The 56,913-nt window shown below is 61.7% G+C and carries 55 protein-coding genes (2 of these 55 only partly in view); 28 read left to right on the forward strand and 27 right to left on the reverse strand.

Annotated elements, in window-relative coordinates; translation table 11 throughout:
• A protein-coding gene (locus D4A92_RS01165) for a TadE/TadG family type IV pilus assembly protein (RefSeq protein ID WP_210346540.1) crosses the window boundary here: on the forward strand, positions 1–269 show its end. Its footprint begins 997 nt before the window's first position; 269 of the gene's 1,266 nt are visible here — the last part of the coding sequence; its start codon lies beyond the left edge, outside the window; the stop codon is at positions 267–269.
• Between the two features lie 94 nt (positions 270–363).
• Here D4A92_RS01165 and D4A92_RS01170 read toward each other — a convergent pair whose 3' ends face one another.
• Positions 364–510 (reverse strand): hypothetical protein, encoded by a 147-nt coding sequence (locus D4A92_RS01170; RefSeq protein WP_203017556.1) that lies wholly within the window; start codon positions 508–510, stop codon positions 364–366.
• A gap of 20 nt (positions 511–530) precedes the next feature.
• Here D4A92_RS01170 and D4A92_RS01175 point away from each other — a divergent pair, with 20 nt between their 5' ends.
• From D4A92_RS01175 to D4A92_RS01235, 13 genes are all read left to right on the forward strand, one after another.
• Positions 531–2,993 (forward strand): glycogen/starch/alpha-glucan phosphorylase, encoded by a 2,463-nt coding sequence (locus tag D4A92_RS01175; protein ID WP_203017558.1) that lies wholly within the window; start codon positions 531–533, stop codon positions 2,991–2,993.
• Entirely contained in the window at positions 2,993–5,206 is a 2,214-nt protein-coding gene (gene glgB, locus D4A92_RS01180) for a 1,4-alpha-glucan branching protein GlgB (protein WP_203017560.1), read from the forward strand. Before D4A92_RS01175 ends, glgB begins: the two co-directional genes overlap by 1 nt.
• Positions 5,207–5,219: 13 nt before the next feature.
• The gene (gene glgC / locus D4A92_RS01185) at positions 5,220–6,479 is read left to right on the forward strand and encodes a glucose-1-phosphate adenylyltransferase (RefSeq protein WP_203017562.1); all 1,260 of its coding nucleotides are present in this window, start codon (positions 5,220–5,222) and stop codon (positions 6,477–6,479) included.
• An 8-nt stretch (positions 6,480–6,487) separates the two neighbouring features.
• Positions 6,488–7,927, forward strand: a complete 1,440-nt coding sequence (gene glgA, locus D4A92_RS01190; RefSeq protein WP_203017564.1) for a glycogen synthase GlgA — start codon at positions 6,488–6,490, stop codon at positions 7,925–7,927.
• Positions 7,928–7,930: 3 nt separating this feature from the next.
• Positions 7,931–9,559 (forward strand): alpha-D-glucose phosphate-specific phosphoglucomutase, encoded by a 1,629-nt coding sequence (locus D4A92_RS01195; protein ID WP_203017566.1) that lies wholly within the window; start codon positions 7,931–7,933, stop codon positions 9,557–9,559.
• A 112-nt stretch (positions 9,560–9,671) separates the two neighbouring features.
• On the forward strand, positions 9,672–10,031 hold the full coding sequence (locus D4A92_RS01200; RefSeq protein WP_203017567.1) for an ArsR/SmtB family transcription factor: 360 nt from the start codon (positions 9,672–9,674) through the stop codon (positions 10,029–10,031).
• A gap of 10 nt (positions 10,032–10,041) precedes the next feature.
• Positions 10,042–10,563 (forward strand): arsenate reductase ArsC, encoded by a 522-nt coding sequence (locus tag D4A92_RS01205; RefSeq protein WP_203017569.1) that lies wholly within the window; start codon positions 10,042–10,044, stop codon positions 10,561–10,563.
• A gap of 3 nt (positions 10,564–10,566) precedes the next feature.
• Positions 10,567–11,625 (forward strand): ACR3 family arsenite efflux transporter, encoded by a 1,059-nt coding sequence (gene arsB / locus D4A92_RS01210; RefSeq protein ID WP_203017571.1) that lies wholly within the window; start codon positions 10,567–10,569, stop codon positions 11,623–11,625.
• A gap of 6 nt (positions 11,626–11,631) precedes the next feature.
• A complete protein-coding gene (gene arsC, locus D4A92_RS01215; protein ID WP_203017573.1) occupies positions 11,632–12,057 on the forward strand; it encodes an arsenate reductase (glutaredoxin) in 426 nt (141 codons plus the stop codon).
• Positions 12,032–12,760, forward strand: a complete 729-nt coding sequence (gene arsH, locus D4A92_RS01220; protein ID WP_203017582.1) for an arsenical resistance protein ArsH — start codon at positions 12,032–12,034, stop codon at positions 12,758–12,760. The genes arsC and arsH overlap by 26 nt, the downstream gene beginning before the upstream one ends.
• A gap of 79 nt (positions 12,761–12,839) precedes the next feature.
• Positions 12,840–14,798 carry a glycogen debranching protein GlgX gene (glgX, locus tag D4A92_RS01225; protein WP_203017583.1) on the forward strand — a complete coding sequence of 653 codons (1,959 nt, stop codon included), beginning with the start codon at positions 12,840–12,842 and terminating at the stop codon, positions 14,796–14,798.
• Between the two features lie 88 nt (positions 14,799–14,886).
• Positions 14,887–15,375, forward strand: coding sequence for a MaoC family dehydratase (locus tag D4A92_RS01230; protein WP_203017584.1), 489 nt, complete (start codon positions 14,887–14,889; stop codon positions 15,373–15,375).
• A gap of 20 nt (positions 15,376–15,395) precedes the next feature.
• On the forward strand, positions 15,396–16,460 hold the full coding sequence (locus D4A92_RS01235) for a DUF2332 domain-containing protein (protein ID WP_203017585.1): 1,065 nt from the start codon (positions 15,396–15,398) through the stop codon (positions 16,458–16,460).
• Between the two features lie 58 nt (positions 16,461–16,518).
• Here the strand turns inward: D4A92_RS01235 and D4A92_RS01240 are convergent, their stop codons facing one another.
• The 6 genes from D4A92_RS01240 to D4A92_RS01265 form a co-directional block, all read right to left on the reverse strand.
• On the reverse strand, positions 16,519–16,887 hold the full coding sequence (locus D4A92_RS01240; protein WP_203017586.1) for a type II toxin-antitoxin system PemK/MazF family toxin: 369 nt from the start codon (positions 16,885–16,887) through the stop codon (positions 16,519–16,521).
• Positions 16,884–17,123: an antitoxin MazE family protein gene (locus tag D4A92_RS01245; protein ID WP_203017587.1), complete on the reverse strand. Its 240-nt coding sequence runs from the start codon at positions 17,121–17,123 to the stop codon at positions 16,884–16,886. Before D4A92_RS01245 ends, D4A92_RS01240 begins: the two co-directional genes overlap by 4 nt.
• A gap of 211 nt (positions 17,124–17,334) precedes the next feature.
• Complete coding sequence (locus D4A92_RS01250) at positions 17,335–17,889, reverse strand: sarcosine oxidase subunit gamma (RefSeq protein WP_203017588.1); 555 nt, start codon at positions 17,887–17,889, stop codon at positions 17,335–17,337.
• Positions 17,882–20,875: a sarcosine oxidase subunit alpha gene (locus tag D4A92_RS01255; RefSeq protein WP_203017591.1), complete on the reverse strand. Its 2,994-nt coding sequence runs from the start codon at positions 20,873–20,875 to the stop codon at positions 17,882–17,884. The genes D4A92_RS01250 and D4A92_RS01255 overlap by 8 nt, the downstream gene beginning before the upstream one ends.
• A complete protein-coding gene (locus tag D4A92_RS01260) occupies positions 20,872–21,192 on the reverse strand; it encodes a sarcosine oxidase subunit delta (RefSeq protein ID WP_054148190.1) in 321 nt (106 codons plus the stop codon). Before D4A92_RS01260 ends, D4A92_RS01255 begins: the two co-directional genes overlap by 4 nt.
• Positions 21,193–21,209: 17 nt before the next feature.
• Positions 21,210–22,463 carry a sarcosine oxidase subunit beta family protein gene (locus D4A92_RS01265; RefSeq protein ID WP_203017593.1) on the reverse strand — a complete coding sequence of 418 codons (1,254 nt, stop codon included), beginning with the start codon at positions 22,461–22,463 and terminating at the stop codon, positions 21,210–21,212.
• 304 nt (positions 22,464–22,767) lie between these two features.
• Here D4A92_RS01265 and rpsU point away from each other — a divergent pair, with 304 nt between their 5' ends.
• Positions 22,768–22,995: a 30S ribosomal protein S21 gene (gene rpsU, locus D4A92_RS01270; RefSeq protein WP_054148188.1), complete on the forward strand. Its 228-nt coding sequence runs from the start codon at positions 22,768–22,770 to the stop codon at positions 22,993–22,995.
• A gap of 138 nt (positions 22,996–23,133) precedes the next feature.
• A complete protein-coding gene (locus D4A92_RS01275) occupies positions 23,134–24,000 on the forward strand; it encodes a tetratricopeptide repeat protein (RefSeq protein ID WP_203017595.1) in 867 nt (288 codons plus the stop codon).
• A 157-nt stretch (positions 24,001–24,157) separates the two neighbouring features.
• On the opposite strand, the gene D4A92_RS01280 is transcribed toward D4A92_RS01275, so the two are convergent.
• The 3 genes from D4A92_RS01280 to D4A92_RS01290 form a co-directional block, all read right to left on the reverse strand.
• A complete protein-coding gene (locus D4A92_RS01280) occupies positions 24,158–24,382 on the reverse strand; it encodes an aa3-type cytochrome c oxidase subunit IV (RefSeq protein ID WP_185808792.1) in 225 nt (74 codons plus the stop codon).
• Positions 24,383–24,514: 132 nt separating this feature from the next.
• Positions 24,515–25,264 carry an N-acyl amino acid synthase FeeM domain-containing protein gene (locus tag D4A92_RS01285; RefSeq protein ID WP_203017597.1) on the reverse strand — a complete coding sequence of 250 codons (750 nt, stop codon included), beginning with the start codon at positions 25,262–25,264 and terminating at the stop codon, positions 24,515–24,517.
• 181 nt (positions 25,265–25,445) lie between these two features.
• On the reverse strand, positions 25,446–27,755 hold the full coding sequence (locus D4A92_RS01290) for a putative bifunctional diguanylate cyclase/phosphodiesterase (RefSeq protein ID WP_203017599.1): 2,310 nt from the start codon (positions 27,753–27,755) through the stop codon (positions 25,446–25,448).
• A gap of 377 nt (positions 27,756–28,132) precedes the next feature.
• On the opposite strand from D4A92_RS01290, the gene D4A92_RS01295 reads away from it, so the two are divergent.
• Together D4A92_RS01295 and D4A92_RS01300 are read left to right on the forward strand one after the other, a co-directional pair.
• A complete protein-coding gene (locus D4A92_RS01295; protein WP_006726949.1) occupies positions 28,133–28,684 on the forward strand; it encodes a TRAP transporter small permease subunit in 552 nt (183 codons plus the stop codon).
• A gap of 1 nt (position 28,685) precedes the next feature.
• Positions 28,686–30,521 carry a TRAP transporter large permease gene (locus D4A92_RS01300; protein WP_203017600.1) on the forward strand — a complete coding sequence of 612 codons (1,836 nt, stop codon included), beginning with the start codon at positions 28,686–28,688 and terminating at the stop codon, positions 30,519–30,521.
• Between the two features lie 141 nt (positions 30,522–30,662).
• On the opposite strand, the gene D4A92_RS01305 is transcribed toward D4A92_RS01300, so the two are convergent.
• The 5 genes from D4A92_RS01305 to D4A92_RS01325 all read right to left on the reverse strand — a co-directional run bounded on the left by D4A92_RS01305 (position 30,663) and on the right by D4A92_RS01325 (position 35,224).
• A complete protein-coding gene (locus D4A92_RS01305) occupies positions 30,663–31,769 on the reverse strand; it encodes a TRAP transporter substrate-binding protein (protein WP_203017601.1) in 1,107 nt (368 codons plus the stop codon).
• A gap of 255 nt (positions 31,770–32,024) precedes the next feature.
• The gene (locus tag D4A92_RS01310; RefSeq protein WP_203017602.1) at positions 32,025–32,504 is read right to left on the reverse strand and encodes a hypothetical protein; all 480 of its coding nucleotides are present in this window, start codon (positions 32,502–32,504) and stop codon (positions 32,025–32,027) included.
• Positions 32,505–32,579: 75 nt separating this feature from the next.
• Complete coding sequence (locus D4A92_RS01315; protein WP_203017603.1) at positions 32,580–33,542, reverse strand: 2-hydroxyacid dehydrogenase; 963 nt, start codon at positions 33,540–33,542, stop codon at positions 32,580–32,582.
• Between the two features lie 58 nt (positions 33,543–33,600).
• Positions 33,601–34,617 (reverse strand): LacI family DNA-binding transcriptional regulator, encoded by a 1,017-nt coding sequence (locus D4A92_RS01320; RefSeq protein WP_006726954.1) that lies wholly within the window; start codon positions 34,615–34,617, stop codon positions 33,601–33,603.
• 76 nt (positions 34,618–34,693) lie between these two features.
• Positions 34,694–35,224 carry a MarR family winged helix-turn-helix transcriptional regulator gene (locus D4A92_RS01325; RefSeq protein ID WP_203017604.1) on the reverse strand — a complete coding sequence of 177 codons (531 nt, stop codon included), beginning with the start codon at positions 35,222–35,224 and terminating at the stop codon, positions 34,694–34,696.
• 89 nt (positions 35,225–35,313) lie between these two features.
• Here D4A92_RS01325 and D4A92_RS01330 point away from each other — a divergent pair, with 89 nt between their 5' ends.
• The 4 genes from D4A92_RS01330 (at position 35,314) to D4A92_RS01345 (ending at position 40,503) form a co-directional block, all read left to right on the forward strand.
• Positions 35,314–36,111 (forward strand): creatininase family protein, encoded by a 798-nt coding sequence (locus D4A92_RS01330; RefSeq protein WP_203017605.1) that lies wholly within the window; start codon positions 35,314–35,316, stop codon positions 36,109–36,111.
• Positions 36,112–36,204: 93 nt separating this feature from the next.
• Positions 36,205–37,323 (forward strand): CobW family GTP-binding protein, encoded by a 1,119-nt coding sequence (locus tag D4A92_RS01335; protein WP_203017607.1) that lies wholly within the window; start codon positions 36,205–36,207, stop codon positions 37,321–37,323.
• Between the two features lie 61 nt (positions 37,324–37,384).
• A complete protein-coding gene (locus D4A92_RS01340) occupies positions 37,385–38,371 on the forward strand; it encodes a WD40 repeat domain-containing protein (protein ID WP_203017608.1) in 987 nt (328 codons plus the stop codon).
• Between the two features lie 296 nt (positions 38,372–38,667).
• The gene (locus D4A92_RS01345; protein WP_203017609.1) at positions 38,668–40,503 is read left to right on the forward strand and encodes a methyl-accepting chemotaxis protein; all 1,836 of its coding nucleotides are present in this window, start codon (positions 38,668–38,670) and stop codon (positions 40,501–40,503) included.
• Positions 40,504–40,584: 81 nt separating this feature from the next.
• On the opposite strand, the gene D4A92_RS01350 is transcribed toward D4A92_RS01345, so the two are convergent.
• Positions 40,585–41,217, reverse strand: a complete 633-nt coding sequence (locus tag D4A92_RS01350) for an outer membrane protein (RefSeq protein ID WP_425958495.1) — start codon at positions 41,215–41,217, stop codon at positions 40,585–40,587.
• 393 nt (positions 41,218–41,610) lie between these two features.
• Here D4A92_RS01350 and D4A92_RS01355 point away from each other — a divergent pair, with 393 nt between their 5' ends.
• Positions 41,611–42,261: an outer membrane protein gene (locus D4A92_RS01355; protein WP_246754002.1), complete on the forward strand. Its 651-nt coding sequence runs from the start codon at positions 41,611–41,613 to the stop codon at positions 42,259–42,261.
• Between the two features lie 139 nt (positions 42,262–42,400).
• Here D4A92_RS01355 and D4A92_RS01360 read toward each other — a convergent pair whose 3' ends face one another.
• The 3 genes from D4A92_RS01360 to odc2 form a co-directional block, all read right to left on the reverse strand.
• Positions 42,401–43,099, reverse strand: coding sequence for an OmpW/AlkL family protein (locus D4A92_RS01360; protein WP_425958492.1), 699 nt, complete (start codon positions 43,097–43,099; stop codon positions 42,401–42,403).
• Between the two features lie 261 nt (positions 43,100–43,360).
• Entirely contained in the window at positions 43,361–43,957 is a 597-nt protein-coding gene (locus D4A92_RS01365) for a GNAT family N-acetyltransferase (protein ID WP_203017611.1), read from the reverse strand.
• Positions 43,958–44,026: 69 nt separating this feature from the next.
• Positions 44,027–45,160: an ornithine/lysine decarboxylase gene (gene odc2 / locus D4A92_RS01370; protein WP_203017612.1), complete on the reverse strand. Its 1,134-nt coding sequence runs from the start codon at positions 45,158–45,160 to the stop codon at positions 44,027–44,029.
• 576 nt (positions 45,161–45,736) lie between these two features.
• On the opposite strand from odc2, the gene D4A92_RS01375 reads away from it, so the two are divergent.
• The 3 genes from D4A92_RS01375 to D4A92_RS01385 all read left to right on the forward strand — a co-directional run bounded on the left by D4A92_RS01375 (position 45,737) and on the right by D4A92_RS01385 (position 48,480).
• Complete coding sequence (locus D4A92_RS01375) at positions 45,737–46,630, forward strand: LysR family transcriptional regulator (protein ID WP_203017613.1); 894 nt, start codon at positions 45,737–45,739, stop codon at positions 46,628–46,630.
• 90 nt (positions 46,631–46,720) lie between these two features.
• On the forward strand, positions 46,721–47,365 hold the full coding sequence (locus D4A92_RS01380; RefSeq protein WP_203017615.1) for a DUF1007 family protein: 645 nt from the start codon (positions 46,721–46,723) through the stop codon (positions 47,363–47,365).
• On the forward strand, positions 47,359–48,480 hold the full coding sequence (locus D4A92_RS01385) for a nickel/cobalt transporter (RefSeq protein ID WP_203017617.1): 1,122 nt from the start codon (positions 47,359–47,361) through the stop codon (positions 48,478–48,480). Before D4A92_RS01380 ends, D4A92_RS01385 begins: the two co-directional genes overlap by 7 nt.
• Before the next feature lie 5 nt (positions 48,481–48,485).
• Here D4A92_RS01385 and D4A92_RS25030 read toward each other — a convergent pair whose 3' ends face one another.
• The 4 genes from D4A92_RS25030 to D4A92_RS01405 form a co-directional block, all read right to left on the reverse strand.
• On the reverse strand, positions 48,486–48,887 hold the full coding sequence (locus D4A92_RS25030; protein ID WP_246754003.1) for a hypothetical protein: 402 nt from the start codon (positions 48,885–48,887) through the stop codon (positions 48,486–48,488).
• 14 nt (positions 48,888–48,901) lie between these two features.
• Entirely contained in the window at positions 48,902–49,591 is a 690-nt protein-coding gene (locus D4A92_RS01395; RefSeq protein ID WP_203017619.1) for a GNAT family N-acetyltransferase, read from the reverse strand.
• A gap of 104 nt (positions 49,592–49,695) precedes the next feature.
• A complete protein-coding gene (locus tag D4A92_RS01400) occupies positions 49,696–50,394 on the reverse strand; it encodes a tellurite resistance TerB family protein (RefSeq protein ID WP_203017621.1) in 699 nt (232 codons plus the stop codon).
• A gap of 87 nt (positions 50,395–50,481) precedes the next feature.
• Entirely contained in the window at positions 50,482–51,120 is a 639-nt protein-coding gene (locus D4A92_RS01405; protein ID WP_203017623.1) for a 2-dehydro-3-deoxy-phosphogluconate aldolase, read from the reverse strand.
• 157 nt (positions 51,121–51,277) lie between these two features.
• On the opposite strand from D4A92_RS01405, the gene D4A92_RS01410 reads away from it, so the two are divergent.
• Together D4A92_RS01410 and D4A92_RS01415 are read left to right on the forward strand one after the other, a co-directional pair.
• Positions 51,278–51,760, forward strand: a complete 483-nt coding sequence (locus tag D4A92_RS01410; RefSeq protein ID WP_203017625.1) for a CYTH domain-containing protein — start codon at positions 51,278–51,280, stop codon at positions 51,758–51,760.
• On the forward strand, positions 51,750–52,658 hold the full coding sequence (locus D4A92_RS01415) for a CHAD domain-containing protein (RefSeq protein ID WP_203017626.1): 909 nt from the start codon (positions 51,750–51,752) through the stop codon (positions 52,656–52,658). The genes D4A92_RS01410 and D4A92_RS01415 overlap by 11 nt, the downstream gene beginning before the upstream one ends.
• Here the strand turns inward: D4A92_RS01415 and D4A92_RS01420 are convergent.
• The 4 genes in view from D4A92_RS01420 to D4A92_RS01435 are tightly spaced (each overlapping or abutting the next) and all read right to left on the reverse strand, a layout consistent with a single transcriptional unit that may run on beyond the window.
• Complete coding sequence (locus D4A92_RS01420; RefSeq protein ID WP_203017627.1) at positions 52,655–54,058, reverse strand: ABC transporter ATP-binding protein; 1,404 nt, start codon at positions 54,056–54,058, stop codon at positions 52,655–52,657. The genes D4A92_RS01415 and D4A92_RS01420 overlap by 4 nt on opposite strands.
• Positions 54,055–54,873 (reverse strand): ABC transporter permease, encoded by an 819-nt coding sequence (locus tag D4A92_RS01425; RefSeq protein ID WP_203017628.1) that lies wholly within the window; start codon positions 54,871–54,873, stop codon positions 54,055–54,057. Before D4A92_RS01425 ends, D4A92_RS01420 begins: the two co-directional genes overlap by 4 nt.
• A complete protein-coding gene (locus D4A92_RS01430) occupies positions 54,870–55,805 on the reverse strand; it encodes an ABC transporter permease (protein WP_203017629.1) in 936 nt (311 codons plus the stop codon). The genes D4A92_RS01425 and D4A92_RS01430 overlap by 4 nt, the downstream gene beginning before the upstream one ends.
• Positions 55,802–56,913, reverse strand: the 3' portion of a protein-coding gene (locus tag D4A92_RS01435) for an ABC transporter substrate-binding protein (RefSeq protein ID WP_203017631.1). Its footprint extends 406 nt past the window's final position; the window shows 1,112 of its 1,518 coding nt (coding positions 407–1,518); its start codon lies off the right edge, out of view; its stop codon occupies positions 55,802–55,804. Before D4A92_RS01435 ends, D4A92_RS01430 begins: the two co-directional genes overlap by 4 nt.

Consider the following 56,913-nt stretch of genomic DNA (forward strand, 5'->3'; position numbering starts at 1 on the left):
TGACGGATGGCGAAATGACCGGTAACAGCGCTGCGTGGAACCCGACCATCGACAAGGCGGTCTTGGATGAGTGTACCGCTGCGAAGAAAGAAGGGATCAAGATCTTCTCGGTCGCGTTCATGGCGCCCGATCGAGGCAAAACGCTCCTGTCTGCCTGCGCGTCTTCACTAAGCGACTATTACGAGCCGACCGATATGGCCGGTCTGGTCAAGGCCTTCGGTGAGATCGGCAAGGCAGCGGCCGCAGCGTCTACCCGCCTGACCAACTGAGACAATCCAAAACGTTTTGGATTTTGCCCACAATTTGACCGCAGCTGTCATGGCTGCGGTCTTATCGTTTGTTCACGCTTTCCAGAAAATATAATTAGAACAGGATGTTGAGCGGCAAATCGCCGATCGGAACAAAATCATCCTCGAAGCTCCCCGCCTGTTGCAACTGTTTCATTTCGATGCGTAAACTGCCGTCCAAGGGGCCGGCACCAGCAATCGCTTCGAAGCCGCCCGGAGACACGAACAACGCCAGGCGGACCGATGATCAAGACTCCCCACAAAGTCGACCTTCCCCTTCCCAAGCGCGGCGTTTCCGATCCGGACGCCCTGGCCGCCGAGATCATGGACAAGCTGACCTACAGCATCGGCAAGGATGCCAAGGTGGCAACGCCGCATGACTGGCTGACCGCCACCATCCTCGTGGTACGCGACCGCATCATCGACACGTGGATGGAATCCACCCGCAACACTTACATGAACAACGGCAAGCGGGTTTATTACCTTTCGCTGGAGTTCCTGATCGGCCGCCTGCTGCGCGATGCCATGTCGAACCTCGGCCTGATCGACGATATGCGCCAGGCGCTTCAATCCCTCTCGGTCGAATTCGATGTCATCGCCGGCCTTGAGCCCGATGCAGCACTCGGCAATGGCGGCCTCGGCCGTCTTGCGGCCTGCTTCATGGAGAGTATGGCAACCGTCAATATCCCGGCCTATGGCTATGGCATTCGCTACGTGCATGGCCTCTTCCGCCAGCAGATGGCAGATGGCTGGCAGGTCGAGCTGCCGGAAAGCTGGCTGGCCCACGGCAACCCCTGGGAATTCGAGCGCCGCGAAAGCTCCTACGAAGTCGGCTTCGGTGGCACCGTGGAGACCGTGGATGGTCCCGATGGCGAGCCACGCTACGTCTGGAAGCAGGGCGAGCGCGTGATCGCCACTGCCTACGACACACCGGCCGTCGGCTGGCGCGGTGAGCGCGTCAACACGCTGCGCCTCTGGTCGGCCCAGCCAATCGACCCGATCCTTCTCGACGCCTTCAACGCCGGCGACCATATCGGCGCGCTGCGCGAGAGCAACAAGGCGGAATCCCTCACCCGTGTCCTCTATCCGGCCGATGCGACCCCTGCCGGCCAGGAATTGCGCCTGCGCCAGGAATTCTTCTTCTGTTCGGCCTCGCTGCAGGACATAGTTCGCCGTCACCTGCAGCAGGGCAATACGCTCGCCCAATTGCCGGATAAGGTGGCAATCCAGCTTAATGACACCCACCCGGCCGTCTCCGTTGCCGAACTGATGCGCCTGCTGGTCGATGTGCACGGTGTGGCCTTCGACGAGGCCTGGGAGATATCGTCCAAGACCTTCTCGTACACCAACCACACACTGCTTCCGGAAGCGCTGGAAAGCTGGCCGGTGCCGCTGTTCGAGCGTCTCCTGCCGCGCCACATGCAGCTCGTCTACGCAATCAACGCCAAGGTCCTGCTCGACGCCCGCAAGAAGCGCGGCTTTAATGACCATGAGATCCGCCAGATCTCGCTGATCGACGAAAGCGGTGATCGCCGCGTGCGCATGGGCAACCTCGCCTTCATGGGCTCTCACTCGATCAACGGCGTCTCCGCGCTGCACACGGAGCTGATGAAGGAAACGGTCTTCTCCGATCTTCACAAGCTCTATCCGACGCGCATCAACAACAAGACCAACGGCATCACCCCACGCCGCTGGCTGATGCAATGCAATCCGGACCTGACAGACCTCATCAAGGAAGCGATCGGGCCGGAATTCCTGGATGATGCGACCAAGCTCAAGGGCCTCGACGCCTTCGCCGATGATGCAGCCTTTCAGCAAAAATTCGCGGCGGTGAAGTTCGCCAACAAGCAAAAGCTCGCGAGCCTCGTGGCCAGCCGCATGGGCATCAAGCTCGATCCGCATGCGATGTTCGACATCCAGATCAAGCGTATCCACGAATACAAGCGCCAGCTTCTGAACATCATCGAGACCGTCGCCCTCTTCGACCAGATCCGGTCTCATCCGGAACGCGACTGGGTCCCGCGCGTCAAACTCTTCGCCGGCAAGGCAGCGCCCAGCTACCACAACGCCAAGCTGATCATCAAACTGGCGAACGACGTCGCCCGCGTTATCAACACCGACCCCTCGGTCCGCGGTCTGCTGAAGGTCGTTTTCATTCCCAACTACAACGTATCTCTCGCCGAAGTCATGGTGCCCGCTGCCGACCTTTCCGAACAGATTTCCACCGCCGGCATGGAAGCGTCTGGAACCGGGAACATGAAGTTCGCGTTGAACGGTGCATTGACCATTGGAACGCTCGACGGCGCCAATGTCGAAATGCGCGATCATGTGGGCGAGGAGAACATCGTGATTTTTGGAATGACCGCCGACGAGGTGGGTCGCGTGCGCGCCGAGGGGCACAATCCCCGCGCCGCGATCGATGCCTCGCGCGAACTGCAACAGGCGCTTTCGTCGATCGCGTCGGGTGTCTTTTCGCCTGACGATCGCGACCGCTATGCCGATCTAATGCAGGGCATTTACCAGCACGACTGGTTCATGGTTGCCGCCGATTTCGACGCCTATGCCAAGGCGCAGCGCGACGTGGATGACATCTGGTCCGACAAATCCACCTGGTATTCCAAGACCATCCGCAACACGGCGCGTATGGGTTGGTTCTCATCGGACCGTACCATCCGGCAGTACAACGCGGATATCTGGAGAGCTTGATGGCAAAATCACCGAAGAGGAGCGGTGACGTAGCGAAGCCGGACACACCGTCGGCAGCAGAAATCGAAGCGATCATTCATGGGACGCATGGCGACCCCTTTGCCTTTCTCGGCGTGCATGAGGCAGGTGCTGGCCATGTTGCCCGCTGCTTCATCCCCGGCGCTGAAACCGTCATTGCCCATAATCTCGCCGGAGAGCCCATCGGCGAACTGGTCCGTCATCATGACGCCGGCTTCTTCTCCGGCCCTGTCAAGCTCGATGGCGTGCTGCCGGTGCGCTATCGCGCCACCCGCGGCGATGCCGAATGGACCATCACCGACCCCTACAGCTTCTGGCCGATCCTCGGGCCGATGGACGATTACTTCATCAAGGAAGGGTCGCACCTGCGCCTCTTCGACAAGATGGGCGCCCATCCGATCAAGCATCAGGGTGTCGACGGCTTCCACTTCGCCGTCTGGGCCCCCAATGCCCGCCGCGTCTCCGTCGTTGGCGACTTCAACGACTGGGACGGCCGTCTGCATGTCATGCGCCTGCGCCGTGACACGGGCATTTGGGAAATCTTCGCCCCCGATGTCCGGGCCGGCGCCACCTACAAGTTCGAGATCGTCGGACCGCATGGCGAGCTTCAGCCGCTGAAGGCCGACCCCTTTGCCCGCCGCGCAGAGATGCGGCCAAAAAACGCCTCGGTGACGACGCCAGAGCTCGAACAGGATTGGGACGACGAAGCCCATCGCAAGCACTGGGCAAGCATCGATCAGCGCCGCCAGCCGATTTCAATCTACGAGGTCCATGCCGGATCCTGGCAGCGCCGCGATGACGGCTCCATGCTGTCCTGGGACGAGATAGCCGCAAGGCTGATCCCCTACTGCGTCGACATGGGCTTTACCCATATCGAATTCATGCCGGTCACCGAGCACCCTTACGACCCGTCTTGGGGCTACCAGACGACAGGCCTTTACGCCCCGAGCGCCCGCTTTGGCGAGCCGGAGGGCTTTGCCCGTTTCGTCAACGGCTGCCACAAGGTCGGCCTCGGCGTCATCCTCGACTGGGTGCCGGCGCACTTCCCGACCGATGCGCACGGGCTTCGCCATTTCGACGGCACCGCGCTCTATGAACATGCCGACCCGCGCCAGGGCTTCCACCCGGACTGGAACACCGCGATCTACAATTTCGGTCGCCAGGAGGTTTTGTCCTACCTGATCAACAACGCGCTCTACTGGGCGGAGAAATTCCACCTCGACGGTCTGCGCGTCGATGCGGTCGCGTCCATGCTGTACCTCGATTACTCCCGCAAGGAAGGCGAGTGGATCCCCAACGAATATGGAGGGCGGGAAAACCTGGAGTCGGTGCGCTTTCTCCAGCAGATGAACCACCACGTCTATGGCAGCCATCCCGGCATCATGACCATCGCCGAGGAGAGCACCTCCTGGCCCAAGGTCTCGCAGCCCGTCCATGAAGGTGGCCTCGGCTTCGGCTTCAAGTGGAACATGGGCTTCATGCATGACACGCTGAGCTATTTTGCCCGTGATCCGATCTACAGGAAGTACCATCACCAGGAACTGACCTTCGGCCTGCTCTATGCCTTTTCCGAGAACTTCGTCCTGCCGATCTCCCACGACGAAGTGGTGCATGGCAAGGGTTCGATGATCGCGAAGATGCCGGGCGACGACTGGCAGAAGTTCGCCAATCTCCGCGCCTATTACGGCTACATGTGGGGCCATCCGGGCAAGAAGCTGCTGTTCATGGGCCAGGAGTTTGCCCAATGGAGTGAGTGGTCCGAGGCCCGTTCGCTCGATTGGAACCTGCTCGATTATGCCCCGCATGAAGGCATGCGACGGCTGATCCGCGACCTCAACTTCACCTATCGCTCCAAGCCGGCGCTGCATGCCCGCGATTGCGAGGGCGAGGGCTTCGAATGGATCAACGCGGATGATCAGGAAAATTCGGTTCTCGCCTGGCTGCGCAAGGCGCCCGGCGAAAAGCCGGTGGCCGTCATTTGCAACCTGACGCCAACCTATCACGAACGATACGAATTGAACTTGCCTGCGGCCGGCCGTTGGCGTGAGATACTGAATACCGATGCCGAAATCTATGGTGGCAGCGGCAAGGGCAATGGTGGCCGCGTGGAGGCGCATGCCACGGGAAGCGGATGGGCAAAAGCAGGGCTGACCCTGCCGCCGCTGGCCGTGATCATGCTGGAACTGGAACAGTAAGGGGAGGAAAGAAATGAGCGAAAAAACGGCACGAAGCCTGTCGCGTGATGCCATGGCCTATGTTCTGGCCGGCGGCCGCGGCAGCCGCCTGAAGGAGTTGACGGACCGGCGCGCCAAGCCCGCCGTCTATTTCGGCGGCAAGGCGCGCATCATCGACTTTGCCCTTTCCAACGCCTTGAACTCCGGCATCCGCCGTATCGGAGTAGCCACGCAGTACAAGGCTCATTCGCTCATCCGCCACCTGCAACTCGGCTGGAACTTCTTCCGCCCCGAGCGCAACGAGAGCTTCGACATCCTCCCGGCCTCGCAGCGCGTGTCCGAGACGCAGTGGTATGAAGGCACCGCCGACGCCGTCTACCAGAACGCCGACATCATCGAATCTTACGCGCCGGAATACATGGTCATCCTCGCCGGCGACCACATCTACAAGATGGATTACGAGCTGATGCTGCGCCAGCACGTCACCTCTGGCGCAGATGTGACCATCGGCTGCCTGGAAGTGCCGCGCATGGAAGCAACCGGCTTCGGCGTCATGCATGTCGATGCGACCGACCGGATCATCGACTTCGTCGAGAAGCCCGCCGATCCGCCAGGCATTCCCGGCAACGAAGACCACGCGCTTGCCTCCATGGGCATCTATGTCTTCCACACCAAGTTCCTGATGGAACTCCTGCGCCGCGACGCCGCAGACCCGGACTCCAGCCGCGATTTCGGCAAGGACATCATCCCCTATGTGGTGAAGAGCGGCAAAGCGGTCGCCCACCGTTTTGCCCAGTCCTGCGTCCGCTCGGACTTCGAGCGCGAGCCCTACTGGCGCGACGTCGGCACCATCGACGCCTATTGGCAGGCGAATATCGACCTGACCGACATCGTTCCCGAACTCGACCTCTACGACAAGTCCTGGCCGATCTGGACCTATTCCGAAATCACGCCGCCGGCGAAATTCGTCCATGACGACGAGGGCCGCCGCGGCTCGGCGATCTCGTCGCTGGTCTCGGGCGACTGCATTATTTCCGGTTCGGCACTCTACAAGAGCCTTCTCTTCACCGGTGTTCGCGCCAATTCCTATTCCCGTCTCGAAGGCGCCGTCGTCCTGCCCAAGGTGCAGATCGGCCGTCATGCGCGTCTCACAAATGTCGTGATAGACCATGGCGTGGTGATCCCTGAGGGGCTGATCGTCGGCGAGGATCCGGAAATGGATGCCAAGCGCTTCCGCCGCAGCGAAAACGGGATCTGCCTCATCACGCAGTCGATGATCGACAAACTGGGTTAGCCGCATCCATGAAGGTCCTTTCGGTCGCCTCCGAACTCTATCCGCTGATCAAGACCGGAGGCCTCGCCGACGTCGCGGGCGCTTTGCCGATCGCGCTCGCCGCCCATGGCGTCGAGACGAAGACGCTGATCCCCGGCTATCCAGCCGTAATGAAGGCGGTGAAGAAGCCGAAGAAGGTCCACGAATTCGAGGATATCCTCGACGAGCGGGTCACGCTTCTTGAGGCGAAACACGAAGGCCTCGATCTCCTTATCCTCGACTGCCCGCCACTCTATGAGCGGTCAGGCGGCCCCTATCTCGACACCCAGGGGCGAGACTATCCCGACAACTGGAAGCGCTTCGCCGTTCTCTCCAAGGTGGGCGCCGAGATCGCGGCGGGCGTGCTGCCGAGCTTCAAACCGGACCTTGTCCATGTGCATGACTGGCAGGGTGCACTGGTTCCCGTTTATATGCGCTACGCCGAAGCACCTGAAGTGCCGAGCCTTCTCACGATCCACAACATCGCGTTCCAGGGCCAGTTCGGCGCCACACTCTTCCCCTATCTCGGCCTGCCGGGCCATGCCTGGCACGAGGCGCTCGAATATTACGGCACGATCAGCTACCTGAAGAGCGGGCTCGTCACCGCCCATGCGCTCTCCACGGTCAGCCCCTCCTATGCGGAGGAGATCCTGACGCCGGAATTCGGCATGGGTCTCGACGGCGTCATTGCCAGCCGTTCCACCGACCTCTACGGCATCGTCAACGGCATCGATGCCGAGGTCTGGGACCCTTCCGCAGACCCTTTGTTGGCAAGTAAATACTCGGGCACCGCGCTGAAGAAACGCGCCGGCAACCGCGCGGCCATGGTCGAGCGCTTCGCCTTCGACGGCGACGATGGGCCAATCTTTTGCGTCATCTCGCGCCTCACCTGGCAGAAGGGGCTGGACCTGCTGCCTGACGTCATCGACGAGATCGTCAATGCCGGCGGCAGGCTCGCAATCCTCGGCTCCGGCGAAAGCGGGATCGAGGCGGCGCTCCAGGCTGCCGCTGCCCATCATCGCGGCCGCGTCAGCATGGTTCTCGGCTATGACGAAGGTCTGTCGCATGTCATGCAGGCCGGTTCCGACATCATCCTCGTGCCCTCGCGCTTCGAACCTTGCGGCCTGACCCAGCTCTACGCCCTTCGCTATGGCTGTGTTCCACTTGTCGCGCGCACCGGCGGCCTTGCTGATACCATTATCGACGCCAATGAAGCGGCCTTGGCTGCCGGTGTTGCGACCGGCGTTCAGTTTACGCCGGTGACCGTTGATGCACTCCGCCGCGCCATCCGCCGCACGCTTCGGCTTTACAGTGACCATCGTCTCTGGTCGCAAATGCAGAAGCAAGGCATGAAATCCGACGTCTCCTGGAACAGGAGCGGCGCGACCTATGCCGACCTTTATCAACGCCTCGTCTCGAAAGGCCTGTAATCGATGATCTCGACCGTCTCCACGAAACCCTATGCGGATCAGAAGCCCGGCACGTCGGGACTGCGCAAGAAGGTTCCGGTCTTCCAGCAGGAAAACTATGCGGAGAACTTCATCCAGGCGATCTTCGACAGCCTGGAGGGCTTCAAAGGCCAGACGCTGGTGATCGGCGGCGACGGCCGCTACTACAACCGCGAAGTCATCCAGGTCGCTCTGAAAATGGCCGCCGCCAATGGCTTCGGCAAGGTCATGGTTGGCAAGGGCGGCATTCTGTCGACGCCGGCCGCCTCGCATGTCATCCGCAAATACCATGCCTTTGGCGGGATCGTGCTTTCGGCCAGCCACAATCCCGGCGGCCCGACCGAAGACTTCGGCATCAAATACAATATCGGCAATGGCGGCCCGGCACCGGAGAAGATCACCGACGCGATCTTTGCCCGCACCAAGGTCATCGACAGCTACAAGATCGCCGATGTCGCCGACATTGACCTCGACACAACAGGCAGCTTCGATCTCGCCGGCATGACCGTCGAGGTCATCGACCCGGTCGCCGACTATGCCGACCTGATGGAAACCCTCTTCGATTTCCCCGCGATCCGCGCGCTGATCGCAGGCGGCTTCCGCGTCGTGATAGATTCGATGAGCGCCGTCACCGGCCCCTATGCGGTCGAAATCCTTGAGAAGCGCCTCGGCGCAGCGGCAGGATCCGTGCGCAACGAAGTCCCCCTGCCCGACTTCGGCCACCACCATCCCGACCCGAACCTCGTCCACGCCAAGACCCTCTACGACGACGTCATGAGTGCCGACGGCCCGGACTTCGGTGCGGCTTCCGATGGCGACGGCGACCGCAACATGGTGGTCGGCAAGGGGATGTTCGTCACTCCCTCCGACAGCCTCGCGATGATCGCCGCCAACGCCACCTGCGCCCCCGGCTACAGACAAGGCATTGCCGGGATCGCCCGCTCGATGCCCACAAGTGCCGCCGCCGACCGAGTGGCGGAAAAGCTCGGCATCGGCATGTATGAGACCCCGACCGGCTGGAAATTCTTTGGCAACCTGATGGATGCCGGCAAGGTCACCGTCTGCGGTGAAGAAAGCTTCGGCACCGGCTCTGACCATGTGCGAGAAAAGGACGGCCTCTGGGCCGTGCTCTTCTGGCTCAACATCGTGGCCGCCCGCAAGCAGAGCGTGAAGCAGATCGTGGAAAGCCACTGGGCCGAATACGGCCGCAACTACTATTCCCGCCACGACTACGAAGGCGTTGATACAGAGAACGCCAACGCGCTGGTCGCAGCCCTCCGCGCCAAACTCGACAGCCTGCCCGGCAGCAAGATCAACGGCCTCACAGTAACGGCTGCCGACGACTTCGCCTATCACGACCCGATCGACCACTCCGTCTCGAAGAACCAGGGCATCCGCATCCTCTTCGAAGGCGGCAGCCGCATTGTCTTCCGCCTCTCCGGCACCGGCACCTCGGGCGCGACCTTGCGCCTCTATGTCGAACGCTACGAGCCCGACGCCAGCCGCCACGGCATCGAGACGCAGGCGGCACTCGCTGACCTGATTGCGGCAGCGGAAGAGGTGGCGGAGATCAAGCGCTACACGGGCATGAACGAGCCGACGGTCATCACCTGATCGCAGCAGTCCTTCGAGAGAATTTTGAGCCCCCGGCCTGCAAAGGTTGGGGGTTTTCGTATTTGGCCTATCAACGCATTGACTCACCCAATATATCCACTATTCTGGAATTATGGATGAAAAAACGACGATCGCGGCGCTTGCCGCCTTGGCCCAGCCGACCCGGCTACAGACCTTCCGCCTGCTGGTGGCGCATGAGCCTGATGGCATACCCGCCGGCGAACTCGCCCGCCTGATCGGCGTGCCGCAAAACACCATGTCGGCGCATCTGTCGACACTGTCCCAGGCCGGCCTCGTTTCAGGCGAGCGCCAAAGCCGCTCGATCATCTACCGCGCCGATCTCGATCGCTTCCGCGCTGTCGCGCTTTACCTTCTCAAGGATTGCTGTGGCGGCAACGCCAGCCTCTGCCAGCCGCTGATCGACGATCTCGCCTGCTGTTCCCCTACCCTCGAAATCACCCGCCCTAACTGAGAGACCTGTCATGTCCGACAAGATCTACAATGTTCTTTTCCTCTGCACCGGCAACTCCGCCCGTTCAATCATCGCCGAAGCGATCCTGAACCGGCTCGGCCAGGGCAAGTTCAAGGCCTATTCCGCCGGCTCCCAGCCGAAGGGTGAAGTTCACCCCTACACGCTGCAACTGCTGAAGGGCATGAACTATGACACGAGCTTCGCGCGTTCGAAGAACTGGGACGAGTTCGCAGTACCCGGCTCGCCGCAGCTCGATTTCGTTTTCACCGTCTGCGACAATGCCGCCGCCGAAGCCTGCCCCGTCTGGCCCGGCCAGCCGATGACCGCCCATTGGGGCGTGCCGGATCCGGCTGCAGCTGAAGGCACGGATTCCGAAAAGCACTTCGCCTTTGCGGAGGCCTACCGGATGCTCAATCACCGTATTTCCATTTTCGTCAGCCTGCCGATGACGAGCCTCGACAAGCTCTCGCTGCAGAAGCGCCTGGCCGAGATCGGCGCGACCACCGATGCTGCCAATCCCGAGGTCGCCTGATCCATGTCCACATTTGAACGCTACCTGACCCTCTGGGTCGCGCTGGCGATTGCCGCCGGCATCGCGCTAGGGTCGGTATTCCCCGGCCTCTTTCAGCTCATCGGCTCGGCCGAGATCGCCAAGGTCAACCTGCCGGTTGCAGTCCTCATCTGGCTGATGATCATTCCCATGTTGATGAAGATCGACTTCGCCGCCATCCGCGAAGTGGGGACCCATTGGCGCGGCATGAGCGTCACGCTTTTTGCCAACTGGGCAGTCAAGCCTTTCTCCATGGCAGTTCTTGGCTGGATCTTTATCGGCTGGCTGTTTGCGCCCTTCCTGCCCAGCGATCAGATCGACAGCTATATCGCCGGCCTCATCCTGCTCGGGGCCGCACCCTGCACCGCCATGGTCTTCGTGTGGTCGAACCTCACCCGCGGCGATGCGCCCTTCACCCTCACCCAGGTCGCACTCAACGATGCCGTCATGGTGCTGGCCTTCGCGCCGATCGTCGCCATCCTGCTCGGTGTTTCCTCGATCATTGTGCCCTGGGATACGCTTCTCATCTCCGTTGCGCTCTTCATCGTCGTGCCGGTTATCGTCGCCCAGATCCTGCGCCGGGCGCTCGGCAGCGGCGATGGTCGCGCCCTGCAACGCTTCCAGGACCAGATACAGCCGCTCTCGATCGGCGCGCTGCTCCTGACCGTCGTCCTGCTCTTCGCTTTCCAGGGCAACCAGATCCTCGCCCAGCCGATCGTGATCGCGATCCTCGCCGTACCGATCTTCCTGCAGACGGTCTTCATCTTCGGCTTCGCCTATCTGGCAAACCGCATGACCGGCGAAGCCCATTGCATCGCCGGCCCCTCCGCCCTGATCGGCGCCTCCAACTTCTTCGAGCTTGCGGTTGCAACCGCCATCAGCCTCTTCGGCTTCAATTCGGGCGCCGCCCTGGCCACCGTCGTCGGCGTGCTGATCGAAGTGCCGGTCATGCTGGCGCTGGTCGCCGTCGTCAATCGCAGCAAGGGCTGGTACGAGGCGGGCAACGCCGTCACCGCCAGATCCGCCAATCAAGCAAAGGCCTGAAATTTCATGAACGTCACCATTTATCACAACCCGGCCTGCGGCACCTCGCGCAACACGCTGGACCTTATCCGCCATGCCGGCATCGAGCCTGATGTCATCGAATACCTGAAGACCCCGCCGAGCAAGGAAGCCCTGGCGAAGATGATCGCCGACTCCGGCCTGTCCGTGCGCCAGGCAATCCGCGAAAAGGGCACGCCCTATGAGGAACTCGGCCTTGCCAATCCCGCTCTCTCGGACGACCAGCTTTTAGATGCGATGATCGCAACCCCGATCCTCATCAACCGCCCGCTCGTGGTCACCGACATGGGCACGCGCCTTTGCCGTCCGTCCGAGCTGGTGCTCGACATCTTGGACCCAGATGCCTTCACCTCCGCCTTTGTCAAGGAAGACGGCGAGGCCGTGCTCGATGCGGAGGGCAAGCGCCTTGTCTGATGTGACTGTAGACCTGCCCGCCGCGGATCTCGATCATTTGCGGATGCCGGATCTGGAGGCGCTGCGGCGCCCCTTTTCCACCCACAAGCCGCGCATCCTGATCCTCTATGGCTCACTGCGGCAGATCTCCTTCAGCCGCCTACTGGCCATGGAAGCCAAGCGCCTGCTCGAGCATTTCGGCGCAGAAGTGAAGGTTTTCGATCCTTCCGGCCTGCCGCTACCCGACGATGCACCGGTGAGCCATCCCAAGGTGCAGGAACTGCGCGACCTCTCGGCCTGGTCCGAAGGCCAGGTCTGGGTGAGCCCCGAGCGCCACGGCACGCTGACCGGCATCATGAAGGCGCAGATCGACTGGATCCCGCTGTCCGTCGGGGCCATCAGGCCGACGCAGGGCAAGACGCTCGCCGTCATGCAGGTCTCCGGCGGTTCGCAATCGTTCAATGCGGTCAACGCCATGCGCCTGCTCGGCCGCTGGATGCGGATGCTCACCATCCCGAACCAGTCCTCGGTCGCCAAGGCCTATCAGGAATTCGACGCGGATGGTCGAATGAAGCCCTCATCCTATTACGAGCGCGTCGTCGATGTCTGCGAGGAACTAGTGAAGTTCACCTACCTCACCCGTGACATCTCCGACTACCTGACCGATCGCTATAGCGAACGGAAGGAAGCAGCCGTGAAAGCCGTGAACCTCAAGGCCATGTAAACGCAACCACTCTGGTCCGGGGCCGCCCGCCTGCTATGTTCCATCAGGCGCGCGAATCAACCGGACCACGAGGCGATCCATGACCAAGCCGATGCTCGGAGCCACCCTGGGCAAAACCGGTACCGATTTCCGTCTCTGGTCGCATCACGCCGAACGCGTGGACCTCTGCCTCTTCGATGAGGGGGGCGAGACGGAACTCGCCCCCCTCACGATGGTGCGGGGTGAAGGCGATGTGCATCACGTCTTTGCGAAAGACGTCAAGGAAGGCGCCCGCTACGGCTTCCGCATCCACGGCCCCTATGATCCGTCTCAAGGCCATTGGTACGATCCATCCAAGCTCTTGATCGATCCCTACGCCACCGAGCTGGACCGGCCCTTCGTTTACGACACACGCCTTGGTCAGTTCGGCGTCGACACCGCCGACCTGATGCCGAAATCGATCGTGAAGGCGCACAAGCCGCTAAAGCCCATGATGCCGCTCGGCGAGCGCACCGGCTTCATATACGAGGTCAACGTCAAGGCACTGACCATGCTACATCCTGACGTCCCGGACGCCCAACGCGGCACGCTCGCAGCCCTCGCCCACCCCGCAATCCTCGCGCATCTCAGGCGTATCGGCGTCGACATGGTCGAACTCATGCCGATCACCGCCTGGATCGACGAACGGCATCTGCCCCCGCTCGGCCTCACCAACAGCTGGGGCTACAACCCCGTCGCGATGATGGCGCTCGATCCGCGCCTCGTGCCCGGCGGCGTGAAGGAGCTGCGCGAGACGGTCGCCGCGCTTCATGCGGAAGGCATCGGCGTCATCCTCGACCTCGTCTTCAACCACACCGGCGAAAGCGATGTGCATGGCACCACGCTCTCGCTACGCGGCATCGACAACCGCTCGCTGTTCCGCCATGTGGCCGATGATCCGGGTACGCTGGTCAACGACACCGGCTGCGGCAACACGCTCGCCTGCGACCATCCCTTCGTCCGTCAACTGATCGTCGATACGCTCCGCCACTTCGTCCTGTCAGCCGGTATCGACGGTTTCCGCTTCGACCTCGCACCGATCATGGGACGGCACTGGGACCGCTTCCATCAGGACGCACCTACTCTCAGGGCCATCCTCGAGGACGAAGTGCTGGAGGATCGCATCCTGATCGCCGAACCCTGGGACATCGGGCTCGGCGGGTACCAGCTCGGCCGCTTCCCGCCCGCCTTCCTCGAATGGAACGACCGCGCCCGCGACACCTTCCGCCGCCACTGGCGGGGCGATGCCGGGACGACAGGCGATCTTGCAACGGCGCTTGCCGGCTCCGCCGAACTCTTCGCCCATGACGGCCACGGCCAGACCCGCAGCGTCAACTTCATCGCCGCCCATGACGGCTTTTCGCTCTACGACCTCGTCTCCTTTGAGCACAAACACAACGAGGCGAACGGCGAGGACAACCGCGACGGCCACAACGAGAACCATTCCTGGAACAACGGCGTCGAGGGTGAGACATCCGACAAGGCGATCCTCAAGAAGCGTCGGCAGGATGTCGAGGCCCTGCTCTCCACGCTATTTGCCAGCCGAGGTGCCGTGATGCTGACGGCCGGCGACGAGTTCGCCCGCACGCAACGCGGCAACAACAATGCCTATTGCCAGGACAATGCCCTCACCTGGCTCGACTGGTCTGGGGCGGACGAGGAACTGATCGAAACCACCGCCCGTCTGGCCGCCATGCGCCAGCGCTTCTCCTGCTTCATGGATACGAGTGTCCTGACCGGAGACGGCGATGTCAGCTGGCTGAACACCGACGGCGTGCCCATGACGGTCGCCGACTGGGAAACGCCCGACCTCGGTGCCTTCACCATGGTGTTGACCTCGATCGATCGGGAGACCGGCAAGGACTGCCGCGTCGCTGTGCTCATCAACCGATCGACCAAGGCGACCGATTTCGCGCTCCCGCCGCAGGGCAAACGCAAATGGCGACGTCTGCAGACCGGCCGCAGCGCCGCGACGTTTGCCGCGAGACCCCGCAGCGTCGATTTCTGCGTTGAAACCTGAGTTTTTGCACTGCAGTGATGTTAGCCTCTTCCGCCCGACATCAAGCGGCTGTAGCCTGCGGGAATTGTTGAAGGATCAGGTTCTTTTCATGCCGCAAGAGATTTCGCTCAAGGACGTGCCGGGCCTCGTTGGAACCGTGGTGGGCGTGTCGGACTGGATCACCGTCGATCAAACCATGATCGACGCCTTCGCCGGTGCCACCATGGACCACCAGTTCATCCACACCGACCCGGTGCGCGCCGCCGCCGAAACGCCCTTCGGCGGCACCATTGCCCATGGCTTCCTGACGCTCTCGCTCTTGTCAGCGATGAACTACAACTGCCTGCCGAAGATTCGCGAGCAGACCATGGGCATAAACTACGGCTTCGAGAAAGTCCGCTTCATGTCACCCGTCCGCACCGGCAAGCGCATTCGCGGCTCCTTCAAGCTCGCCGAAGCCCGCTTCCGCGGCGCGGGCATGCTGATGAACACCTATGATGTGACCGTCGAGATCGAGGATGAGCGAAAACCGGCTCTCACCGCCGACTGGATCACCATTTCCCAGTTCGACCCGAAGGATCGCCCGGAAGGCGTCTGACACGAAAGGCGCCTTAGACCATGAGCGACGACCGGGCAGACCAGATCCGCCAGAGTTTCCGCCGCCAGACGAAAGCCTGCGCCGATCTCGGCTCCCCCTTCACTGCCCGCCTCTGCACGCTGACGGCAGAACGGCTGACAGACGAGACCCGTGTTGGTGCGACCATCCTCGGCTGGCCCGGCAATCCTGACGGCACGGGCGACGCGCTGGCGCTCCGGTTGGCCGGCACGCTGCATGCCCTGGTCCGATCCGGCCAGGATCAGGCCTTGTCAGCCGTCTATCCGCCAAATGCCGTCGACGACGACACGCTCTGGGCCGCTGTGGAAGCCGCCTTGCGCCGCGACGAAGCCTTCATGCTGGAGCGCCTGAGGTCGGCACCGCAGACCAACGAGGTGCGCCGCTCCTCCGCCCTGCTCCCCGGCTTCCTGACCATCGCATCGTTGACGGGCAAACCGCTGATCCTCTCGGAAGTCGGCGCAAGCGCCGGGCTGAACCTGCAATGGGACTGCTACATCTACCAACTGGGAGACTTCCGCTGGGGCAAAGCCTCCGCCGTCGAACTCGCCCCACGCTGGGAAGGCCCGCCGCCGCCAAACGCTGCAGTCCAGATCACCGAACGCGCCGGCTGCGACCTCAACCCGCTCGACCCATCTTCAGAAGACGACCGCCTGCGGCTCTTCTCCTACATCTGGGCCGATCAGCAGGACCGCCTCGACCGCACGGCAGCAGCGCTTGCCATGGCCACCGAAAGCGGTATGAAGGTCGAAAAGGCCGACGCCATCGACTGGCTGCACAAGCGCCTGGTGACGCGTCCGGGCATGACCCACGTGATCTACCACACCATCGCCTGGCAATATCTGCCGCCGGCGCTGAAGGCCGAGGGTGAAGCGCTGATCGCCGATGCGGGTGCCCGCGCGACGGAAGCCGCACCGCTGGCCCGACTGCAGCTGGAGGCCGATGGCAAGCCGGAGGGTGCGGCACTCCTGCTGACGCTGTGGCCGGCGGGCGAAACCCGCGAGATCGGCCGGGCGGATTTTCATGGGCGCTGGGTGAAATGGGTGGGGTGGGAAGGTTCAGCCGTCTGAAATGAGTTGGCCAACGGAGTTGTGCCGCTAATGGCGATCGATACGCCATCCTCATGGATCATACAGAACTCTTTGGCTGATCGGTTTTGCCCCTTGATGAACCTGCGAGCCCCAGAAAGACAAGAACTGCCTGATTGAGCCGCAGGATATCGGCGTCATCCAACCGTCCGACCCTTTTTCCTATCTTGGATTTCGGCACTGTCGTAATCTTGTCCACCATGAGCCGGCACGGTGAATGCAGTCCATTGCGCTCATTCGGCTCCACCGGCAGGCGAAAAAGCGGCGCGTCGGTTTCATCCGTGGTAAAGGCGCAAATGGTGATGGAATCCGTGGCGTCAAACACCTCATCCTGAACCACGACTACGGGGCGAGGTTTTCCCGCATAGTCCTTGCCGCCCGAGACAGTCCAGATGTCGCCGCGTCTCAAGCGTCATCACCATCTTCGAAGTCGATGTCGGAGACAGCATCGATAAAAGCCTGATCGCTCACTGCATCAGCGCTCGTTGCAACGGCAAGTGACTGACGGTGCGCTTCCGCCTTGAATGACGCGGCACGGACATCCGGTACCCAGATCTGGATCGGGCGCAAACCTTGCGCCCGCAGGCGCGCGCGATGCTCGCTCACCTTCACGCGGGACGGCTTGGGTTTGGCGATAGAGGACATGACGGGTTCCATCTGCTTCGCATCATTGGTTTCACAACCTTAATCTAGTTACATGTAACCTATCATGGACCGACAGAGATTGCGAGCCTTTGCGATGCAGAGTGCAGAGGAGAAAGGAGGCTTTTGCAACCCTGACCAGACAGGGTGTCGTGTCTCATAAAAAAGGCCGGGTCACCCCGGCCTCCTCAAAACCCTTGAAACACCCCGCCCCTCAGAGCGAAGCATCCTCCGCGCCCTCGGCGAGCATGCCGAACGCATACTCTGCAAAGGACCGCCAGCATTCGACCCGGAACGTCTCTTCCTCGACGCGGTAGAGGATGATCTCTATCTTGCCAAAGACGGTGCGCGTGACCGCACCCACCGGGAAGGCGGCGAGAGACAGGTCGAGCGGGCAGGCCGCATTCAGCGTGTCGGCGGCAGCCGGACCCGAGACGATGATCGCCGTGTTGCGGTAGGAAACGTCTGTCGCCGAGTGAACGACGCCGGAGGCGGCGCAGTCGGCCATCAGCGCGTCACCCTTCTCGTCGATCAGGAACCATTCGTCCGGACCGATCCAGAAGGCCGTGCGGCCCTTGGCCGAGACGGACGTCTTGGGCTTTGTCGGAAGCTTCAGGCCGAGCGTCTTGGAGAGACCTGCGACGGCATCGGCACCGGCGCGCAGTGACACGCGGGTGGCGGGAAGTGCGGGCGTCAGGCGCACCTTGGCGCTGCCGCCATGGAAGCCGGCAAGGACGGTTTTGCGTTCTGCAACAGACAGATCAGCCATGGATGCGGCCTCCTTCCTTGTCAAAGAATACCATGTCGGTCACTTCCACCGCGATGGTCTTGTCCTTCATCGGCACGTAAAGCGTCTCGCCCATGCGTGCACGGCCACCTGACACCATGGCAATCGCAATCGAGCGGCCAAGGTTTTCCGACCAGTAGGACGAGGTCACGTGACCGAGCATGGTCATCGGCTTCGGCTGGTTCGGATTGGCGACGATCTGCGCGCCCTCTTCGAGCACTTCACTCGGATCCTTGGTGAAGATGCCGACAAGCTGCTTGCGGCCTTCCTTGACCAGATCCGGACGCTTCATGCCGCGAATGCCGACAAAGTCGGTTTTCTTCTTCGATACCGCCCAGGAGAGGCCGGCATCATCAGCCGTCAGCGTGCCGTCGGTGTCCTGACCGACGATGATGTAACCCTTCTCAGCGCGCAGGACATGCATGGTCTCGGTGCCATAGAGGCAGGCGCCGAGCGACTGGGCGCGCTCCCAGATCTGCCGGAAGACGTCAGCGCCGAAATCGGCGGGCACATTGACTTCGAAGCCGAGTTCGCCGGTGAACGACACGCGGAAGAGGCGCGTCGGCACGCCGCAGAACTTGCCTTCGGCCACGCTCATATGCGGGAAGGCTTCGTTGGAGATATCGATGCCCTCGACGAAAGGCGCGATGATGTCGCGCGCCTTCGGACCCTGGACGGCAATGACCGCCCATTGTTCCGTGGTCGAGGTGAGCCAGACCTTCAGATGCGGGAATTCCGTCTGCAGATAGTCTTCCATGTGGTGCATGACACGCGGCGCACCGCCCGTCGTGGTGGTCACATGGAAGCGATCCTCGGCGAGACGGCCAACGACGCCATCGTCATAGATGAAACCGTCTTCGCGCGTCATGATGCCATAACGCGCCTTGCCCGGCTTCAGCGTATCCCAGGCATTGGTATACATCAGGTTCAGGAACTCGGCGGCGTCAGGCCCGACGACCTCGATCTTGCCGAGTGTCGAGGCGTTGAAGACGCCGGCGGCCTCGCGCACAGTCTTGCATTCGCGGTTCACGGCGGCATGCATGTCTTCGCCGGCCTTCGGATAATACCAGGCGCGCTTCCAGTTGCCGACGTCTTCGTAGACGGCGCCCTGGCTGACTTCATAGGCATGCATCGGCGTCTTGCGGGTCGGATCAAACAGCGCATCGCGCGAGTGGTTGATCAGCGTGCCGAAGGTGACAGGCGTGTAGGGCGCACGGAAGGTGGTGAGACCGACCTGCGGGATTTCCTTGCCGAGCACTTCGGCTGCAATGGCGAGACCATGCATGTTGGAGAGCTTGCCCTGGTCGGAGGCCATACCATTGGTCGTAAAGCGCTTGATATGCTCGATCGAATGCATCCCCTCGCGCACGGCAAGGCGGATATCCTTGGCGCAGACATCGTGCTGGAAGTCAACGAATGCCTTGACGTTGTCGTCACGGCCCGCCCCTTCGGCGGCACCAATCATACCGCCGGTCCAGGCATGCGCATTTGCACCTGACAGCGAAACCGAAAGCGCCTCGGTCGCACCCGCTGCCTTGGCCGAGGAGAGACCAGCAGCACTCGCCTCATCGAGCAGTGCCTGCAGGTCGTCAGTGCCGTTGCAGCCGCCGACGGACACGCAATCCTGCACATAGACGTCAGGCAGAAAGCGGTCGTTTGGGGCATCGTATTTCAGCTTGCCGCGCGACTGCGAGAACATGTGCACCGATGGCGTCCAGCCGGCGCACATCAGAAGCGCATCAACCTCGATCTTGCGGCTCGCGCCTCCGCCATTGCGGCGCACGGTGATCGAGCGGACGCGGAGACGGCCAGCAGTATCGACAACACCATGGCCGGTCAGCACTTCGATGCCCAGCGCACGCGCCTGGGCAAGCACGCCCTCACCCGGCTTTTCGCGCGCATCGACGATGACGGGCACGGAGACGCCAGCCTTCTTCAGATCGATCGCCGCTTCATAGGCCGAGTCATGCGCCGTGTAGACACCGACCTTGGAACCGACGGCGACGCCGAAATGGTTGAGATAGGTGCGGCCCGCCGCTGCCAGCATGATGCCCGGGCGATCATTATTGGCGAACACCATATGGCGTTCGATCGCACCGCTGGCGATGATCACGCGCTTCGCACGCACCTGCCACAGACGCTCGCGCGGCTGGTTCTTGGCGGGCTTGGCGACGTGATCGGTGACGCGTTCAACCAGCGCCACGTAATTGTGGTTGTGATAGCCGAAGGCCGTCGTGCGGGAGAGCACGGTGACGTTGGACATGCCCTTGAGCTTGGCGACGGTCGCTTGCGCCCAGTCCCAGCCGCTCTGGCCGTCGACGGTCGCACCCGTATCGAAGTGGAAGGCACCGCCCATGTCCGGCTGTTCGTCGACGATCATGACGCGCACGCCCGTCTGGGCGGCAGCGAGCGCCGAAGCGAGACCGGCGGCACCGCCACCGATCACCAGCACGTCGCAATGGGCATAGCGGTTGGCATAATGGTCCGGATCGGCTTCCTTCGGCGCATGGCCAAGACCGGCGGCGCGACGGATGAAGGGCTCATAGATCTGGTGCCAGGCAGCCTTCGGCCACATGAAGGTCTTGTAGTAGAAGCCGGCGGCGAAGAAAGGCGACATCAGATTGTTGACCTCGCCGATGTCGAGCGACAGCGATGGCCAGCGGTTCTGCGTCTCGATCTTCATGCCGTCGAAGACTTCCTGCACGGTCGCCCGCACATTCGGCTGGCGGCGGGCAGCGTCACGCGAGACGTCGAGCAGCGCATTCGGCTCCTCCGGACCAGCGGTCAGGATACCGCGCGGACGGTGATACTTGAACGAGCGTCCGGCGAGGTGCATGCCGTTGGCGATCATGGCAGACGCTACGGTATCGCCTTCGTAAGCCGTCAGTGTGCGGCCATCGATGGTGAAACGGGCAGTCAGCGCCGGCGTCAGGCGACCCTTGCCGGGAATACGGTTGGCAGCACTCATGCCTTTTCTCCCTTCGACGCAGACGGGGCAACCAGTGTTGCAGGATCGGGCATGGGCTCACCGGCCTTGTAGGTCAGCAGGATCTTGTCGGAGATCGTGTCGCGGGCCGCGTTGAAGAAGCGTCCGCAGCCATGGATATGGCGCCAGCGTTCGAAGATCAGTCCCTTCGGATTGTCGCGCAGGAAGAAGTAGTCGGCGAATTCCTCGTCGGTGATCGAGGCGATGTTTTCCGGGCGCGCGATATGCGCTTCACCGGCGGCGCGAAACTCGAGCTCGGCACGCTCTTCTTCGCAATAGGGGCATTTGATGACCAGCATGTTGGACGATCCCTGATTCAGTGCGCCACGGCAGCGGCGGCTGCCTCGTCGATGAGGCGGCCGGTGCGGAACCGGTCGAGCGTCAGGCCCTGGGCCAGCCGGTGCGGCTCGCCCTTGGCGATGAGATGGGCAAAGAGGTTGGCAGACCCCGGCGTCGCCTTGAAGCCGCCCGTACCCCAGCCGGCATTGACGAAGAGGTTCGGAACCGGCGTCACGCTCTGGATCGGCGAACGGTCGGCGGTGTTGTCGGTGATCCCGCCCCACTGGCGCATCATCTTCACGCGACGGAACATCGGGAAGAGCTCGCAGATGGCGTCCAGCGTATGCGTGATGATCTGCATGCCGCCGGTCTGGCTGTAGGAATTATACTGGTCGGTGCCGGCCCCGATGACCAACTCGCCCTTGTCCGACTGCGAGATATAGGCATGCACGGTGTTCGACATGACCACGCAGGGGAAGATCGGCTTCAGCGGCTCGGAGACGAGCGCCTGGAGCGGCGTCGAATGAACGGGCAGGCGAACGCCCGCCATGCCCATGACGACGGAGGAATGGCCGGCCGCGGACACGCCGACCTTCTTCGCGCCGATAAAGCCCTTGGTCGTGTCGACGCCGGTGACTTCACCATTTGGACCACGGCGGATGCCTGTCACTTCGCAGTTCTGGATGATGTGCACACCGCGATCGGACGCTGCGCGCGCATAACCCCAGGCAACCGCATCATGGCGGGCCGTGCCGCCGCGACGCTGGAGCGCTGCACCGTTGATCGGATAGCGGGCCGATTTCGAGATATCGAGCGGTGGGCAAAAGGCCTTGGCCTGCTCCGGCGTCAGCCACTCATTGTCGATGCCATAGAGATTATTGGCATTCACATGGCGCTTGAAGGACTGCTGATCATGCACATTGTGCGACAGCATCATCACGCCACGCGGCGAATACATGACATTATAATTGAGGTCCTGAGACAGACCTTCCCAGAGCTTCAACGAATGCTCGTAGATGTCCATGCTCTCTTCATAGAGATAGTTGGACCGGATGATCGTCGTGTTTCGACCGGTATTGCCACCGCCAAGCCAGCCCTTCTCGATGACAGCGACATTGATGATGCCGTGCTCTTTGGCCAGATAATAGGCGGCGCCCAGGCCATGGCCGCCGGCACCGATGATAATGACGTCATAGGATTGCCGCGGCTCGGGAGAGACCCACTGAGCCTCCCATCCCTTGTGGGCACGCATCGCCTCACGGACAACGGCAAAGACCGAATATTTGCGCATTCGCCTTAAACTCCTGTGGTTCAGGCATTTGGGTAGGATGATACAGGTCGCAGATCAACCCACGACATGACGTCCGTTTTGCGACGCATTGTCATCCGTCTTTCGACACCCCAGAAGAAGTGCAGCGTAGGGCGCAAAATTATTGGCGGGAAGCCTTGCGCCATATGGACTTCACCAGGGTCTTCTGGTATCTCGCAACCCAATCGCCGGACTCAGTGGCCGCGCGAACCATTACGCTGTTTCCGAAGATGTGACCTCCATCGACGGAAGGACCAACACTTAAAACCAAAGGAACGGGATAAACGTGCAGGTACTAGTCCGCGACAACAACGTTGACCAGGCGCTCCGCGCTCTCAAGAAGAAAATGCAGCGCGAAGGCATTTTCCGTGAAATGAAGATGCGCGATTTCTTCGAAAAGCCGTCCGAGAAGCGTGCACGCGAAAAGGCCGAGGCCGTTCGCCGCGTCCGCAAGCTCGCCCGCAAGAAGATGCAGCGCGAAGGCCTTCTGCCGGCCCCTGCTCGCGCGCGCTGATCAGCCTAGATTTAGACGTTTTCCTATGAAATGAGGGCGGGGGCGAGACGAATCGCCGCCGCTCTTTTGATATGCAACACGAACTAGCGCTGTCCGACGCCTACGAGGGGTTCTGGCGGCCGCCGGATGATGCGCCTCATGACGAAAACCTCCGTGTTCCTCTCCGCCTCCCAGGCTTCGCGCTTGCCGCGACTGGCCACTGCGGCAGCCCTGCTCGCCACGCTGACCCTGGCAAGCTGCGCCACCACGACGGAAACCACGGATGTCATTCGTCTCGACCGGGCCCAGGGCTCCGAGGAGAACATCGCCTCCCTCACCGCCGTCATCCAGTCCAACCCGCGTGATCCGGAAGGCTACAACGTGCGCGGTTCGGCCTATGGACGCGCCGGCCAGTTCCGCCAGGCGCTCGACGATTTCAACACCGCCCTGCAGCTGAACCCGCAGTTTTTCCAGGCCTATGCCAACCGCGCGCTGGTCTATCGCAACATGGGCAAGCCGGTCGAAGCGGCCGCCGACTACAATGCGGCGCTGAAGATCAATCCGAACTACGACGTCGCCTATATCGGCCGCGGCAATATCTACCGCCAGGCCGGCCGGATCGACGAGGCCTTCGGCGACTTCAACCGCGCCATCCAGCTCGACACGACAGATGGCCGCGCATTTCACAATCGCGGCCTGATCTACCAGCTGCGTGGCGACCATGCGAGGGCGATCGACGACTTCTCGAAGGCGATCTCGCTTTCGCCGCGGGCGCCTGAGCCCTACAATGGCCGTGGCGTTTCCTATGTCGCGCTGAACGACGACGACAACGCATTCGCCGACTTCAACCTCGCGATCGAGCTGAACAACAACATCGCCGAGAGCTGGGCCAACCAGGCGCTGATCTATGAGCGCCGCGGCGACAAGGCCCGTGCAGCCAAGTCCTACAGCCATGCGCTGCGCCTCGACCCCAAATACGAGCCGGCCAAACAGGGCCTGGCGCGCACGCGCGGCACGACCAGCTAAGGCCAAAACCACTGACAAGACATCGAAAACGGCGGGGTGACCCGCCGTTTTTTTGTTTGCCCTCCATCCACGCGCCCTGCGCATCAGATGGAATACTGCATGAAAAAAGGCGATCCTTTGCAGGACCGCCTCGCGTCAATCAAAGCTCTGTCGCCGTTCAGCGCATCATGAAGACGCCGGCAACCGACAGCACGATCCAGATGAAGAACCCGCCGAGCAGGCCAGCACCGCCGAAGAAGCCGGCAGCCATGGCGATCATCAGGGCAACCAGGATGGCCGTGCCATATTTGGTGCCGGCGATGAAGAGATCATAGGTCTTCTCGTGCTCCTTGTAGTCCATAGAAGCACCGGTTTCGACCGGACCGGAATGATGTTCGCTCATGTTCGATCTCCCAAATCTTAAGTCTAGCGGCACCACGGCGGAATCACATCTGACGAAACCATGGGCAGAAATGTATCTTTTCCCCGCATACACAAACGGCAGGCGGAGCGCAATCGGATCCGGCGCTTGTGGTCAATAATCCCGACCAGCGACAGCGCCTGTGACCTTTCCCGCCGCCACGAGCCGCGCCGAAGGCAGAACCGTCAGCGGCGTGGTCAACGGCGCCCCCTCCCCACGTCCGAACATCAGGCGGCGCTCGTGCACCCCGGAATCGAAGAAGGGATAGCGCTTGAGCAGTTTTGCACCCGTCGTGTGGGTATTGGTGGCCATGAGTGTGAGCTCGAGACCATAGATCTCGGTCATCCGCCGCTCGACCACGGTTTCCGCATAGAAGACGCGCTTGTAAAAGGCAGTATGATGCGGCCGAACGTGTTGCAGCACGCGGTCCGCCTTGAAATAGGCGGCAGCGACAATGCTCGTTCGAAGAGTGATGTAGGGGAGAATGGGCAACTCGCTTGCCACATCTGGATCGACAGCGAAACGCGCGGGGTCGATCAAGGTCAGTCCCGCATCCAGGTAGGCTTCCATCACGTCGGGAAAGACGCCTGCCGACTGGGATAGTGGGTGTTTTGGGGTCACGTGGTGAAGCCTGATCGTGCTGACTAGCTCTTCGAAATAATAGATCCCGAAAACATAGGCGTGCCGGTCGAAATCAGCATCATCAATCATGCTTGGCGCCGCGACCGGGAGCACGTTCGCTGCCTTGTAGGCCTTGTAACGTAACTGCTCGATATCTTCGAAATCTTCTTGCGTCTCGATCCGGCGATACTCGATGAAATCGAGGTAGCGCATCAATCGTTCCGAAAAGCCTTCCAGTTCCATACTGATACCCCGCCGTCTGCAAACGATGGCATGGGGTATCACCTATCCTTTTACCTCGCTCCCCTGAAAATTAATAAGATATTAAAATGCGATAGGTTAAGGTTAACAGTCGCATTCGCAACTGCCTTGGCGAAGAGCAGCGGTTGTGACGGGACACGGACACAGGCAGCAGAATAGATGGTCAAGCCACGCCGACGTGGGCCGCGATCCCGTTGACTTCGGCCTCTTCTGCGAGAGCGGCGATGGCATGGGGGGCAATCGGCATCGAGAAGACATAGCCCTGGATGAGATCGGCGCAGTTGTGCTTCTTGATCAGCGATAGCTGCTCGCGCGTTTCTACCCCCTCAACCACAATCCCGATGTCAAGACCGCGCGTCAGGCTGACGATCCCCCGCAGAAGCTTCAATCGGCGGGCGTCCTGCCCGATGTTGCGAACAAAAGAACGATCGATCTTCACCACATCGACGGGCAGGGTATCCAGGTAGCTGAGGCTCGAGAAGCCGGTGCCGAAATCGTCGATGGAAATCGTGATCCCGAGCCCACGTAGCCTGTCCAGAACGGCGCGGGCGGGAGTGAGTTCTTCGATCAGGCTGCTTTCCGTGACCTCAAGATGCAGCCGCTTGGCAGAGAGCCCAGTCTCGGAAAGTATCCGTTCGACCGTGGCGGCGAGATCGCCCTGCCTGAGATCGTGGACGGAAAGATTAACCGAAACACCAATTGCCTCCGGCCAAGTCTGGCAATCAAAACAGGCTCGGCGCAGTACCTGCTCCGTGATCTCTGTGACAATGCCCATCTCTTCCGCGATCTGGATGAAGATGTTTGGCGCGATCGGCCCCTTTTCCGGATGATGCCATCGGGCAAGCGCCTCGCAACAGACGAGACCGCGCCCATCCGGAGTGAACATGGGCTGGTAGACGACGGTGATGGCATGCTGGTCGACGGCCGCTCGGAGATCGGCTTTCAGCCGCTGCCGCTCCAGATAACGCGCATCCATTTCCTTGACGAAAAGCGTGAAGCTGCCCCGACTGCGCGCCTTCGATTCGAACAGCGCGATATCTAGCTTGACCAGCCAGTCGTCCATGTCGAAGGCGGCACTCTCGACGAGCACCGCTCCGGCAGAAAAAACGACCGGGATACGCATCCCCTCGACATCATACTCGGCGCTGGAGGCGGCATGCAGGCCGCGCATCACGTCTTCGAGGTCATCCTGATCTTCGACGTTCGGGAAGAAGCAGATGAAGTGATCGCCCACTTGTCGGCCGACAATCGCCTTGCCCGCGGCAAACGCCGTCAGGCGGGACGCGATGGAGACCAGCAGCTTGTCGCCGGTCAGATGCCCCTTGAGATCGTTCACGTGCTTGAAATCGGCGACGTCGAGGATCATTAGACCGACAGTCGTCCCGAACTCGCCGGAGCGCTCCAGACGCTCGCGGACCAGATCGATGAAGTATCCCCGCTGCGGCAGCCCCGTCAGACTATCGTAGCGGGCCATGTGAAGGATCTTGCGATCGGCATGTACCCGGGCTGTGACATCCTCGAAGATCAACACGACCCCGCCCTCGTCGCGCCGCTTGGCGGAGAATTCCAGCACCAGGTCCTCGGAGAAATGCATGAGCGCGCGGCTTGAGAAGCCTTGCACGAGATGGACGAGTTGCTTCTGGAGAAGGCTCGACATGGCCCCGTCCACAAACGTATGGCGGACGCCGTAGCGCAGGACGACATCGAGATCGCAGCCGACGAGGCGGCGGCGGTCCCCCAGGTTGAGCAATTCGCAGGCCTTCCGGTTGACCACCTCGATCCGATTGTTCGGATCGAGCATCAACAGACCATGCGTCATGTTGCTGAGCGCCGTGTCGAAGCGGTCGGCAATTTTCGCCATTTCGCGCGAGGCCAGGACATTCTCATAGAGAAAGTCGCGCACACCATTGGCCATCGACCGCACGGTGAGACCAAAGGGCACGAGCATCAGCGATAGCAGAGCCTTGAAGATGTCTTGCGCCAGAAGGCTGCCGATGACCATGGGCACGCAACACGCCAAAGTCTGCAGATCGACGGCAAGCCGAGATCCATAGTTGCGGCCGACGACGGACACCATCGATGCCATGGTGACGGCTATGCAGGCAAGTTCCGCGAATGTGTCCTCGAAGGCGAGCATCGCGTAGCCGCTGCCGATACCCAGGATCGCGGCGGTCGATGCGCCGCCGATGACATAGCGGCGTTCCCAGGCAGCGATCTGCTGCCGCGTCAGCTTCGCTTTGTCCTCGCGATCGAAGACAAAGAAGGAATGCAGCCGGAACGAAAAGACGGCAACGAAGCAGGCACACAAAAAGAGGTAGAAGGACGCGCCCGTCTGCACATAGACCGTGACGAAGGTGAGGATGTGGACAACCATGCCGGTAAACAGCGTGAAGCGGTTGTCGAACAGAGAACTGACGAACGACAGATACACATCCGTGGGCACATTCTGATCGTGCCGCTTCTCGGTCTTCATGATCTGCCCTCCCGGCAAGGTTGGACGCGAAACCTCAGTTTTCAAATGATGTCTCTTCCAGTCCTTGTGCCTGTTTTGCGGCGAAAAGCATGTCCTAAAACGTCACAGTTACACGCAAAACGAAGCAAGTTCTAAAATGCACTGCTTCGAGGTGACACGCAAACCAGTAAGCGAGAACCTCTTAAGGGCGACATATCGAAACCGTTAAAATGCAAGCGAGCACAAGCGAAGCGCGCAGGCGAAAAGCCAGCGCCATCCCCGGCTGCAACCCTCTGCCAATTCAACTTTCGTTGCCCCCGCGGGCGGATCTACGCAGTCCAGTTGCGCGTGGTTTGCCATTGCTCTAAGCACGAAAAGACAAGGGGAGAACAAACACAATGACAATCCTGTTGGCTGTTTCTCGGCTGATCGATGCGATCAACGGGGCCATCGGGCGCTGGGTTTCCTGGCTGCTCCTGGCCGCCGTCCTGATCAGCGCCGGCAATGCCGTCATTCGCAAGATCTTCGATATCTCGTCAAACGCCTGGCTTGAGCTGCAATGGTACCTTTACGGAACCGTCTTCATGCTCGCCGCCGCCTATGCCCTGCTCCGCAACGAACATATCCGCATCGATATCCTGTCAGGGAGCTGGAAGAAGCGCACGCGCGACTGGCTCGACTTGATACTGCACATCATCTTCCTGGTACCCTTCTCCTTCCTGATGGCCTATCTGGCCTGGCCCTGGTTCTGGCTGTCCTTCCGCTCTGGCGAAGTCTCGTCGAGCGCTGGTGGCCTGATCATCTGGCCGGCAAAGGCCGTCGTCCTGATCGGCTTCATCCTGCTGACTGCGCAGGCCTTCTCCGAAATCATCAAGCGGGCCGCCGTCTTGATGGGACGGATCGAGGACCCGCATACGGTCGCGCCGCAGCCCGAAGGCAAGGAGGCCTGAGATGATCGACCTTATCGCCCACAATCTCGCGCCGATCATGTTCACGACCGTCATGGCCATGCTGCTGCTCGGCTATCCGGTCGCTTTCACGCTCGCTGCCGGCGGCTTGATCTATTTCGTCGTCGGGGTCGAACTCTCACACATCTCGTCCGAGATCCGCCTGTTCTGGCCGCTGCTGCAGTCCCACCCTGAACGCATCTACGGGATCATGTATAACGACACGCTGCTGTCGATTCCGTTCTTCACCCTGATGGGGATCATCCTCGAACGATCGCGGATGGCCGAAGACCTTCTCGACACGATCGGCCAGCTCTTCGGGCCGATCCGCGGTGGTCTCGCCTACGCGGTCATCCTGGTGGGCGCCCTGCTCGGCGCCACCACGGGCGTGGTAGCAGCATCGGTCATGGCCATGGGCCTGATCTCGCTGCCGATCATGCTGCGCTACAAGTACAATGGCCCGCTGGCCTCCGGCACGATTGCCGCCTCCGGCACACTTGCCCAGATCGTACCGCCTTCGCTCGTTCTGATCGTCATGGCCGACCAGCTCGGCCGCTCCGTCGGCGACATGTATGTCGGCGCGCTCTATCCGGCACTGATGGTCATCGCCGCCTATTGCGCCTATATCTTCGCCGTGACGCTCGTCAAACCGGAATGGGCCCCTGCCCTGCCCAAGGAAGCGCGCACGCTGGGCGATGGCGTGACCTCCCTCCTGGTCATGATTGCGATCGGCACGGGTCTCTACTTCCTCGGATACCACCTGCTGTTCACTGGCATCGCCAGCGCGGAATGGCAGCTGGTCGCGGCCCTCGCCTTCGCCGTCGTCTCCGTCTATGGCTTTGCCCTGATCAATCGCGGCATGAACCTCAATGTCATCTCGCGCCTGGCACAGGAAGTCATCGTCGTCATCGTCCCGCCGCTGGCGTTGATCTTCCTCGTTCTCGGCACGATCTTCCTCGGCATCGCGACCCCGACCGAAGGCGGCGCCATGGGCGCCACGGGCGCGCTCATCATTGCCGCCGCAAAGGGGCGTCTGAACCTGACCATCCTGAAGAATGCATTGGACGCCACGACGCGCCTGTCTGCCTTCGTCATGATGATCCTGATCGGCGCCCGCGTCTTCGGCCTGACCTTCTACGGCATCAACGGTCAGGTCTGGGTCGAGGACCTGCTGCTGGCACTTCCGGGTGGCGAATACGGCTTCCTGATCGTGGTCACGATCATCATCTTCATCCTTGGCTGCTTCCTCGACTTCTTCGAGATTGCCTTCATCATGGTGCCGCTCCTCGTACCCGTTGCCCAGAGCCTCGGGATCGATCTGGTCTGGTTCGGCATCATTCTCGGCCTCAACCTGCAGACCTCCTTCCTGACGCCACCCTTCGGCTTCTCGCTCTTCTATCTCAGATCCGTCGCACCCGAGGGGCAATGGAAGGACAAGGTGACGGGGCAGATGCGCGACGGCATCAAGACGCTGGAGATCTACAAGGGGGTGTTGCCCTTCATCGTCATCCAGTTCCTCGCGATCGTCACCGTCATCGCCTTCCCGGGGCTCGTGATGCACTACAAGGGGGATGCGATCGTACAGGATCCGAGTACGATCCAGATCACCATCCCGCAGCCCTCGGGCGATGGCGGATTGACCATGCCGTCCTTCGGGCTTCCGCCGCTCGGCGGAGACGGGCAGGCGCCGGCAGGTGGCGCAGGCCAGCAGCCAAGCTTCGGGCTCCCACCGCTCGACCTTGGCCAGCCGCCGGCCATCCAGCCGCCAGCAGGCCCGGCGCCCGCCGCCCCAGCTCCGGCCCCGTCAATGGATCTGAGCCAGCCACCGGTCATCCAGTAGCGGTCACTCGCCACTCGATCCACATTGATCACAGAACAAGACCCCGGCCACCGCCGGGGTCTTTCTCGTTTTGCAGCAGACACGAAAAAGCCCCGGTCTCGAGACCGGGGCTGCATTCAAACAAGCGGTAGCGTCGGATGATCAGAGCTTGTTGGCGCGCTGCTGCATCATCATGAAGGTATCGAAGGTGTAGTCGGGCAGCTGCATCCAGAGATAGGCGTCCTTCTTGAAGGCCAGCTGGCTGTCGTAGATCTTCTTGAAGGCGGCGTTGGAAGCATTGATCTCTTCATAGGTGGCGAGAGACGCCTCGTAGCAGGCTGTCAGGATCTCCTGGCTGAACGGACGCAGGACAGCACCCGAACCGACGAGCTCCTTGACCGAGATCGGGTTCTTCACGTCATACTTTGCCAGCATGTTGGAGTTGGCAAAGGCGCACGCGTCGTGAAGGATGGCCTGGTAGTGAGCCGGCAGGCTGTTCCACTTCTCGAGGTTGACCATGGTGTGCAGCGCAGCGCCACCTTCCCACCAGCCCGGATAGTAGTAGTACTGTGCGACCTTCTGGAACCCGAGCTTCTGGTCGTCATAGGGGCCGACCCACTCGGTGGCGTCGATCGTGCCCTTTTCCAGCGCCGGATAGATGTCGCCCCCGGCGATCTGCTGCGGAACGACGCCGAGCTTTTCGATAACCTTGCCGGCGAAGCCGCCGATACGCATCTTCAGCCCCTTAAGGTCGTCGAGCGTGTTGATCTCCTTGCGGAACCAGCCGCCCATCTGGGCACCGGTATTGCCGGTCGGAAGGCCGTAGAGACCCTGGGTCGCGAAGAACTCGTTCAAGAGCTCGTTGCCGCCCCCCTGATAGAACCAGGCATTCTGCAGGCGCGCGTTGAGACCGAACGGAACGGCCGTCGCCAGTGCATAGGTCGGGTCCTTGCCCCAGTAATAGTAGTTGGCGGTATGCGACATTTCGACGGTGCCGGCGGCAACAGCGTCATTCGCCTGCAGACCGGGCACGATTTCGCCGGCCGTGAAGACCTGGATTTCGAAATTGCCGTTGGTAGAAGCCTTCACTCGCTCGGCCACGTCGTTGGCTGCGCCGAAAATGGTGTCGAGTGCCTTCGGGAACGACGACGTCAGGCGCCAGGTGATTTTCGGATTTTCCTGCGCGATGGCGGGTGCTGCCAGCACGGTGGACGCCGCAGCACCCGCACCGGCGACGCCAGCCTTCTTGATAAATGAACGACGATCCATGAACTACCTCCCAGTTGTTGCCCCACCGGCGGGCATCGTCGGCCCCTCCCGGCAGCGATGCGCGAGCTAACCATTTTGTCTAAAGCGATTCAAGCGCTTGGACTCTATTCTTTTGGATGAGAGCTTTCACTTGAGCGTGCCTGTAGAGGGCAGCCGCTATGTTAGCGCGAACATGTAAAGGCGAGAAAGAGACAACACAACCGGAGCGGCTTTACTGCACAAAGCCACAACGCCTATGTGCCATTCCACGGACGCTCAGGGCAGCATCAGGAGCGCCAGATCCGCACCGAGATTATCCGTCACCTCATAGGAAAAGTGCCGTCCTCGAACCAGTGTCAGCAAGGTTGCCCCACCGGGGTCGCTGATTGTTACGCTGCCATCCTGGTGCTGGGTCCAGGTGGTCGCCCGCGCCAGACCGGGCCAGACCTCTTCGCAATCGGGTGGAGCGAAGAAGTCGCGACTGCGACTGGTGAGCGCGGCACCGCGCTCCACGAGACAGACGGTTTTCCGCGTGAAGTTGGACACGGAAAACAGGGCCGGCGGTGAGACCGAAGCCGCATGCAGCCTGGCAGCAAAGGCTGACGGCGCATGACTGGCAGGTGGAATTGTGCCGAGCACGATCGGATCGGCGGCCATTCGCTCAGCGCGCTGCGGCAAAGCCCAGATACTGAGCCCGACCGCTGAGATACCTGCACACAGGAGGACTGTCGCCACGATGGCGAGAGAGGACTTCATCGGAGCATCCTTCCGCTCGAGACCCCATATCGGAACAGGATGCACCGGCAAGCTTGCGGAAGGCTGACCGCCGAATCAGCTCTTCGGAAGCGGCGTTTCCGGAACCGGTGTGAGCGGCCGTCCCGTGTCGAACCAGCTGACGATATTGTCGACGACGAGATCGGCCATGGCGTCACGCGTCGGGACAGAGGCCGACGCGACATGCGGCAATAACGAGACATTCGGCAGATCGATAAGATCCTGGGGCACGCGAGGTTCGTCGGCAAAGACATCGAGGCCTGCAGCAGCGATCGCCCCAGCCTGAAGGGCGGCAATCAGCGCAGGCTCGTCAACTGTCGAACCGCGACCGACATTGATGAGCACGCCATTCGGTCCGAGTGCGGCGAGAACTTCGGCATTGATTGCACCATTGGTCTCCGGCGTCGACGGGACGATGGAGATCAGTACATCGACCGCTTCCGCAAGGCCCACAAGGGTGTCGTGATAGGCAAAATCGACATCCGTGCGGGGTCGCCGCGTATGGTAGGCGAGTTCGACCTTGAACGGCAGGAGACGGTTGGCAATCTCCATGCCGATCCGGCCGAGACCATGAAGGCCGATCTTGCGCCCCTTGAGCGAGAGCGGCGAGAGCGGAAAGGCTCCCTCCTTTTCCCAGCGACCGTCACGCAGATAGCGCTCGGCGAAATAGAACTGGCGCATGGTGTTGAGGAGAAGCGCAATCGCCGTATCGGCCACCTCATCGTTCAGCACGTCGGGCGTATTCGTGACCACCATCCCCGCAGCAGCGGCCGCCTTCACATCCACGCCGTCATAGCCGACGCCGAAGCTGCCGATCACCTCGAGTTTCGGCAAACGCTCGATCAGCGAAGCCGGAAATCGGCCGGAGACCGCAGCGCCGCGCACCCGCTCCAACCTGTCCGCGTCCACATCTGCGGCAGTGGCATCGGCGATTTCCAGAAGGTCGAACCGATCCGAAAGACGGTCACGGACGCGCGGATGAATGCGGCCTGGAATAAGCACGAGGGGGCGATCGGACATGGCTGTCTCCTTGCAGGGCGAGGATCATGGGCGCGCGGCTTGAAAGCCGGCTATGGGGTTACCGACGGATCGGGCCCGTTGATTGGCGAATGCGCATCTCGGGCTTGATCAGGTGGATGCCATCAGGCTCATGACTGCCGGCAAGCTTGTCGAGCAGTGCACGCGCAGCAAGCCGCCCGACCTCGGCCTGACCGTTCCAGACGGTGGTCAGGGATGGCGTCGCGATCGAGGCCTCCTCGAGGTCGTCATAGCCGGTGACCGAGATGTCCTGACCGGGGATGAGACCGGCACGGGCAATGCCGTTCATCAACCCGATAGCAACGAGATCGTTCCAGCAGACGGCAGCCGTGGGCTTCTGCGGCAGCGACAGGAAGTTCACCGCCGCTTCGAAACCGCCCTGCTTGGTGCGGGGACCCGGAATGCGCAGGCCCGGATCGACTTCGATACCCGCCTTGCGCAGGGCGTTCACATAGCCCTGGTAACGGTCGCGCCCCGTGGATGTCTGGTCCGTGCCGCCGATCATGGCGATCGAACGATGGCCAAGCCCGATCAGATGGTTGGTCGCGAGCGAAATGCCGTAGCTGTCGTCGCCGCGATAGATCGGCACATCGAGCCCATCCATCGAGCGGGCGATGAAGATCGCCGGCATGCCGTTGTTCTCGGCCAGCAGCACGTCTTCCGGCGGCGTACCGATGGCCGGCGACATGATCACTCCGTCACCACCCAATTGCAGCAGCGTCTCGATGAACATGCGTTGCTTGTCGACGCTGTCGTAATGATTCGAGAGAATGAAGGTGTGTCGGCTGCGGTCGAGCTCTGTCTCGATGGCCTTCAGGATTTCCCCGTAAAACGGGTTCATGATGTCATGCACGACGACACCGATGATCCCGGAGCGGGAAGTGCGAAGGCTCGCAGCACGTCGGTTGTAGATGTAACCGAGGGCGCGCGCCTGTTCCTTGATCTTCTCGCGGGTGTCGACCGCAACGAGCGGGCTGTCACGCAGGGCAAGAGAAATGGTCGCCGTGGAAAGACCAAGCGTTTCCGCAATGGTCGAAAGCTTTACCTTTTGTGCCACGTTTCCTCCCTCGCAGCAGGCCGGTGGGCGTTCGACCGCCCTTAAAAGATTTAATTAAACAATTTAATTGGCGATTTCAATCACTGTCATCGTCGGCAGGATCGGCAGACCGGATGCCACCCTGACCCGACAGATTGCCCTCGATGACCGCCAGCAGCTTGACCAGGATCTTCACTTCCTTGCCCGTCAGACCCTGGATGGCATAGGCCTCGCAGGCTTCCGTAACCGCTGCGATCCTGGCGACACTGCCGCGCCCCTCGTCGGTCAGATAGACTTTGGTCAGGCGCCCGTCCCGATCATCGGTACGGCGCATGACAAAACCCTGCGCCTCCATCCGACCGATCGTGCGGGTCATGGTCGGCGCCTTGACGCCGAGCTGATGGGCCAGCGCACCTGGCGTCTGGCCATCTTCCTGCGCGAGAAGTTGCACCACGCCATCTTGGCCCGGATAGAGCCCGCTTTCGGCAAGCCCGTGTGAGAGGCGGGTTCGCAAGGCACGCGCAACCTGGGTCACAGCGCCGCTCAGCACACCCGAAGCCGGCGGCTCCTTCTTCTTGCCCTTCTTCTTTTCACCGCGGTCCTTGTCGGCCTTGTCCTTTTTCGCCATGACTCTCCCCGGTCGACAAACGCTGCGGCCCTCACTGCAATCCGCCGCGACGGCTGCCATGCATAACGAAGATGATGAGGTTAGACCAGATGGCGAAACCCGCCCTATCGTTCGCGGAGAATGATCCCAGCCTGCGCGCCGATGACCGGCGCGACTGGATTGCCGTCCTGCCGCTCGGCGCGCATGAGCAGCACGGCCCTCACCTGCCCTTCGAGACCGACACGATCATTGCTGATGGCATCATGCGCCGCGTCGCCGGTACGCTGCCGTCCCATCTGCCCGTCACCATTCTGCCGGCAGAGCCCGTAGGCTATTCGATCGAACATATGGATGTAAACGGCAGCCGGTCGCTCACCTACGACGAGGCGATCAACCGCTGGCTCGGCATCGCCGAAGACCTGAACCGCCAAGGCATTCGCAAGCTGGTGCTGATGAACGCCCATGGCGGCAATTCCCCGCTGCTTACGATTGTCGCAACCGAAGCACGAGTGCGCTTCAACATGCTGGTGGTCGCCACCAGCTGGACGCGCTTCGGCCAGCCAGAGGGCTGGATAACGCCTGAAGCGAAGGCAATCGACATCCACGGCGGCGACATCGAGACATCCGTCATGCTGGCGCTGGCGCCGGATCGGGTCGACATGGCCAAGGCGCGGGCATTCCCGTCGCGCCAGTCAGACTTTGCCGCCCGCTTCAATCACCTGCTCGCCTACGGCCCTCATGCCTTCGGCTGGAAGATGTCAGACCTCAACCCTGAAGGCGTGGCCGGCAATGCGGCGGCGGCGACGGCAGAGAGGGGGGAGAAGCTGCTCGCGCATGCGGTCGCGGGCCTTCTGGAGTTGCTGGAGGACGTGCACAGGTTCGACGTCTCAGACCTAGATACAGCTTGACGAAAGCCTTTGAACTGGCAAAGCGGAACGCCTATATGGGGGTAACACCATTACAGCCGCACCGCCCGGCACCCCCTGACACCAGAGGCTTTCATGACCGAAGCATCCGTAAAACCGACACCCGTCACCGTGCTCACCGGCTATCTCGGCGCCGGCAAGACGACGCTGCTCAATCGCATCCTCTCCGAAAACCACGGCAAGAAATACGCCGTCATCGTCAACGAATTCGGCGAGATCGGCATCGACAACGATCTGATCGTCGAGTCGGACGAAGAAATCTACGAAATGAACAACGGCTGCGTCTGCTGCACCGTGCGCGGCGACCTGATCCGCGTGGTGGAAGGCCTGATGCGCCGCCCCGGCCGCTTCGACGGAATCATCGTCGAGACGACGGGTCTCGCCGATCCGGTTCCCGTCGCCCAGACCTTCTTTATGGACGACGACGTTCGTTCCAAGACGGAGCTCGATGCCGTGGTCGCTCTGGTCGACGCAAAGCATCTGCCGCTGCGCCTGAAGGACAGCCGCGAAGCCGAAGACCAGATCGCCTTTGCCGACGTCGTCGTCATCAACAAGGCCGATCTCGTCACCCATGACGAACTGCACCAGATCGAGCACATCGTGCGCGCGATCAATCCCTCGGCTCGCATCTACTCAACCACCCGCTCCGGCGTCGATCTCGCCAAGGTGTTAGATCAGGGCGCCTTCAATCTCGAGCGCGCGCTGGAAAACGATCCGCATTTCCTCGACCATGACGACCCGGACCATGTCTGCGGCCCGGATTGCGACCACGATCATCACCACCACGGTCATGACCATCATGACCATGATCACGGGCATGATCACCACCATCACGACCACGGTCATGGCCATCACCACCATGACCATAACGCCCCATCGGCGATCCACGATGTGACAGTGACATCCGTTTCGCTGCGCGGCGGCGAGATGAACCCGGACCGCTTCTTCCCCTGGATCCAGAAGGTGACCCAGACGCAAGGCCCGAACATCCTGCGCCTGAAAGGCATCATCGCCTTCAAGGGTGACGAGGAGCGTTATGTCGTTCAGGGCGTGCACATGATTGTCGAGGGCGATCACCAGCGTCCGTGGAAGGATGGCGAGAAGCGCGAGAGCCGCCTTGTCTTCATCGGTCGCGAACTCGACCGCGAGAAGCTGGAAGCCAGCTTCAAGGCCTGCGAAGCCACCTCTGCCTGAGCGGGGTATTCCCGCCCCGCCGCCTGACCGAACCGTTCTGCCTGAAAGAAAGCCTGTCCGTATGCCCACAGTCGCACCGCTCGATATCGATGGTCACGTTGTCTCGACCCATTTTCTCGGTGACATCCCGGTCTTCGCTGCGGCGAGCGGTGCCATTCATCGGCTGGACGGTGGCGAGAAGGTAACGGAGGCGAATGCAGGGCTGCTGACCTGCGTCAAGGATCCGGCAAGCCAGACCCTGCTCACCGGTGGCGAGGACGGCCGCGTGCTCCGCATCGCCCATGACGGCACGGTCACCGAACTTGCCCATGTGCCGCGCAAGTGGATCTCGGTCGTCGCACCCGGTCCGCAAGGCGCCGTCGCCTATGCCCATGGCAAGTCGGCCTTCGTGCGTCTTGCCGATGGCACGACGAAGGAATTCACCGAGGAACGCACCGTCGAGGCGGTGGATTTCGCGCCCAAGGGCCTGCGCATCGCTGTCGCACGCTACAATGGTGTCACGCTGCACTGGGTCGGAACGGCAGGCGCGCCTGTTGATCTCGACTGGAAGGGCGCCCATACCGGCGTCACCTTCTCGCCCGACGGTCGCTTCGTCGTCACCATGATGCAGGAAAGCGCACTGCATGGCTGGAAGCTCGACGGCAAGGCCGCAGACACCCGTCATATGCGGATGACCGGCTATCCCGCCAAGGTCAAATCCCTTTCCTGGTCACCGAAGGGCAAGTGGCTCGCCTCGTCAGGCGCACCGGCCGCTATCGTCTGGCCGTTCTCCGGCAAGGATGGCCCGATGGGCAAGGCTCCGCTCGAACTCGGCACCCGCGCCAACATTCTCGTGACCCAGGTCGCCTTCCACCCGATCGAAGAAGTTCTGGCGATCGGGTTCATCGACGGCATGATCCTCGCCGTGCGCATCGCCGATGGCAAGGAGGCGCTATTGCGTCGTCCCGGCAAGGGTGCAGTGACCTCGCTTGCCTGGAGCAGCACAGGTAAACTCCTCGCCTTCGCTTCCGAGGCGGGGGATTGTGGCGTCGTCGACATCACCGGCTGATTGCCGAGACAACACCTCAAAGCGCTTTAGTTGCGTGTAGGCGCGGGAAAAATCCCGCTCAGCGGTAAAGTTTGCGAAAATTCGCACTATACCGTTCACCATGTGCTTACCTTAACCATGCGGTAGTAATTGCCTCCCTATTTTCGGGGAGGACGAGCGAGAGACAACAAAGCCGCGTCTCGTCTGACTGCAATAATTCTCCGCAGCCCATCCCAATTTCCTCTTCAACCACGGCATCCTGCCGAGGCGCAGACGCATGCGCCTGTCCGGCGGGCGGATTTGCAAACGGACGCAACATGACACTCAACCTCAAAATCGTGGTGACGGCAGCGGGTCTCGCTCTTGCCGCCGGCATCGTCGCCGTCGCAGGAGTGGGCGCACAAACGCTGCAGACGCTCAAGGTCAATGGTCCGATCTATAAAGAGATCGTCGACGGCAAGGACCTGATCGCCGACATCCTTCCCCCGCCGCTGTACCTGATCGAATCCTACGCGCTTGCCAACGAGGTCTTCGTTCATCCCGACACTGCAGCGGTCAACGTGCCACGCTTCGACCTGCTGAAGGCGCTCTACGACGAGCGACGCGAATACTGGAAGAACTCCACCCTGCCAGACGTACTGCGCGCAAAGCTTTACGACGAAGTCATCGCCAAGGGCGATCGCTACTGGAGCACGCTTCAAAACGACCTGAAGCCCGCTCTTTCGGCTGCCGATGGCAGCGCTGTCACGCCGATCCTGTCGAAACTCAAGGTCGAGTTCCACGATCACGAGACCTCCGTAAACCAGCTCGTGACAATGGCGAGCGATTACCTCGTCAGTCGCGAATCCTATGCGGCCGCAGAAACGTCCAGCCGTGAGCTTCTCCTGCTGACGCTCGGCCTGCTGCTCATCACGACCGCGCTCGGCAGCGTCTACTTCATTCACCGCCGCGCGCTGAAGCCGCTCGGCGAAATCACCGAGTTTATGACGAATATGGCAGGAGGCGATTTCTCCGCCACCGTTCCCCATGCACATCGCAAGGACGAGATCGGTCACATCGCGGTAGCCGTTGAGGTCTTCCGTCAGGCTGGCCTCGAAAATCAGCGCTTGCAGTCCGAAACTGAAACGGCACGCGCCGAGGTAGACCGCGAGCGGGCTCTTCGTGACAAGGATAGGGCGATTGAGGCGGAAGCCCTTCGCTTCGTCATCGAGGCCTTGGGAGCCGGCTTGCATCGCCTTGCGGAATGCAACATCCGCATGACCCTGGACGAAGCCTTCGACAAGCGATTCGAACCGCTGCGCCACGACTTCAATCATTCGATCGCAACCTTCCAGACGACCCTGGAAAAAGTCATGGAGGAGACCCGTCGCCTGCTGGAAAACAGCCAGGAAATGCGGGAGGCGTCCAGCAATCTCGCAAATCGTACGGAGCAGCAGGCAGCAGCTCTCGAGCAGACGTCAGCAGCCCTCGAACAGGTCACGGCCACGGTAAGGCTTTCGGCCCAGCGTACCAGCGATACGCGTGAGCTCGTGAAAGAAGCGAAAAACTGTGCCGTAGCATCGGGAGATGTGGTTCGCTCCGCCGTGTCTGCCATGGAGCGGATTGAAACCGCGTCTTCCGAGATCGGCCAGATCATCGGCGTGATCGACGAGATCGCCTTCCAGACCAACTTGTTGGCCCTGAACGCCGGTGTCGAGGCCGCGCGCGCAGGCGAAGCCGGCAAGGGCTTCGCGGTCGTCGCCCAGGAGGTCCGGGAATTGGCGCAGCGCTCGGCAAACGCTGCACGCGACATCAAGGGGCTGATCCAGAAGTCGAGCGTCGAAGTGTCTTCCGGTGTCGAGCTGGTCGGCGAAACCGGCCACGCACTCGACCAGATCGGCGATTTCGTCAGCCGGATCGACACCAATGTCGATGCGATCGCAACGGCAGCCCGGGAACAAGCAACCGGTCTTCAGGAGATCAGTCAAGCCATCAACAGCATCGACCAGATGACGCAGCAGAATGCCGCCATGGTCGAGGAAACCACAGCCATCGGTCATACTCTGGCAGAAGGCGCGATGTTGTTGACGACCCTGGTCAACAGGTTCGAACTCAATCGCCGCTCGGAGATCCGCGAAGGCAACTCAAAGACTATCGAGCATCGGGCCGCGTAAGTCGGCGAGGTCCCACCCCAACAAGAAACGCCCGGCCATCCAAAGGGATGGCCGGGCGCTTCGTTCGAACGATCAGGCTGATCAGAACTTGACAGCGAGACCGACGTTAACCGTGTGCTGGTTGAAGTCGACGTCCGTGCCACCGAGGTTGCCAGAGCCGAAGTCGTTGTAACGGTACTCGACGCGGGTGAACATGCGGTCGGTCAGGGCGTAGTCAACGCCACCACCGATGGTCCAGCCATGCAGCGTGTCGTCGAAGCTGCCAGCTGCGGTGTTGCCTTCGATGTTCGTGCCCGTGTAACCACCAGCTACGTAAAGCAGCGCGCGGTCCATGGCATAACCCATGCGGGCGCGAGCCGACCAGTTCAGACCGGATTCGAAATCGCCAACGCCGGCAACAGTTTCGTCGTTCCAGTCGTAGTTGAGGTCGCCTTCGAGACCAACAACGAGCTGGTTGCCGAGATCCCAGTTGTAGCCAACGAAGCCGCCGAAGCGAGCGCCGTCGAAGCTGGCGTCGATACCTGCAGTTTCGCCGTCACCCCAGCCGTAGCCGGTCAGGATACCTGCATAGCCACCTGCCCAGGAAAACTGCGGCGCGGTTTCAATGGCAGCCATCGGCGGTTCAGCCGGAGCTTCGTAGATGGCGTCAGCCGCGAAAGCCGAGGTCGAAATCGCCAGAGCGGCGGCAGATCCGAGAAGGATGCTCTTCATCATGTTTTTAACTCCTGTGTTACAAGGTCGCTTATAACGCCATCTCTGGTTAATGTATGTGATGATTATACAACATAACCACCTAAACCTATCCGGCGTATTTGTTCCCGCCCGTGCGAAATTTTTCGCGCCGGACCCCGCACCAAGAAGCGATGAGAGCGAAGATAGTTCCCGCTCGTGGCGGAAAAAAGGACAGCTCTTGTCAGGACTGCGTGAGGAGTGCGTGAGTTTTGCCACACCGGCTGCCGCAGAGCCCTTTGCGCACCAGGGCAAAAGCAACCGCACATCGCAATCTCCTGCGGTACTATCGCAAAGTGACATGCAACACAGACGGTGGAGGCTGAGCGCGGTTATGAGGCGGGCTCTGAAATGACGCCTGTTTTATGGAGAAGGAATATGATGGTCAGAAAATCGTTCATCGCCGCCAGCATTCTTATGTCTGTGGCAAATCCCACATTCGCCGCAGACGCGGTGATGGGTGGCCCCGCCGAACCACCGGCCGCGGAGATCGTCCCAGCGCAGTTCTCATGGAGCGGTGGCTACGCTGGTATCCTGACCGGCTACGGATGGGCGGACGTGAAGCCGTCCGACCTGGAACTCAGCGCCGATGGTGCACGCGTTGGCGCGTTTGCGGGCTACAATTTTGAAATTGGCAACAACCTGTTCCTCGGTGCCGAAGCTGAACTGGCATACGACTGGAACCAAGACACGTCGATCGTCTCCGGCCAGACTTTCACGATATCGAGCGGACTGAGTGGAGCAGCGAGAGCGCGACTGGCTTACGGCGCAGATCGCGCTCTGTTCTATCTGGCCGGTGGTTACGCCGTAACCGAGCTGAATGGTGAGAGCAGTGTCATGGCAAAGCAAGACAAGACCATGCATGGCTGGACGGTCGGCGCTGGCGCTGACTACGCCGTCACGGACCGGATCATTACCCGGGTCGAATATCGCTACACCGACTTTGGTGACGTCACATTTCCGGGTGACACGGAAGCCGTCAGCCTGAAGCAGCACGCCGTGAACGTTGGCTTGGCGGTCAAGTTCTAAGGACACACTGTCGCGGCCTGGCCTTCGCAGGAAAGGCAGGCACGGCTTCCGAGATCGGAAGCAGCATGCGTTTCATACATGGAAAGAAGGGCAATCGCATGTGCCGACTGCCCTTCCGTGCGCCTTAGACTGAAAGCCCTTAGAACCGATAGGTGATACCCGCGCCGATCAGCCAGGGATCGAGCTTGGCCTTGCCGGAGTAGTTCGTGCCGCCAATGGTCGCATCGAAATCCGCCTTCAGGAACAGCTTCTTGACGTCGAAGTTCACGCCCCAGTGCTCGTTGATCATGTAGTCGGCCCCCACCTGCAGCGCCGTGCCGAAGGTATTCTTGACGTCAAGGCTGCTCGCCGCATCGCCCTTCTGGCTGTAGAACATGGTATAGTTGACGCCGGCACCGACATAGGGCTTGAACGCGCCGAAATCGGTGAAGTGGTATTGCAACGTCAATGTCGGCGGCAGAAGCCAGGTCTTGCCGACCTTGCCCACGGCAGCCAGGCTCCCCTCCCCGTAGATGTTCGAATAGGTCGTGCCGAGGATCAGTTCGGCGGCGAAATTGTCGGTGAGGTAATAGGTGATGTCGAGTTCGGGGATCACGCTGTCACTGTAGGACAGATCCGATCCGGCAACGCCGTTCACGGACCCCGAATCATTCGTGATCACGCCCAGACCACGCACGCGGACCTGCCAAGGGCTCGGCGCGGCAAACGCTTCGGTCGCCGCTTCCGGTGCCGAGTCCATGAGCGGCACCATGTCGGCCGCCGGGGCTGCGGCGGTCAGCAGCAGCAAAGTGGCGGTCGCGGCAAGAGCGCGGGTTGAGGCAGTCCGGACGGTGCTCATCATTCTCTCCTTGAAACAGATACTGGCCTGAAGCCGGCGCCAGCTAGCAGCCCCGGAGAGAAAAGCCGCTTGAGGCAGATCAATAGGTTAGCACTTGATTATAAAAAACAACGATCGCCTATGAAGCTGTGGTCAACGCGACACAGCCAGAGTTGACGATTGAAAAAGCAGCGTGCGTCCGGGCTCATGCCGGACAAAGGAAAGGGCCCGGCGCGAGCGAATCGCAGCCGGGCCCTTCAGCGAGCATCTGGGAGCCTTCGATCAGGCTGCGCGGCGCAGGTCCGTCGGCTGCGACAGCTTACGACCGGACGCGACCACCATGCCGGCAGCTCCTTCGAGCCAGCCATGCACAAGTTCCAGCGCCAAGAAGCGGTCACGGGCAAACGGACCCGGCATCACCAGATGCTGCGTCTTGTCGGCAAAAAAGCCGAAACGCTCATAATAAGGGGCATCGCCGACGAGCAGCACAGCACCGTGGCCGCGCTTGCGCGCCTCGAGAAGCGCTGCCCGCATGAGCGCCGCGCCAATTCCCTTGCCCTCATGGGCGCAGTCGACGGCGAGCGGACCGAGCAGCAGGGCGTCAACCGCCTGGCCTGCACGGCTGACGCCGGCCTCGATATTCCACAGACGCACGGTTCCGATCACGTGGCGTGCGCCATCACGGGCAACGAGTGCCAGCCCTTCGGCCGGAACACGACCGCGGCGGATCTTCTCCGACGACTTCTTGCGGCGGTCGCGGCCCATGGTGCGGTCAAGCAGCGCCTCGCGCGCGACCACGTCGGCCGGCGTTTCATGATCGATGACAAATGCAGGCGACGGCGCGAAAAGCGCGCGCATGCTGGTCAGAACAGCGGCCATTCTGGCCTCCCATCCCAAGCGATGACGATAATTGTGAGGGTCCGTGCCGGTTTGCCGGCACGGGAGACGTCAGATGACGTAGGACTTGAGCGGGTCGAAGCCGTTGAACGCCACCGCCGAATAGGTGGTGGTGTAAGCGCCGGTGCCCTCGATCAGAACTTCATCGCCGATCGAAAGCGTGATCGGCAGCGGATACATGTTCTTCTCGTACATGACGTCGGCCGAATCGCAGGTCGGACCGGCAAGCACGCAAGGCGCCATTTCGTCGGCGTCATGGGCGGTGCGGATCGGGTAACGGATCGCTTCGTCCATGGTTTCGGCGAGACCGCCGAACTTACCGATGTCGAGGAACACCCAACGGTTCTCGTCATTGTCCGACTTCTTCGAGATCAACACGACTTCCGCCTTGATCACGCCGGCATTGCCGACCATGCCGCGGCCCGGCTCGATGATGGTCTGCGGGAGGTTGTTGCCGAAGTGCTTCCGCAGCGACGCCTTGATCGCCAGACCATAAGCCTCTGCTGACGGGATGTCGCGCAGATACTTGGTCGGGAAACCACCACCCATGTTGACCATCTTCAGGACGATGCCCTGCTTGGCCAGCGACGCGAACACGCGCTTGGCATCGGCAAGGGCGCCGTCCCAGGCGTCGACCTTGGTCATCTGCGAGCCGACATGGAACGAGACGCCAAAGCTTTCGAGGCCGAGCTGGTGTGCATAGACGAGAACGTCGACGGCCATCTGCGGCACGCAGCCGAACTTGCGCGACAGCGGCCATTCGGCGCCTTCGCCGTCCGTCAGGACGCGGCAGAACACGCGGGAGCCAGGAGCGGCACGCGAGATCTTCTCGACTTCCTCATGGCTGTCGACGGCGTAAAGGTTGACACCGAGAGCGAAGGCACGCGCAATATCACGCTCCTTCTTGATGGTGTTGCCGAAGGAGATGCGCGAGGCATCTGCACCGGCATCGAGTGCCATCTGGATCTCGGCAACGGAAGCGCAGTCGAAGTTCGAGCCCAGCGAGGCCAGGAGCTGGAGGATCTCCGGCGCCGGGTTCGCCTTGACTGCGTAGTAGATGGCGCTGTCCGGCAGGGCATGACGGAAGGCACCGAAATTGTCGCGCACGACGTCGAGGTCTACCACGAGGCAGGGACCTTCGGGACGTCGGGTGTTGATGAAGTCGAGGATGCGTGCAGTGGTCATCGATGTAACCTTCCAAATTCCGAGCGTATCCGAAGCGGCCAAGCTTCGGATGGACAAAGGACGGCGAGACATCGCTCGAAACCAGTCGGTGGAGACACCGGTACCGTACGAACGCTCGACGCGCGAAACGATGGATAAACGCACTCTTGCCTGAGCGCATAAATCCGCTTTGTCTGCCATGGATTGGAGGGAGACCCTACCGCACTTCCGGCAATGATGGTGTGCCTCTTCAGTACCCCGGCTGATGGAAAGCCGGCAGAGAACCAGAAAGGCCCGCACCGTCGTTGCTTCAAGATGTCCTCGCATTTCCCGGTTGGCCGGAATAGCGACTGGAGGGGTTAGTTCCAGGTACCTTACCGATGACCTCACCTTAGGGATAAATACCAGTTCGAGGGTCGGCGGACACCCACAGGCACGTGCGACTTTGGGCAAACCGGAGATAAGAAATGCGCTCGTCATAATCAAGAGATTTTTTGAGGCCGTGCGGAAGTTTTTTCGCCGTTTCTGCGGTAGCTATTGAACGAAGCGGGCGCTTTGTTCACAATCCGGCAACTTCGCGAGGGGATTGGGACTGAAATGGACACGCTGACGCGCATCAGAGCCTTCATCGACGTGGTGGAAGCCGAAGGTTTTTCCGCTGCCGCCCGCAAGACGGGCCGCTCCAAGGCGCTTTTGTCGAAGTACGTCAGAGAGTTGGAGGATGAACTCGGCGCCCTCCTGCTCAATCGTACGACACGACAGTTCTCGCTGACCGAGGCCGGCCACACCTATTTCCGCACCGCCGCTGACATTCTGAAGGAGATCGACAACCTCGCCGACCTCGTGCGCGAGAACAATGCCGACCTCAAGGGCAAGCTCAAGGTCACGGTTCCCCGCACCTTCATCGATGCCGATGTCGGACAGTCGCTGATCGATTTTGCCAAGGAGAACCCACAGATCTCTCTGGAGATCGTTGCGGAAGACAGGTTTGTTGACCTGATCGAGGAGGGTTTCGATCTCGGCATCCGAATCACCAAGCTCGATGATTCCGGCATGATCGCCCGCAAGCTCTCCGACTTCCGTATCTATGCCTGCGCCACACCGGCCTTCATTGCAGAGAACGGTCCACTGGCGCATCCCAGCGAACTCTCGCGCATCCCCTTCCTGATCGATACCAATTCTCGCTCCCACAACAGCCTGCGCTTCATGGAAGCGAATGGCGACATGATCTCGGTCAACGTTTCGGGCCCTATCGAAGTCAACAGCCCGCTGGCGACCCTGCGCGCCGCGCGGGCTGGCATGGGCGTCGCCATGATCCCGGACTTCATTGCCCGCCCCTATCTGGCATCGGGCGAACTGGTCTCGCTCTTCGACGATTTCATCGCCAAGGACCGCGGCATCTATGCCGTCTACCCGCACCGCCGCTATCTCCCGGCCAAGGTACGCGCCTTCGTCGACTATCTTCACGCATGGTTCAAGCGCTACTCCTGAGCCGTGAGCGCAGCATCGGGTCCCACTTTTGTCCCATTCATCGGACAGGGAGGACCCTCAAGCGGGAAATCGGGAAGGGTTTTTGAGAGCATGCTGAAGAGGCTCGGTTACTGGGCGGCCGCAATGGTCACGGCCTTTGCCACACCGGCACTTTCCCATCCGCACATCTTCGCCGAGGCCCGTCTCGAGATTGTCGCGGCGGATGACGGCACGCTGAAGGAACTGCGCAATGTCTGGCGCTTCGACGACATCTTCTCCTCGAGTGTTCTCATGGACTTCGACAAGAACAGCGACCTGAAGCTCGACCACAGTGAGCTCAATGAAATTGCCAACACGATCCGCGATTCGCTCGGCGATTACAGCTATTTCACCTTCATCACCAAGGACGGCGCGACCAGCGAGATCGCCAAACCAGAGGTCTTCAACGTCGACTTCAAGGACAACCAACTGCTCGTCTTCTTCGTCGCAAAACCGAAGACGCCGGTCGCGATCGGCGGGCGTATGAATTTCGGCGTCTACGATCCGACGCTCTACACGGCAATCGACTTCGCCAAGGATGAGGACATGCTGGTCGAAGGCAAGGCCTTCGCGGCCTGCACCCACAAGGTCGTCCGCCCCGATCCAGACGAGGTGATTGCCCAGAACCAGCTCAACCTCACGGAGGCCTTTTTCAGCGATCCAACCGGCAATGACATGGGCAAGCTGTTTGCCACCCGCATGGAGGTCTCATGCTGAGGACGGTCGGCCGCGCACGCACTGGAGGGCTCATTGCCGTGACACTGGCGATCGTGCTTCTCGCCGGTCTCGCCCATGCCGCCTCTCCTCTCGGCATTGGAACGGCAGAACCCAGCTACCAGCCTTCAAGCGGCCCTTTCGCGCAACTGCTGGTCTGGATCAACGACCACCAGCAGAGCTTTTACCGATCGCTGACCGGCGCGCTGAAGGCCATGCGCGAGGATCCCGCAAGCGTCGTTACACTTGTCGGCCTCTCCTTCTTGTACGGGATCTTCCACGCCGCCGGCCCCGGTCATGGCAAAGCGGTCATCTCGTCCTATCTGCTCGCCAATGAAATCGAGTTGCGCCGCGGCATCCTGATTTCCTTCGTCTCGGCATTCCTGCAGGGCCTCGTCGCCATCGCGGTCGTCGGCACTGCCTATGTCGTGCTGCGCGGCACCGCGATCAGCATGACGGATGCGACGCGAACACTGGAGATTGCCAGCTACGCGATGATCGTCGCCTTCGGCCTGTGGCTGCTGGTGCGCAAGCTGAAGGCATCCTTTGCCCAGACCAGCAGGGCTGCCGCAACGACGGGCAGCCTGTTCGAGAGTGCCGACACGTCCTCCGGCGGCAGCGTTACGGCCTCGCTGTTTGCCGGTCCGACTGAGACCACCTCGACTGGCGAGACAACCGGCTCACGCTTCCGCGCCCTGGCGGTCGCCCATGATCACGATGCGCTGGCTCCAGGGTCTGTCTGCCACGAATGCGGCATCGCCCACCTGCCCGATCCGAGCCTCGTCGGCGGCAGCGCTTTCAGCCTGCGGGACGCCTGGTCGGCCGTCATCGCGGTCGGCATGCGGCCATGTTCCGGCGCCTTGCTGGTGATGACCTTCTCGTTGTTGAACGGCTTGCTGCTCGGCGGCGTGCTGTCGGTTTTCGCCATGGCGTTCGGCACCGCGATTACCGTTTCGATTCTCGCCAGCCTTGCGGTCGGCGCCAAGGGCATTGCGTTGAAACTCTCAGGCCCTGGGTCGCGCCGCGCGGGCGTCGTTGCGAGCTTGATCGAAGTCGGCGCAGCACTGCTCGTTATCCTACTCGGCGCCCTTCTATTGGCAGCCAGCCTGAACGGCTGAGAGGTTCAGCTCTGGTCCCCGTCCCGGCTGCGCTGATAGCGCGAGCGGAGCCACAGGATCAGAAACATCGCCATCAGGGCGACCCCACCCACGAAGGCACCGAGTTCGGGCGAGTAGCGCCCCAGCCAGAGCACGACGGTCGGAACGATCAGCATCAGGCCGAAGATCACGGCAACAACGACAGCGGCCTGCGCTGCCGGCGAGCGCGTCGTGCTCGACGTTCCCTCGGACCGCGCGACCTTCTTCGGTTCCGGCAATTTGCTGAAGGCGTAGACCACGACCCCGATCGCCACGCAGATGCCGACCGACCAAGCAACCGTCGCACTCTGGAAGCTCGCATAGGCAAGTGCGGCAACGGTTATTGCCGTGCCGACATAAAGGATGATGCTGAAGATGTTCGGCTTCACGATTTGCTTTCCTATCAGGTGTCTGAGGCCGCGAGCTCGGCCCGCAGATCCTCAAGCCGACGCCGTTGGCGGCCGGCCTCGTCAAAATTCTCAGGCGAAAGCCAAGCCTCGAAGGCAGCGCGGATCAATGGCCACTCGCTGTCGATCATCGAGAACCACGCGGTATCGCGGTTCTTTCCCTTCGACAGCATGTGTTGGCGGAACACGCCTTCGAAGCTGAAGCCGTAGCGCTTCGCCGTCACCTTGCTCGGCTCGTTCTCGTTGTGGCACTTCCATTCGTAGCGGCGATAGCCGAGATCGTCGAAGACGTGCCGGGCCAGAAGATAATGCGCCTCTGTCGAAAGCGGAGAGCGGCTCATGGCAGGACCATGCGCCACACCGCCGATTTCCACGACGCCATTGGCCGGATCGGGTCGCATGTAGTTTGCCATGCCGACGATCTTGCCCGACGCCTTGTCGCGAAAAACCTCCGTGACCCAGCCACCTTTCTGGACGGCCGCCAGCCAGGCGTCGAAGTCGTCGATGCCGTTGAAATCGGGCTGGGTGAAATAGATGAGCAGCGGATTGATCGCCATGCCGCCAAGACCGGTCCAGAGCGCATGGAGATGCGCGGAACGGTCAAACGGCTCGACCACGACAAAACGCCCCTCCAGCCTCACGGGCTGGGGCGCCGGACATCCTTTGAAACTGGACAGGTCACGCATGAAAACGCCTCGGGCAAAACAATGGCCCGAGGCTTAGGGCACGGAGCCGGCAAAGGCAACCGTCCGGGCAGGACCGAGCCCGGACCGGATGCCGCAGCAAAACGTCAGAGACTGATCTTTGCAGAGGCGACGGTGGCCTCGATATGATCGACCAGCGCATCCGGCAGACCTAGACGACCGGCCAGCATATCGAGGTAACCGCGCTCCGTTCGGGTGTCGGGCTCGATCGTCAGGCGCGAGGCGGTGTAGATTTCCACCTTCTGCTCTTCGGTCTTGGCCGAGGCGACGAGCGCATCGAGATCGATCGGCTTGGCAAGCTCGGCCTCGATGAAGGCTTCGGCTTCCGTACCGAGACCAGAGAGGTGAACCTTGTCCATGATCCGCGCCCGCTCGGCAGTATCGATGTGCCCGTCGGCCTTGGCGGCGGCGATCATCGCCCGCACCAGCGACAGGGCAAAGTCATTCGAGACGGCCTGGGGCTCGGTGCTGAAGGGAGAATCCTGCGGCGGCGGCAGAAGTTCTGGCAAGGCCTGTGTCGGCTCAGGCTTCTGGCCAGCCTGATAATTCTTGTAGGCCTGGTAGCCGAGACCGGCAATTACGGCGAGGCCGCCGAGCTTCAGGGCATTGCCGCCGAGCGATCGACCGGTCTTCGTGCCCAGCAGCACGGCTGCCAGCGCGCCGCTCTTCCACGGGTTGGCCTTCGCCATACCGAGGATATCGTTCCCCTTCTGGCCGATCGAGCCGGATGCTCCCGGCATCTGCGATCCGAGGAATTGATCCAGCAGCTTCTTGGCGTCAAACATCGCGGTCTCCTTGTTGAAACGGTCGCCCCCTAGATAGGAAGCGACCGCGATTTTACAAAGAGATGTGCGAAACTACTGACGCAGGTGTCAGCCCTTGAGCGCCGCAGCCTCGCTGGCAAGCTTGGTGATGCCAGCCCAGTCGCCGGCTGAAACCAGTTCCTTCGGCGCAACCCACGAGCCACCAACGCAGACGACGTTCGGCAGCGAGAGATAGTCCATGGCATTCTTCAGCGAGATACCGCCGGTCGGGCAGAACAGCGTTCCAGCGAGCGGCGAGGACAGGGCCTTGAGATAGGCCGCACCGCCGGCCTGCTCGGCGGGGAAGAACTTCAGGACCTTGTAGCCCTCTTCGCGGAGCGCCATGACTTCCGACGCGGTGGCCGCACCGGGCAGAAGCGGAATGTCGGATTTCCGCGCCACGTCCAGCAGTTCTTGCGTCGTTCCGGGGCTGACGATGAACTGCGAACCCGCATCGACGGCTGCGGCATAATGGGCGGCGTTGAGGATGGTGCCGGCACCGACGACGGCGCCTTCGACTTCCTGCGCCACGAGCCGAACGGCTTCAAGTGCTGCATCGGTCCTGAGCGTGATCTCGATCGCCTTCAGCCCGCCTGCGACAAGAGCGCGCGCCAAAGGCACCGCCGTCTTGGCATCCTCAACGATCAGAACCGGCACGACCGGCTGAAGTTTCAGGGTGGAGAGGAGCTTTTCGGTTTTATCGCCCATGGCAGAACCCTCTTTTTAAAACGATTAGATCGGCCTTTCACTAACCCGCGACGGCCTCAATGTCGAGCCCGAGAGCTAGCACGGAATCTTTCCAGTTTCCTAACACGACCGCCTCCGCTATGCTTCAGTCGCGTAATTATTTTCGGAGCGTGAGCGTATGGCGAAGGAAATCGAACGCAAGTTTCTTGTGCGGGACGATGCCTGGAAGAGCAATGTTACCTCCGAGACCCGGATCAGGCAGGCCTATATCTGCGCTGAAAGCGACCGCTCGGTGCGCATCCGGACGAAAAACGACGAGACCGCTCAGGTCACGCTGAAGTTCGGCAGCAACCTCCTGGTTCGCGACGAATTCGAATATCCCATCCCGATTGACGACGCCCGCGAAATGATCGGCATCGCCGACGGCCATGTGATCGACAAGACCCGCTACACGGTCGATTTTGCCGGCTTCACCTGGGAGATCGACGTCTTCGCCGGCCATCACCGCGGCCTCGTCATTGCCGAAGTCGAGATGCAGTCGGAAAGCGATGATCCCAAGCTGCCCGCTTGGCTCGGCCGCGAGGTGACGGGAGACAAGCGCTATTCGAACCAGGCCCTTGCGACCCAGCGGAGCCGGCCGGGGCTGGTGCATGCCCTATAGGATCAGCCCGGACGCGGGACTGGAGACAGAAATCCGGCGGATCGCCCGCGAACAGCTGGAGCGCGCCATCGCGGCGCTGGAGACCAGACCCGATGGACTGCACGAGGCGATCCACGAGGCCCGCAAGAAGTTCAAGCGGGTCCGCAATCTCTACCGGCTCGTCGCCTCCGCCGACAAGACGTTTCGTCGCCAGGAGAATGCCCGCATTCGCGACACCGCCCGCGGCCTCTCCCTTGTGCGCGACGCAACAGCCTTGATCGAAACCGTCGACCATCTCTCAGAGCACACGCTGACTGATGATGAAGCGGAGACGCTGGATGCGGCCCGCACCGTCCTCGTCCTCAGGCGCGACGACATCGCCTCCTCCGAAATGGATCTCGAGGACAAGGTTCGGCACGCGATCGACCAGTGCCATGCTGCCCATGCAGCGCTTGACTCACTCCAACTTCCCTCGAAACCCGGACATGCGGCACGCCTGCTGGCCAGAGGCTGGCGCAAAGGCCTGCAGCGGGCGGCCGAAGCGCTGGAATTTTGCGAGGGACAAGGCCATGGCGAGGCCTATCATGACCTGCGCAAGGCGGCCCAGGCCTACTGGATGAACCTCTCGCTGCTGCGCGAGCTCTGGCCAAGTGCCTTCGCCGCCAAGCGCAGGGACGCCAAGAGACTGGTTGACCTGCTTGGCCATGAACACGACTTGACGGTGTTGACGGCCCTGCTCGACCATGAGCCCGAGATCTTCGGTAACGGTGAAGGCCAGTCTTTCCTGCTGGCGATCATCATCCGCCGCCAGCAGGACCTGCGCCGCGAGGCGATCGCCCTGGCCGGTCAGGTCTTCGCCGACCCCGCGAAAGACGAGGCCGGCGTCATCGAGACGCTGTGGCTGCGGGCCACGGCTTAGTCGGAGCCGATCCGCACCTGGCGATCGCAGGTCTTCTCGATCAGGGCCGCGTCGTGGCTGACAAGCAAAACCGCGCAGTTCCGCTCCCGCGCCAGTTCCGTCAGGAGACCGATGGTCTCCTGCTGGGTGATCAGATCGAGACGCGAGGTCGGCTCGTCGGCAAACAGGAAGACCGGATCGAGCAGCAGCACGCGCAAAAGAGCGAAGCGCTGCAATTCTCCGCCAGACACCTCCGTCGGCAGCCTCGTCAACAATACGGGTGATAGCCGCAACCGCTCCATCAGTGGCCCGACACGCCCCCCGTCCAGCCTGTGCAGGCGGATGAGATCGGCAATCGCCTCCCCGAGCGTGATCTTCTGCGGAAAGGCCGAGGGCGGATCCTGATAGAGCTTCTGGTAGCGGATGGCGGACGCCTGCGGCAGGCGGATGACCTCGCCCGCATCGGGTGTCAGCAGCCCGAGCAGCACGTCCCCGAGCGAGCTCTTGCCCGAGCCACTCGGTCCGGTGATCCCAACGATCTCGCCGGGACGAAGCGAGAGATCTTGCCCGGCAAACAACAGCTTGCCACCCCGCGCCTTCTTCAGGCCGGAAGCGATCAGGATCGGGTCGGTATCGCCAGGAACTGCCGACGCCCGTTGCGCCCAGTTGTCCGGTTCGGCGGCGATCAGCCGCCGCGTGTAGTCGTGCGAGGGCGATGCCAGCACGTCCGCCGTCTCGCCCACTTCGATGATCTTGCCTTCCAGCATGACGGCAAGATCGCCGCCCATCTGCCGGGCGAGCGCCAGATCGTGGGTGATGGTGAGCACCGTGCCTCCCGCCTGCACTTCCTGCATCAGAAGCGCGATCACCTCGTCCCGGCTGCTGACATCGAGCCCTTTGGTCGGCTCGTCGGCGATGATGATGCGCGCACCCCCGGCCCGTGCTGCGGCAAAGGCAACGCGCTGCGCCATGCCGCCGGAAAGCTGACCCGGGAGCTTTGCCTCGGCATCGAGCACGCCAAGCGCTTCGAGATCGGTGCGAGCCGCAGAGACGGCCTCGTCTTCGTCGAGACGTCCCAGATAACGATGCCCCTCGGCCACCTGGTCGAGCGCCACCATGGTCGGATCAAGCGCCAGCCATGGCTCCTGCGGCAGGACGCCGACTGTCCGGCCCCAGAGTTTCCGAAAGAGCTTCGGCTCGGCCAGCGGCAGCGTCTCGCCATCAATGGTCAGCGAGCCGGTGGCGGTCAGTCCGGACGGGAGGAGGCCGATGATCGCCTGGGCAAGCAGGCTCTTGCCCGAGCCGGTTTCGCCGAGAATGGTGAAGGGCCGTCCGGCCTTGAGAGAAAACGAAACCGGTGCAACGATTTCGCCGCTGGCGGCGGAGACCGAAGCCCCATCGACGGAAAGCAGAATGGTCATGGCTTGTCCTTTCCGGCGATCAATTGCAGGGCGAGCACCATCAGGAAGATGACGGCAATCGGCTGCAGCAGCGCATGCGGCGCCTCCTGGTAATAAGGCAGAAGCTCGATCATCATCGATCCGAGTTCCGGGGTCGGCGGGCGGACCCCGACGCTGACGAAGCCGAGCGCCGCAATCGCCATGATCGCAGAGGAAGCACCATAGGCGGCCAGCGTCAAAATCATCGGCGCAAGCTCCGGCCAGAGATGCCGGCGCAGGATATAGGCGGGACCGAAGCCGAGCAGACGTGACGCCTCGACCGCTGGCGACATCAGCAGTGGTCGTGTCAAGGCGCGGGTCAGGCGGAAGTATTCGACCCAGAGCACCAGCGAAATGCCGATATAGAGCATGGCCGGATTGTCGGGCACGATCGCTGTCAGCATCAGCACAAGCAACAAGCCGGGCAGCGCCAGGAAGGCCTCTGATACCGCACCCACGGCCCGATCGGCAAAACCGCCGCGCCAGGCCGCAAGCACACCGAGCAGCACCCCCGGGATCATCGCCGTGAAGACCGAAAGCAGTGCCAGCCCCAGCGACAGGCGAAGGGCTGCCGCAAGCCGCGCCTGCATCGAGCGGCCGAGATGGTCAAAGCCGAACCAGTCGGCAGCACTCGGCCCCTGCAGGCTATAGCGCAGGGTCTGCTTGAGCGGATCGGCTCCGCCGATCACAAGCGGGAGGAAGGCAAAAGCCAGGAGCCCGCCAAGGATGGCCACGCCAGCCAGCCGACGTATCGGCCAACGCGCCGGGCGCGGCGCCACATAATCGAGCTTCGTCATGTGCTGCGTCTCCGGGGATCGATGCCATGGCAAAAGAGATCGACCAGCGCATTGAGCGCGACGAACATCAGTCCCATGACCAATGCCGTGCCCTGGATCATCGGCACATCACGGCCAAAGATCGCATGCACCAGCGCATGGCCGATGCCCGGCCAGGCAAACAGCGTCTCGACAACGACGACCCCCTCGACGAGATAAACGAACTGCACGCCGAGATAGGTGACGATCGGGACGGCGACATTGCGCAAGCCATGCCGCGAGAACACCTGCCACTCGGTGAGCCCCTTCGTGCGGCCGAAGGCGTAGTAGGGAGAGCGCGAAACGGCGACCATGGCATCCCGCGCCACCCGGTTGGAGACGGCAGCAAGACCGAGCGCCAGCGTCAGCGCCGGAAGCACGAGATGCGCACCATGGGTGTGGCCTGCCACGGGCAGGAGATTGAAGGTGATCCCGAAGATGATGATCAGGACCAGGCCGACAACGAACTGCGGCAGGGCACGCAGCCCCGTCGAGACCAGCATCAGTGTGCGGTCGAGCACCCCGCCGGGCCTGAGACCCGCGAGAATGCCGAGTGGCGGTCCGATGAACAGCGACAGCACGATGGCGGCGAAGGCCAGCTGGACCGTGTGACCGAGCTGCATGCCGATCTCTTCGATGACGGGTTTACCCGTCACCAGGGAGGTCCCGAGATCGAAGCGCAAGAGGTCGGCCATCCAGTCGAAGAGGGCAATGATCGCCGGCTTGCCGAGGTCGAGTTCGGCCGCGACTTTCGCCGCCGCCGCACTGTCGACAACGTCATAGCCATAGCGGCCGGCGGCGATCCGGTAGGCAAGGTCGCCCGGAAGCGACCGTGTCATCACGAAGGAGATGAGCCCCACCATGAACGCCACCAGAGCCGCCTGGATCAGGCGGTTCACAATGGCCTTCGTCATTTCGCCCACCGCATGGTTTGAAGACCGAAGCTACGCTCGAACGGATCGATCGCCGCCCCCTCGAGATTCGGCGAAAAGGCGACCGTCTGCTGATACCAGGCCAGCGGAATGACCGGCAGTTCGGCCTGAATGGCAGCGACGGCCTGATGGCGCAGCGCCTCGCCTTCAGCGGGGTCCGTGACGCGGGTCAGATCATCAAGCGCCTGTTCGAAGCCGGCATTCGTCCAGTTCATGGCACCCCAGTCACCACCATCAGGACCGTAGTCGGAAAGCATGGTGCCGATCGGGTCCGGCACCAGGGCAAAGTTGCGCGCCATCAGCGCCAGTTCCAGCGAACCATCCTGATGCTTGGCCGGGATCTCGGAGGAATTGGTCGAGTTGATGGTGAGCGCAACGCCAATCTCCTTCAACTGATCCTGCAGGACGGCGGCAATCAGCGGCAGTTCGGGACGATCGGGATAGGTGGTGAGCGTCAATGCGAAAGGCTTGCCGTCCTTGACCAGAATGCCGTCATCACCCGCCGTCCAGCCAAGCTCGGCGAGAAGCGCCTTGGCCTTGTCGACATCATAGCCGAGCGGTGCCAGATCGGCATTGTGCCAGATCTTCAGGCTCGGCGGGAAAAGCTGGGTCGCAGCAGCCGGATAGCGCAGGATGGCTACGGCAAGACCTTCCCGGTCGATGGCAAGGCTCAGCGCCTCGCGCGCCTTGACGTCGGCGAGGAAAGGATGACCGGCATTGACCTTGAGCAGCACGCTGCGCGGGATCGACACCGACTGCAGGACGACCTTGTCGCTCTTGGAAAGACGCGTGCGGCTGGCGGGATCGAGGTTGAAGACATAGTCGGCGTCACCGCTCTCGGCCATCAGCGCGCGGGTCTCAGCGCGGCTCACCGAAAGATAGGTCGCCTTCTCGATTTCGGGCTTCTCACTCCAGTAATCGGCAAATCGCTCGACGGCGAGGCTCTGCGGCGGCTCAATCTTCGTTAGCTTGAAGGGCCCCGTTCCGATGATCGCCTTGACGTCAGCGCCTTCATAAGAGGCCGGTGCCAGGATCTGGGCACGGTTCTCGGCAAGGAAAGCGAGCAGTGGCACGAAAGGCTTCGAGAGCG

The sequence above is a fragment of the Rhizobium rosettiformans genome, from assembly GCF_016806065.1.
Taxonomy (GTDB): Bacteria; Pseudomonadota; Alphaproteobacteria; order Rhizobiales; family Rhizobiaceae; genus Allorhizobium.

Coding starts and splice junctions, on each gene's coding strand:
- D4A92_RS01175 (WP_203017558.1), top strand. CDS start 531: ATGATCAAGACTCCCCACAAAGTCGACCTTCCCCTTCCCAAGCGCGGC.
- glgB (WP_203017560.1), top strand. CDS start 2,993: ATGGCAAAATCACCGAAGAGGAGCGGTGACGTAGCGAAGCCGGACACA.
- glgC (WP_203017562.1), top strand. CDS start 5,220: ATGAGCGAAAAAACGGCACGAAGCCTGTCGCGTGATGCCATGGCCTAT.
- glgA (WP_203017564.1), top strand. CDS start 6,488: ATGAAGGTCCTTTCGGTCGCCTCCGAACTCTATCCGCTGATCAAGACC.
- D4A92_RS01195 (WP_203017566.1), top strand. CDS start 7,931: ATGATCTCGACCGTCTCCACGAAACCCTATGCGGATCAGAAGCCCGGC.
- D4A92_RS01200 (WP_203017567.1), top strand. CDS start 9,672: ATGGATGAAAAAACGACGATCGCGGCGCTTGCCGCCTTGGCCCAGCCG.
- D4A92_RS01205 (WP_203017569.1), top strand. CDS start 10,042: ATGTCCGACAAGATCTACAATGTTCTTTTCCTCTGCACCGGCAACTCC.
- arsB (WP_203017571.1), top strand. CDS start 10,567: ATGTCCACATTTGAACGCTACCTGACCCTCTGGGTCGCGCTGGCGATT.
- arsC (WP_203017573.1), top strand. CDS start 11,632: ATGAACGTCACCATTTATCACAACCCGGCCTGCGGCACCTCGCGCAAC.
- arsH (WP_203017582.1), top strand. CDS start 12,032: ATGCGGAGGGCAAGCGCCTTGTCTGATGTGACTGTAGACCTGCCCGCC.
- glgX (WP_203017583.1), top strand. CDS start 12,840: ATGACCAAGCCGATGCTCGGAGCCACCCTGGGCAAAACCGGTACCGAT.
- D4A92_RS01230 (WP_203017584.1), top strand. CDS start 14,887: ATGCCGCAAGAGATTTCGCTCAAGGACGTGCCGGGCCTCGTTGGAACC.
- D4A92_RS01235 (WP_203017585.1), top strand. CDS start 15,396: ATGAGCGACGACCGGGCAGACCAGATCCGCCAGAGTTTCCGCCGCCAG.
- D4A92_RS01245 (WP_203017587.1), bottom strand. CDS start 17,123: ATGTCCTCTATCGCCAAACCCAAGCCGTCCCGCGTGAAGGTGAGCGAG.
- D4A92_RS01250 (WP_203017588.1), bottom strand. CDS start 17,889: ATGGCTGATCTGTCTGTTGCAGAACGCAAAACCGTCCTTGCCGGCTTC.
- D4A92_RS01255 (WP_203017591.1), bottom strand. CDS start 20,875: ATGAGTGCTGCCAACCGTATTCCCGGCAAGGGTCGCCTGACGCCGGCG.
- D4A92_RS01260 (WP_054148190.1), bottom strand. CDS start 21,192: ATGCTGGTCATCAAATGCCCCTATTGCGAAGAAGAGCGTGCCGAGCTC.
- D4A92_RS01265 (WP_203017593.1), bottom strand. CDS start 22,463: ATGCGCAAATATTCGGTCTTTGCCGTTGTCCGTGAGGCGATGCGTGCC.
- D4A92_RS01275 (WP_203017595.1), top strand. CDS start 23,134: ATGACGAAAACCTCCGTGTTCCTCTCCGCCTCCCAGGCTTCGCGCTTG.
- D4A92_RS01280 (WP_185808792.1), bottom strand. CDS start 24,382: ATGAGCGAACATCATTCCGGTCCGGTCGAAACCGGTGCTTCTATGGAC.
- D4A92_RS01285 (WP_203017597.1), bottom strand. CDS start 25,264: ATGGAACTGGAAGGCTTTTCGGAACGATTGATGCGCTACCTCGATTTC.
- D4A92_RS01290 (WP_203017599.1), bottom strand. CDS start 27,755: ATGAAGACCGAGAAGCGGCACGATCAGAATGTGCCCACGGATGTGTAT.
- D4A92_RS01295 (WP_006726949.1), top strand. CDS start 28,133: ATGACAATCCTGTTGGCTGTTTCTCGGCTGATCGATGCGATCAACGGG.
- D4A92_RS01300 (WP_203017600.1), top strand. CDS start 28,686: ATGATCGACCTTATCGCCCACAATCTCGCGCCGATCATGTTCACGACC.
- D4A92_RS01305 (WP_203017601.1), bottom strand. CDS start 31,769: ATGGATCGTCGTTCATTTATCAAGAAGGCTGGCGTCGCCGGTGCGGGT.
- D4A92_RS01310 (WP_203017602.1), bottom strand. CDS start 32,504: ATGAAGTCCTCTCTCGCCATCGTGGCGACAGTCCTCCTGTGTGCAGGT.
- D4A92_RS01315 (WP_203017603.1), bottom strand. CDS start 33,542: ATGTCCGATCGCCCCCTCGTGCTTATTCCAGGCCGCATTCATCCGCGC.
- D4A92_RS01325 (WP_203017604.1), bottom strand. CDS start 35,224: ATGGCGAAAAAGGACAAGGCCGACAAGGACCGCGGTGAAAAGAAGAAG.
- D4A92_RS01330 (WP_203017605.1), top strand. CDS start 35,314: ATGGCGAAACCCGCCCTATCGTTCGCGGAGAATGATCCCAGCCTGCGC.
- D4A92_RS01335 (WP_203017607.1), top strand. CDS start 36,205: ATGACCGAAGCATCCGTAAAACCGACACCCGTCACCGTGCTCACCGGC.
- D4A92_RS01340 (WP_203017608.1), top strand. CDS start 37,385: ATGCCCACAGTCGCACCGCTCGATATCGATGGTCACGTTGTCTCGACC.
- D4A92_RS01345 (WP_203017609.1), top strand. CDS start 38,668: ATGACACTCAACCTCAAAATCGTGGTGACGGCAGCGGGTCTCGCTCTT.
- D4A92_RS01350 (WP_425958495.1), bottom strand. CDS start 41,217: ATGATGAAGAGCATCCTTCTCGGATCTGCCGCCGCTCTGGCGATTTCG.
- D4A92_RS01355 (WP_246754002.1), top strand. CDS start 41,611: ATGATGGTCAGAAAATCGTTCATCGCCGCCAGCATTCTTATGTCTGTG.
- D4A92_RS01360 (WP_425958492.1), bottom strand. CDS start 43,099: ATGAGCACCGTCCGGACTGCCTCAACCCGCGCTCTTGCCGCGACCGCC.
- D4A92_RS01365 (WP_203017611.1), bottom strand. CDS start 43,957: ATGGCCGCTGTTCTGACCAGCATGCGCGCGCTTTTCGCGCCGTCGCCT.
- odc2 (WP_203017612.1), bottom strand. CDS start 45,160: ATGACCACTGCACGCATCCTCGACTTCATCAACACCCGACGTCCCGAA.
- D4A92_RS01375 (WP_203017613.1), top strand. CDS start 45,737: ATGGACACGCTGACGCGCATCAGAGCCTTCATCGACGTGGTGGAAGCC.
- D4A92_RS01380 (WP_203017615.1), top strand. CDS start 46,721: ATGCTGAAGAGGCTCGGTTACTGGGCGGCCGCAATGGTCACGGCCTTT.
- D4A92_RS01385 (WP_203017617.1), top strand. CDS start 47,359: ATGCTGAGGACGGTCGGCCGCGCACGCACTGGAGGGCTCATTGCCGTG.
- D4A92_RS01395 (WP_203017619.1), bottom strand. CDS start 49,591: ATGCGTGACCTGTCCAGTTTCAAAGGATGTCCGGCGCCCCAGCCCGTG.
- D4A92_RS01400 (WP_203017621.1), bottom strand. CDS start 50,394: ATGTTTGACGCCAAGAAGCTGCTGGATCAATTCCTCGGATCGCAGATG.
- D4A92_RS01405 (WP_203017623.1), bottom strand. CDS start 51,120: ATGGGCGATAAAACCGAAAAGCTCCTCTCCACCCTGAAACTTCAGCCG.
- D4A92_RS01410 (WP_203017625.1), top strand. CDS start 51,278: ATGGCGAAGGAAATCGAACGCAAGTTTCTTGTGCGGGACGATGCCTGG.
- D4A92_RS01415 (WP_203017626.1), top strand. CDS start 51,750: ATGCCCTATAGGATCAGCCCGGACGCGGGACTGGAGACAGAAATCCGG.
- D4A92_RS01420 (WP_203017627.1), bottom strand. CDS start 54,058: ATGACCATTCTGCTTTCCGTCGATGGGGCTTCGGTCTCCGCCGCCAGC.
- D4A92_RS01425 (WP_203017628.1), bottom strand. CDS start 54,873: ATGACGAAGCTCGATTATGTGGCGCCGCGCCCGGCGCGTTGGCCGATA.
- D4A92_RS01430 (WP_203017629.1), bottom strand. CDS start 55,805: ATGACGAAGGCCATTGTGAACCGCCTGATCCAGGCGGCTCTGGTGGCG.